The organism is Bacteroidota bacterium, assembly GCA_038746285.1.
Taxonomy (GTDB): Bacteria; Bacteroidota; Rhodothermia; order Rhodothermales; family JANQRZ01; genus JANQRZ01.
Genome location: JBCDKT010000003.1, coordinates 112,563 through 155,264, shown reverse-complemented (window position 1 = coordinate 155,264; position 42,702 = coordinate 112,563). Strand labels below are relative to the sequence as shown.

General features: G+C 70.4%; 39 protein-coding genes and 1 riboswitch (1 of these 40 cut by a window edge). Of the genes, 13 read left to right on the top strand and 26 right to left on the bottom strand.

The features are described from left to right. The 13 genes from AAGI91_02205 to AAGI91_02145 all read right to left on the bottom strand — a co-directional run. Positions 1 to 341, bottom strand: a 341-nt coding sequence (locus AAGI91_02205) for a ribonucleotide-diphosphate reductase subunit beta (GenBank protein MEM1041417.1), incomplete at its 3' end; no start/stop codon positions are given. Positions 342 to 562: 221 nt separating this feature from the next. After that, positions 563 to 821: riboswitch (cobalamin riboswitch) on the bottom strand. A gap of 78 nt (positions 822 to 899) precedes the next feature. Further along, complete coding sequence (locus AAGI91_02200; protein ID MEM1041416.1) at positions 900 to 1,619, bottom strand: class I SAM-dependent methyltransferase; 720 nt, start codon at positions 1,617 to 1,619, stop codon at positions 900 to 902. A 12-nt stretch (positions 1,620 to 1,631) separates the two neighbouring features. Further along, positions 1,632 to 2,228 carry a DUF2911 domain-containing protein gene (locus tag AAGI91_02195; GenBank protein MEM1041415.1) on the bottom strand — a complete coding sequence of 199 codons (597 nt, stop codon included), beginning with the start codon at positions 2,226 to 2,228 and terminating at the stop codon, positions 1,632 to 1,634. Further along, positions 2,221 to 3,069, bottom strand: coding sequence for a DJ-1/PfpI family protein (locus tag AAGI91_02190; protein MEM1041414.1), 849 nt, complete (start codon positions 3,067 to 3,069; stop codon positions 2,221 to 2,223). Before AAGI91_02190 ends, AAGI91_02195 begins: the two co-directional genes overlap by 8 nt. Before the next feature lie 41 nt (positions 3,070 to 3,110). Beyond that, complete coding sequence (locus AAGI91_02185; protein ID MEM1041413.1) at positions 3,111 to 5,474, bottom strand: TonB-dependent receptor; 2,364 nt, start codon at positions 5,472 to 5,474, stop codon at positions 3,111 to 3,113. Positions 5,475 to 5,518: 44 nt separating this feature from the next. Beyond that, positions 5,519 to 6,025, bottom strand: coding sequence for a copper chaperone PCu(A)C (locus AAGI91_02180; protein MEM1041412.1), 507 nt, complete (start codon positions 6,023 to 6,025; stop codon positions 5,519 to 5,521). A 31-nt stretch (positions 6,026 to 6,056) separates the two neighbouring features. Then, a complete protein-coding gene (locus AAGI91_02175; GenBank protein ID MEM1041411.1) occupies positions 6,057 to 6,647 on the bottom strand; it encodes an SCO family protein in 591 nt (196 codons plus the stop codon). Next, on the bottom strand, positions 6,644 to 8,926 hold the full coding sequence (locus AAGI91_02170; protein MEM1041410.1) for a TonB-dependent receptor: 2,283 nt from the start codon (positions 8,924 to 8,926) through the stop codon (positions 6,644 to 6,646). The genes AAGI91_02175 and AAGI91_02170 overlap by 4 nt, the downstream gene beginning before the upstream one ends. A gap of 14 nt (positions 8,927 to 8,940) precedes the next feature. Next, a complete protein-coding gene (locus AAGI91_02165; GenBank protein ID MEM1041409.1) occupies positions 8,941 to 9,756 on the bottom strand; it encodes a FixH family protein in 816 nt (271 codons plus the stop codon). Then, on the bottom strand, positions 9,753 to 10,766 hold the full coding sequence (locus AAGI91_02160; GenBank protein MEM1041408.1) for a cytochrome c peroxidase: 1,014 nt from the start codon (positions 10,764 to 10,766) through the stop codon (positions 9,753 to 9,755). The genes AAGI91_02165 and AAGI91_02160 overlap by 4 nt, the downstream gene beginning before the upstream one ends. A gap of 6 nt (positions 10,767 to 10,772) precedes the next feature. Continuing rightward, entirely contained in the window at positions 10,773 to 11,672 is a 900-nt protein-coding gene (locus AAGI91_02155) for an MbnP family protein (protein MEM1041407.1), read from the bottom strand. Positions 11,673 to 11,888: 216 nt separating this feature from the next. Next, complete coding sequence (locus tag AAGI91_02150; GenBank protein MEM1041406.1) at positions 11,889 to 12,272, bottom strand: hypothetical protein; 384 nt, start codon at positions 12,270 to 12,272, stop codon at positions 11,889 to 11,891. Between the two features lie 42 nt (positions 12,273 to 12,314). Continuing rightward, the gene (locus AAGI91_02145; GenBank protein MEM1041405.1) at positions 12,315 to 13,472 is read right to left on the bottom strand and encodes a hypothetical protein; all 1,158 of its coding nucleotides are present in this window, start codon (positions 13,470 to 13,472) and stop codon (positions 12,315 to 12,317) included. Positions 13,473 to 13,595: 123 nt separating this feature from the next. Between AAGI91_02145 and AAGI91_02140 the strand changes: the two genes are divergently transcribed. From AAGI91_02140 to AAGI91_02115, 6 genes are read left to right on the top strand one after another with little or no spacing between them, the layout of a single operon-like run. Continuing rightward, positions 13,596 to 14,063, top strand: a complete 468-nt coding sequence (locus AAGI91_02140) for a MaoC family dehydratase (GenBank protein ID MEM1041404.1) — start codon at positions 13,596 to 13,598, stop codon at positions 14,061 to 14,063. Position 14,064: 1 nt separating this feature from the next. Further along, positions 14,065 to 14,553 (top strand): SgcJ/EcaC family oxidoreductase, encoded by a 489-nt coding sequence (locus tag AAGI91_02135; GenBank protein MEM1041403.1) that lies wholly within the window; start codon positions 14,065 to 14,067, stop codon positions 14,551 to 14,553. Between the two features lie 27 nt (positions 14,554 to 14,580). Continuing rightward, positions 14,581 to 15,411 carry an SDR family NAD(P)-dependent oxidoreductase gene (locus AAGI91_02130; GenBank protein ID MEM1041402.1) on the top strand — a complete coding sequence of 277 codons (831 nt, stop codon included), beginning with the start codon at positions 14,581 to 14,583 and terminating at the stop codon, positions 15,409 to 15,411. A gap of 25 nt (positions 15,412 to 15,436) precedes the next feature. After that, positions 15,437 to 15,655, top strand: coding sequence for a hypothetical protein (locus AAGI91_02125; GenBank protein MEM1041401.1), 219 nt, complete (start codon positions 15,437 to 15,439; stop codon positions 15,653 to 15,655). After that, entirely contained in the window at positions 15,648 to 16,205 is a 558-nt protein-coding gene (locus tag AAGI91_02120) for a nucleotidyltransferase (GenBank protein ID MEM1041400.1), read from the top strand. The genes AAGI91_02125 and AAGI91_02120 overlap by 8 nt, the downstream gene beginning before the upstream one ends. After that, the gene (locus AAGI91_02115) at positions 16,202 to 16,726 is read left to right on the top strand and encodes a YfiT family bacillithiol transferase (GenBank protein MEM1041399.1); all 525 of its coding nucleotides are present in this window, start codon (positions 16,202 to 16,204) and stop codon (positions 16,724 to 16,726) included. The genes AAGI91_02120 and AAGI91_02115 overlap by 4 nt, the downstream gene beginning before the upstream one ends. 52 nt (positions 16,727 to 16,778) lie before the next feature. Here the strand turns inward: AAGI91_02115 and AAGI91_02110 are convergent, their stop codons facing one another. The 3 genes from AAGI91_02110 to AAGI91_02100 all read right to left on the bottom strand — a co-directional run bounded on the left by AAGI91_02110 (position 16,779) and on the right by AAGI91_02100 (position 21,089). Beyond that, positions 16,779 to 18,752 (bottom strand): hypothetical protein, encoded by a 1,974-nt coding sequence (locus AAGI91_02110; GenBank protein MEM1041398.1) that lies wholly within the window; start codon positions 18,750 to 18,752, stop codon positions 16,779 to 16,781. 129 nt (positions 18,753 to 18,881) lie between these two features. Further along, positions 18,882 to 19,655 (bottom strand): DUF305 domain-containing protein, encoded by a 774-nt coding sequence (locus tag AAGI91_02105; protein ID MEM1041397.1) that lies wholly within the window; start codon positions 19,653 to 19,655, stop codon positions 18,882 to 18,884. Positions 19,656 to 19,775: 120 nt separating this feature from the next. Beyond that, on the bottom strand, positions 19,776 to 21,089 hold the full coding sequence (locus AAGI91_02100; protein ID MEM1041396.1) for an ectonucleotide pyrophosphatase/phosphodiesterase: 1,314 nt from the start codon (positions 21,087 to 21,089) through the stop codon (positions 19,776 to 19,778). A 354-nt stretch (positions 21,090 to 21,443) separates the two neighbouring features. Here AAGI91_02100 and AAGI91_02095 point away from each other — a divergent pair, with 354 nt between their 5' ends. From AAGI91_02095 to AAGI91_02070, 6 genes are all read left to right on the top strand, one after another. Further along, positions 21,444 to 24,335, top strand: coding sequence for an alanine--tRNA ligase (locus tag AAGI91_02095; protein MEM1041395.1), 2,892 nt, complete (start codon positions 21,444 to 21,446; stop codon positions 24,333 to 24,335). An 88-nt stretch (positions 24,336 to 24,423) separates the two neighbouring features. Next, positions 24,424 to 26,268 (top strand): ATP-binding protein, encoded by a 1,845-nt coding sequence (locus AAGI91_02090; protein MEM1041394.1) that lies wholly within the window; start codon positions 24,424 to 24,426, stop codon positions 26,266 to 26,268. 99 nt (positions 26,269 to 26,367) lie between these two features. After that, on the top strand, positions 26,368 to 28,341 hold the full coding sequence (locus tag AAGI91_02085) for a T9SS type A sorting domain-containing protein (GenBank protein MEM1041393.1): 1,974 nt from the start codon (positions 26,368 to 26,370) through the stop codon (positions 28,339 to 28,341). A 96-nt stretch (positions 28,342 to 28,437) separates the two neighbouring features. Next, positions 28,438 to 29,253: a penicillin-binding transpeptidase domain-containing protein gene (locus tag AAGI91_02080; GenBank protein ID MEM1041392.1), complete on the top strand. Its 816-nt coding sequence runs from the start codon at positions 28,438 to 28,440 to the stop codon at positions 29,251 to 29,253. A 66-nt stretch (positions 29,254 to 29,319) separates the two neighbouring features. After that, positions 29,320 to 30,096, top strand: coding sequence for a geranylgeranylglyceryl/heptaprenylglyceryl phosphate synthase (locus tag AAGI91_02075; GenBank protein ID MEM1041391.1), 777 nt, complete (start codon positions 29,320 to 29,322; stop codon positions 30,094 to 30,096). Between the two features lie 12 nt (positions 30,097 to 30,108). After that, on the top strand, positions 30,109 to 31,176 hold the full coding sequence (locus tag AAGI91_02070) for a metal-dependent hydrolase (protein MEM1041390.1): 1,068 nt from the start codon (positions 30,109 to 30,111) through the stop codon (positions 31,174 to 31,176). Here the strand turns inward: AAGI91_02070 and AAGI91_02065 are convergent, their stop codons facing one another. Further along, positions 31,177 to 33,312: a thioredoxin domain-containing protein gene (locus tag AAGI91_02065; GenBank protein MEM1041389.1), complete on the bottom strand. Its 2,136-nt coding sequence runs from the start codon at positions 33,310 to 33,312 to the stop codon at positions 31,177 to 31,179. 129 nt (positions 33,313 to 33,441) lie between these two features. Here AAGI91_02065 and AAGI91_02060 point away from each other — a divergent pair, with 129 nt between their 5' ends. Continuing rightward, on the top strand, positions 33,442 to 33,912 hold the full coding sequence (locus AAGI91_02060; protein MEM1041388.1) for an META domain-containing protein: 471 nt from the start codon (positions 33,442 to 33,444) through the stop codon (positions 33,910 to 33,912). Between the two features lie 119 nt (positions 33,913 to 34,031). On the opposite strand, the gene AAGI91_02055 is transcribed toward AAGI91_02060, so the two are convergent. The 9 genes from AAGI91_02055 to AAGI91_02015 form a co-directional block, all read right to left on the bottom strand. Continuing rightward, complete coding sequence (locus AAGI91_02055; protein ID MEM1041387.1) at positions 34,032 to 35,045, bottom strand: mechanosensitive ion channel family protein; 1,014 nt, start codon at positions 35,043 to 35,045, stop codon at positions 34,032 to 34,034. 54 nt (positions 35,046 to 35,099) lie between these two features. Next, entirely contained in the window at positions 35,100 to 37,628 is a 2,529-nt protein-coding gene (locus AAGI91_02050) for a M14 family zinc carboxypeptidase (protein ID MEM1041386.1), read from the bottom strand. 69 nt (positions 37,629 to 37,697) lie between these two features. Next, positions 37,698 to 38,930: a vitamin K epoxide reductase family protein gene (locus tag AAGI91_02045; GenBank protein MEM1041385.1), complete on the bottom strand. Its 1,233-nt coding sequence runs from the start codon at positions 38,928 to 38,930 to the stop codon at positions 37,698 to 37,700. Between the two features lie 387 nt (positions 38,931 to 39,317). Then, positions 39,318 to 39,635: a DUF433 domain-containing protein gene (locus AAGI91_02040; protein ID MEM1041384.1), complete on the bottom strand. Its 318-nt coding sequence runs from the start codon at positions 39,633 to 39,635 to the stop codon at positions 39,318 to 39,320. Positions 39,636 to 39,761: 126 nt separating this feature from the next. Then, positions 39,762 to 39,899, bottom strand: a complete 138-nt coding sequence (locus tag AAGI91_02035) for a type II toxin-antitoxin system HicA family toxin (GenBank protein ID MEM1041383.1) — start codon at positions 39,897 to 39,899, stop codon at positions 39,762 to 39,764. 73 nt (positions 39,900 to 39,972) lie between these two features. Continuing rightward, positions 39,973 to 40,245 carry a type II toxin-antitoxin system HicB family antitoxin gene (locus AAGI91_02030; protein ID MEM1041382.1) on the bottom strand — a complete coding sequence of 91 codons (273 nt, stop codon included), beginning with the start codon at positions 40,243 to 40,245 and terminating at the stop codon, positions 39,973 to 39,975. Positions 40,246 to 40,313: 68 nt separating this feature from the next. Then, positions 40,314 to 41,999 carry a carboxyl transferase domain-containing protein gene (locus AAGI91_02025; GenBank protein MEM1041381.1) on the bottom strand — a complete coding sequence of 562 codons (1,686 nt, stop codon included), beginning with the start codon at positions 41,997 to 41,999 and terminating at the stop codon, positions 40,314 to 40,316. 127 nt (positions 42,000 to 42,126) lie between these two features. Continuing rightward, positions 42,127 to 42,315 carry a general stress protein CsbD gene (locus tag AAGI91_02020; protein MEM1041380.1) on the bottom strand — a complete coding sequence of 63 codons (189 nt, stop codon included), beginning with the start codon at positions 42,313 to 42,315 and terminating at the stop codon, positions 42,127 to 42,129. 109 nt (positions 42,316 to 42,424) lie between these two features. Then, positions 42,425 to 42,702 carry the end of an NAD(P)/FAD-dependent oxidoreductase gene (locus AAGI91_02015; protein MEM1041379.1) on the bottom strand. It continues 1,006 nt past the right edge of the window, so 278 of the gene's 1,284 nt are visible here — the last part of the coding sequence; its start codon lies off the right edge, out of view; its stop codon occupies positions 42,425 to 42,427.

Genomic DNA, 42,702 nt, shown 5'->3' with positions numbered 1-42,702 from the left:
GCCGTGACGTGCTCGCGGACGACGTGGAGGTTGTTTTCGCCGACGTTCCCCTCGGCCGCCGAGAAGTCGCCCATCGCCATGGGGTTGATCCAGCGGTCGACGTCCGATTGGTCGTCGCCGCGCCACTGCGCCGCGTCCTTGTGCATCGGGACGTCCTCGGGCTCCCAGTGGTTGGCCTTCATCGTCCGGTAGAGGTCGTAGGCCCAGGCGTACCGGAGGGGGAGGAGGTTGAAGGCGAGCGTCTCGCGGCCATTGATGACGCGCTTGCTCGCGAGGGCGGCCTCGGCCTTGTCGCCGTCGAGGATGAACGTCCGGTCGCCGAGGGTGTAGGTGGTCTGCATAAGCCTGGGGGCAGGCCGGGATGCGGAGCGGGCACGTGCCACGGTGCCCCCGCGCGGCGGCCGGGCCCGCTGCGGAGGGCGTCTCCGCAAAAAAGCCCGACCCCAGGCGCGGGTTCGGGCGTGCAGACGGCGGCGGCGGGGCTCCAGGGGGGCTCGGCGAAGCGCGAGCCGGGTGGAACCGGCGACGTCACAGTCGCAGTCCGACCCTCTGGTCCCGGAGGTGGAAAGCAGGCGCGGCGAGCAGGTCTCCTGGCTCACGACGGCCCAGATCGCTCTGGAGGCGGCTTCTCCCCTGCGCCCTTCCCAGCCGAAGCCAGTGGGTGCAGCGTCGTCGAAGCCGCCGACGCGTCGCTTACAGTTGCGGGCACAGCCCCGGAGTCTCTCCTTCGGATCGCTCCAGAAGGTAGATCACCGGCGTTCCCTCTCGCGCCCTGCGCAGAGCCGTGGCTCGGCGCAGGAACTCGCAGCGTAGTGAGTCAACGGACTGTGAAGATAGGGTACAGAGCACTGTCACCCCACGTCCTTTTTCCACAATCCGTCCACAGCGCGGCGTGACGCTCAGCCTGCCACTGCTTCTCCGGCGAGCCGCTCGGCGATCCACCCGCCCCAGAGAAGGGCCTGGTGGAACCGGACGCACGGGCCGAACCCGGCGGCGGCCGTCTCGCGCGCCAGCGTCTCCTCGTCGGCGAGGTGGACCTGCTGCTCGACCCGGCCGAAGAAGGCGTCGGCTTCGTCCTCCGGTACGCCGGCGCGGTCGAGGGCGCGCTGCCACGCTGCCCACAACCGCTCGAACGCCGCGTCGGAGGCTGGGCGAAACAGGTCGGCCTGGACGAACGGGGCACCGGGGCGCAGGCGCTCGGCAATCGCCTGGAAGTAGCCAGCCCGCACGTCGGACTCGAGGGCGAAGTGGGCCACGCAAATCGAGGTCGCCGCGTCGAACGGCCCGGCGGCGTCGACGGTCTCGACGGTGCCTTCGAGGCAGCGGACGCGCTCCCCCAGCCCAGCTCTGTCGGCGCGGTCGGCGCAGACCGCCAGCATGTCCGCCGACGGGTCGACCGCCGTGAACGTCCAGCCGGGAGCGGCGCGCCCGAGCCGCTCGACCTCGGCCCCAGTCCCGGCGCCGACGACGAGGATGTGCGCCGACGGCCCGAGGGTGCCTGTGAGGAGGTCGGCGATGTGGTCGTGGAGCACCTCGTAGCCCGGCGAGACGCGGCGGATGTGGTCGTCGTAGTGCGCGGCGCGTTCGGCGTCGAAGCGTCCAGCCTCTAGCTCACTCATCGGTCTCTGGGTTCAGCGCGGGCGGATGGGGATGCGCGCAGCGGTACGGTCCCACTGGATGCGGAGGTCCACACCCTCCCCCTCCGGCACGAAGTCGATCACGAACGCCTCGACCGTCTCGTCGAGCGCCTCCGGCGCAGCGTCGGCCGTGAGCACATCGTTCGCGGGGTCGTACTCGTCGGCGAGGTGCATCCCGAGGACCGAGTTGAGGTGGAGCGTCCAGCGGTCCGGCCGCGGCGTCGTGAAGAGGCTGTAGACGCCCGGCTCCAGGTCCTCGCCGCCGACCGTCACCGGCACGGTCACGACGAGCTCGGTGGCACGGTGCGCGCCCGTCGACCACACCATGTCGTAGCCGACGAGGCCGCCGAAGATCTGGCGCCCGCGCGCGTACGGCTTGCCGTAGGTGACGTGGAGGTAGCCCCCGCCCGGCAGCCTCGCTCCGGCCCGCCCGACAGCGCTACCTGGCGGAGGGTCTGCCGGGTCGAGCCGGAAGCCTTCGACGACGAACGTCTCGGCCTCGCCGGCGGCGGCCTCGGCGTGGTCGTGCTGCGCAGCGACGGGCAGCGCGAGGAGCAGCGCGAGTGCTGCAAGAAGCAGTCGGCTAGTCATTGGTCTGCCCGGCTTCGAACTGCTCCATGAGGGGCAGGACGCCGGCGTCGTACATCGCCTGCATCATAGCGAGCACGCCGGGTGGCGTCGTTTCGGGGCTGCCGCCGGGGAACGGCGGGGCCGGGTCGTACTCCATGTCGAGCATCACGCCCTGCGCGTAGGACGTGCTCCACAGGTCGGCGAGGAGGGCGAGCGACATGTCCATCCCGGCCGTGACGCCGGCCGAGGTCCAGTACTTCCCGTCCTGGGTGAAGCGCTCGTCGGAAAACGTGGCCCCGTACTTCGTCATCATCTCCTCGGCGCGGTACCAGTTGGTCGTCGCGCGGCGGCCGTCGAGGAGGCCCGTCGCGCCGAGGATCCAGGTCCCCGTGCAGACGGCGGCCGTGGCCTGCGTCGTCTGGTCGATCCGCCGGATCCAGTCGTGCACGCGCTCGTCGTACGTAGCCTCGATGGTGCCCGTGAAGCCGCCGGGGACGACGAGGATATCGAGCGCGTCGACCTCGGCCATGAGCGTGTCGGGGACTATCTCGACGCCCATCACAGTCGTGACGGTGCCCGGCTCCACCGCGACGAGGAGGGTCTGCGCGCCCATAAACTGGCCGAGCACATAGCGCGGCCCCATCAGGTCGAGCTCGTTGACGCCGTCGTAGACGAGGATGCCGATGGTCTGGATCGGCATACGCGGCGACCCGAGCGCCGCCATCATCTCGGCGTGGGTCTGCTCCGTCATGCCGGGCATCTCGGGTGCGGTCTGCCAGGCCTCCTCAAGCGTAGGCGCGGTCTGGGCGAGAACGGGCGTCGCGAGGAGCGCGAAGCCGAGCACGATCACAATCTGTTTCATGGCATCTAGGTTGGCGAAGCGATAGAACGAGGCAGCCGGAGCTAGTAGCGTGCCCGCAGCGTGAGGCCGAGCGTGCGTGGCGGCCCGGCGAGGCTCCGGCGGTTGAACGAGGTGTCGGGCGATCCGTAGACGAGCACCCGCTCGTCGCCTAGATTCTCGATCCAGAACGCTGCCTCGAACCGCCCGGCCTCGACGCCGAGCCGTCCATCGAGGATCGTGTAGCTGTCCTGCCGGAGGTCGTTCTGGATGTCGGTGAAGTAGCCGCCGACGTTGCGGACCTCAGCACGTGCGAAAACGGCGACACCCGGCGCGACGGGCAGGCGGTACTGCGCCGCCCCGTAGAGCGTCCGCCCCGGAGCATTCGCCAGCCGGTTGCCGCTGACATCGGTCTCGACATCCTCGAAGGTCTCGGGGTCGGTGCGGACGAGCACGAAGTCCTCGTACTCGGTGTCGAGGAGGCTCAGCGCGGCGTCGAGCCGCAGGCCGTCCACCGGGAGGGCCGAGACTTCGAACTCCACACCCACCGACCGGGCATCGCCGACGTTTTCGCGGGCAAACGTGAACGGCCCGACGAGGTTGAAGAACTGGAGGTCGGTCCACGAAATGAAGAACGCCGCCGCGCTCGCCGAGAGCCGGTCCCCAAGCCGGCCCTTTGCTCCGACCTCGACGTTGTCCGAATACTCGGGGTCGAAGATCACCGATGCGTCGACGCTGGGCGCGATGCGCTGTGCGTTGACGCCACCGGCGCGGAAGCCGCGCGTGTACGAGGCGTAGACGCTCACGTCGTATGAGACGGCATAGCTCAGGGCGGCCTTCGGCGACAAGGCCGAGTATGTCCCGCTTACCGTCGTGTCCGGCCGAAGGACGGTTTCGACATCGCCGTCAAGCACGGAATCGCCGAAGCCATTGAACGTCGCCTCGCGCCGCTCATAGTCGTAGCGCAGCCCGAGTGTAAAGTCGAGACGGTCTACGAGGCCGACCGTCGCCTGCCCGAAGGCAGCGAAGCCTGCGTTGTTGGCCTCGTTGCGGAAGATGGCGAACGAGTCCTCGCCCGTGCGGAACGTCAGATTCGTCGTCGGCTCCTGCGCGGTCTGGAGGAATCCGAAGACGCCAACCGTCGCCTCGACCGGCGCGTCGCGGCCCGCTGTCGTGGCACGGAGTTCCTGCGAGAGCACGGTCTGGACGTTGCGCCCGCCACGCTCGCCGTCGGCGAACGAGTCGAAGATGCCGCCCGAGTCGATGTCCTCGAACTGCAGCCCGATCCGTTGGACTGTCGAGGTCGAGGTCACGGCGACCTCAGGCGCGGTGTAGGTCAGCGAAAGTGCCCCGTTCAGAATGTCGCGCTCGTGCGAGCCGATCCGGGCGAGGTTGAGCGCGTCGGGCGTCTCGAGTGCGATCTCCTCACTGAGCGCCCCGACGAAGAACGCGCTCGCGTCCGACGATTCGAGCTGCGCTTTGAGGTTGAGCGCGGCCTCGAACCGGTCCGACGGCAGCCACCGCAGCGTCGCGTTCCCGTAGAGCGCCTGCTCCTCGCCGACCTCCGCCCCGGCCGCGTCCGGGAGCGGCAGGAAGGTGCCCGTCGTGTCGTTCTCGAAGTAGCCGTCGCGCCGCTGGTAGAGCAGCGAGGCCCCGCCGAACAGCTCGCCCCGGACGATCGGCCCGCGCACCCCGGCGGCGTAGCGCTGGAGGCCGAGGTTGCCCGCGCTTGCCTCGGCAAAACCCGCGATGGCGTCGGTCGGCCGCTTGGTCACGATGTTCACGACCCCGCCAAGGGCGTTGCGCCCGAAAAGCGTCGTCTGCGGCCCGCGCAGCACCTCGATCCGCTCGATGTCGGTGAGCGCAAACCCACCTGCGAGAATATCGACTCCGTTCACGCCATCGACGTAGGTCACGACCGCCGGGTTTTCGCTGAAGACCTGGATGCCGCGAATCGACTGGATCGCCTGAAAGCCGACGCCGGACTCCTGGTAGAGGTAGCTCGGCACGCGGCCATTCAAATCACCGGCCTCCCACACGCGGGCGTCCTCCACCTCCCGCGCCAGGATCGAGGTCACGGCGACCGGCGCGTCGAGCAGCCGGGCCTCGTCGCGCTGCGCCGTGACGACGATGTCGTCGAGCGCCGCGTCTTCGGCCTGGAGCGTGATGCGGAGGTCAAAGGCCGGGACGTCGACCGGGACGATGCGCGTCGCGTAGCCCACCGCGCTAACGCGGAGCCGGACCGCCCCCGGCGCGAGGTCGAGCGCGAAGCGGCCCTCCGCATCGGTGGCGGCACCCTGCGGTGTGTTGAGCACGACCACGTTTGCCGACGGGATGGGGACGCCGCTGCCGTCGGTGACGGTGCCGGTGACGGTGGGCTGAGCCGCCGCGGTTGTGCAGAGGCTGGCGAGGAGGAGGAGAAGGCGCATCGATATGAGACAAGTGAAAGAGATCGGTGGATCATACCGGCGGCTCAGTCGCTCGGGGCTTCGGTCGGGAAGTCGGCGAGGGCGCGGACGGGGACGCGGAGCGGCTGCGCCCCGGCGCGGGCGAAGTCGAGCGCCACGTCGAGCGTGTCGCCGGCGGCGAGCGGCGCCGCGAGGCCGATCAGCATGACGTGGAAGCCGCCGGGCCGGAGCGAGACGCCCTCACCCGCCGGGACAGGAATGCCCCCCTCGACCTGGCGCATCCCGCGCAGCCCCTCGCCCGCGTCGTAGGTCTCGTGGACCTCAACCTGAGCCGCGCCGTCGAAGCGTGCCCCGACGAGTGTGTCGGCCTCCGCCCCGCCACCGATCTCGACAAACACCGCGCTCGTGCCGTCTTCGGGCGCAGCCGGGGCGAACGCGTCGGACAGGGTGAGCACGGCGGGCGCTGGATCGGCAGCAGGGACCGGCTCAGCGGCAGGTTCAGGGTCGGCGGGCGGGTCGGTGGCGCAACCGGCGAGAGTGACGAGGACGAGCAGGAGGAGGAAACGGCACATGGCGTTGGGGATGAGAGGGGGACCGGGAGAGTCAGCGGAGGGCGCGGATGTCGTCGGCGATCATCTCGGGGATGCCGGCGCTCCCGCCGTAGGTCTCGACGATGCGGCCCTCGGCGTCGAGCAGGAGCGCCTTGTCGGTGTGGCTGACGGAGTAGGTGGCCTCGCCCGAGGCGAGCGTGTCGCGGCGCGAGACCTCGTACCGGACGCCGATGCGCTCCATCAGACCCGCGACCTCGGTGGAATCGCCGGTGAGGAGCCGCCAGTCCGGCCCGCTGCGCCACGTCTCGGCGTAGCGCCGGAGGACGGCGGGCGTGTCGCGCGCGGGGTCGAACGAGACGGTGGCGAAGGTGACCCCGGCGGTGTCGGCCCCGAGTTCGCGGCGGACGTTGACCATGTTCGCCATCGTCATCAGGCATACGTCCGGGCAATGGGTGTAGATAGCCGAGAGCAGCACCGGCTGCCCCAGCAGGTCATCGGGAAAGGCGACCGCCGCGCTGTCGCGGTCCACGAGGGTCCACGACTCGTCGCTCAGGTCGTCTTCGGGCGCGAGGTGGTCGGGCTGCGACGCGCAGCCGGCCAGGGCGAGGGCGAGGAAGAAGCAGCAGAGGCGGATCGTGCTCATAGGTTGAAGCCGAGGGAGAGGTAGAGGCTCCGGCCGCGGGCGGCGAGGTCGGAGAGGGCGAGATGGTCGCGGTAGAACGTGTCGAACAGGTTCTCCGCGCCGGCCTCGACCGAGACGCGACCCGCCGGCTCCCAGCCGAAGCGAAGGGCGAGGACGTTGTAGCCGTCGGTCGGCAGCTCCTCGAAGGCTTCGAAGGCGACGCGGTTCTGGGCGAGCGCCCACCGGCTCTCGGCCTCGGCGGACCACGCGGCGCGGTCGTACCGGAGCGCGACGAGGCCCGACACGGGCGGGATGAGCGGCAGCGGCTCGCCGAACGAGACGTTCTGCCCGAACGTCGCGCTCACCGACGCCGACGCGGCGAGGCCGGGCACGAGGCCGCCGAGGTCGGCGAGGGCGCTGAGCTCGCCGCCGGCCATCCAGCCGCGCTCGGCGTTGTCGTAGAGCCTGAACCGGTAGGTCGACCCCGACAGGCCCGGCACGACCTCGCTGTCGGCGACGCCGACGACCACGTCTTGCAGCAGGTGCCCGAACGCCGCGGCCTCGACCGCGAGCACGTCGCCCGCGTGCGCGACGCCGACTTCGAGCTGGCGGCTCCGCTCGGGCTTGAGGTCCGGCCGGCCGGTGTAGAAGTAGCCGTCGACGTAGTTGTAGACGTAGTGCCCGTACTGCTCGACGATCGTCGGGAGGCGGCCGGCGTCGGCGAGGGAGAGGCGGAGGCGGGTCCGGGGCGAGAGCGCGTACGTTGCCGTCGCGCTCAGGCTCGGGACGAGGAGGTTCCGGGCGAGGTCGCCGGCCCCGTAGCGCGAGGCAAAGAGCTGCCGGATCTCGTCGCGGTGGGTGTCGCGCGCTGTCGCGTCGAGCCGAGCCGAAGCGGTGACGGCCCACCGGTCGCCGAGCGCCCGCCGCGCTTCGAGCGTGACGGCCCCGTTGAGCGCCCGCGCGTCGCCGACGTTGAGGAGGACCATGTCGCGGATGCCGGGGAAGAGGCTGAACATGAACATGTCGCCGAACTGCCGGACGCGGTGCACGTCGGCGGTGAGGGCGAGGTCGGTCCGGCCGAGGAGGCGTCCCGCCTCGGCCTGGCCGCCCCAGACATCGGTGTAGCCGGCCATCGGCATATACATCCCGCGCATCACGGGGCGCTCCATCACGTCGCGGAAGCGGTCGTCCATCGTGTGCTCGACGCGGTTGCGGTAGAGCCGCAGGCGGAGCCGGTCGAGGCCGGGCGCGCGGCCCTCGTAGTCCAGGCTGGCGATCCGCGCCTGGGCGAGCGTGGCGTCCATCAGGAGCGCGGGGTAGCCCACGAGCCACGCGTCGTCGGCGATGACCTGCGCCGAGAGCCGGTGTCCGTCGCCGAGCCGGAGCGCGCCTGCGACGGCGATATTGCGCTTCTCGTAGCCCGAGGTCGCGACGCGCTCGGCCCCGCCGGGGGCGTAGTCGTCGGCGGCGCGGTAGGACCCGCTCGCCCGGAGCGCCCAGCGCTCGCCGCCGACGTTGGCGGCCCCGCGCACGCGTCGCGCCGCGCCCTGGCTCTCGACGCCGGTCTCCGCTTCGGCCGCGAGCACGCCGAAGGCGGGGCGCTCGGTGACGAGGTTGACGGCCCCGCCGATCTGCGAGCCCCGGCTGAGGTCCGCCGCGCCCTTCGCCACTTCGACCGCGGCGAGGTTCTCCGGCTCGACGTAGCTGGAGGCCGGGTCCATCTTGTCCACGCACGCGCCGTAGACCGGCATCCCGTCGACCGTGAGCGCGATCTGCCCGCCCTGGTAGCCGCGCACGACCGGCTCCCACGCGAAGTTCGCCCGCTGGATCATCCCGACGCCGGAGAGCCGGGCGAGGAGGTCGTCGGTCGTCGCGGGCGTCCGGCCCGAGGCGGCGGGGTCGCCCGCCACAGCCCGCTCGCCGGAGACGAGGACGGCGTCGAGCGCGGCGTCCTGCGGCGCGAGGCGCACGACGAGCGGCCCGTCCATCGCCCGGGCATTCATCACCTGGGCGAGGTCTACGCGCTCCGGCGCGAAGCCGACGGCCGAGACAAGCAACTCGGCGTCGCCGTGGAGCACGCGGAGCTGGAAGCGGCCCTGCACGTCGGCCGCCGTCCCCCGGCTCGTCCCGCGGACCCGAACGCTGGCAAAGGGTACCCCCTCGCCCGTCGCAGCGTCCACGACCCGGCCTGCGACGTCGTGGCTCCCGTGCTCGGCGTGCGCGGCATGGTCGCCGTGCTGAGCCGCAACCGGCAGCCCGAGACTCGCAACAAGGGTCAGGATGAGGGCGGGACGGATCATAGTTCGTGCGCAGATCATGGCTCGTAGACGGTGTAGCCCACGAAGCGGAACGGCTCCTCGCCACCGCCGGTCGGGGCGAGCGTGACGGTCATCTCCCACCCGCCGGCCATAATGAAGTCCACCGTCCACCGGTAGCGGCTCCCCTCGCTCGCGAAGTCGTCGTACGGCGTCGAGTGCCCATCGCCGCCGCCCATGTCCATGTACGGGTAGAGGTCGGCGCTCGCGCCGGCGACGGCCTCGAAGGCCTCGCCCGTCCAGCGGTGCGCCGCCACCTCGAAGGTGTTCTCGCCGACGACCGGCCGCGACGGCTGGACCCAGGAGACCAGGAGGTCGCCCCGCTGCTGCATCCAGATGTCGGGCCGGGCCTCGGCCTCGAAGGTCGCGGTGCCGCCGGCGCCATCAAGCGTCTCGACGGCAGCGGTGAGGATGAACGTCCGAGCCGTCGTGTCGGGCGTGAGGACGAAGGCCGACCCCTCGAAGAAGCCGTCGGCGTCGGCGCGCGTCGGCGGCGCGGCGGCCGGCAGCGCGGTTCCGGCGGCGAGACCCGCAGCCGGCGCCGCGGCGAGGGCGATGCGGGCCTCGGTGACGGCCACGCCGCCTTCGGCGAGGCGGACGCGCAGGCGGTTGTAGCCCACGTGCAGCCCGCCCCGGTCGGCGAAGAGCTCGACGCTCAGCCCGCCCACTTCGGCCGTGCCGACCAGCGCGAAGCCGGTCAGCTCTTCGGGTGGCGCGGGCGGCTGGAGCGCCTGGAAGTCGAAGTCGGCCACGCCGTCGGGGACGCACCCGGCGAGGGCGAGGAGGCCGAGGGCTACGAGGAGTCGTCGGGTCATGGCGTCGGGGATCGGTTGATGGTCGCCGGTCGGTCGTCGAGGGTGCGGAGGAACGCGACGAGGGCGGCGCGCTCGGACTCGCTCAGGCCGAGGGGACGGACGCGGGGATCCTGGCCCGGCGTACCGTCGCCGCCCCGGTCGTAGTGCGCAACGACGGCCTCCAGCGTGGAGAAGCGCCCGTCGTGGAAGTAGGGGCCGGTGCGGGCGACGGCGCGCAGGCTGGGCACGCGGAAGGTGCCCCGGTCGGCGGCGTCGAACGTGATCCGCTCGCGGCCGGGGTCGCGGTCGCTCACGGCCACGCCGTTGTTCGCGAAGCGCTCGGTCGTGAGCAGCGCCCCGGCATGGCACGACTGGCAGTGGGTCTCGAAGAGCCGGAACCCGCGCTCTTCGGCCTCGCCGAACGCCTCGGCCTCACCCGCCTGGTGCCGGTCGAAGCGGGTCGGCGCGCTGACGAGCGTGCGCTGGAAGGCGGCGAGCGCGTAGCTGAGCGTCTGCACGCTCGGCCCGTCGCCGTCGAACGCCTCGGCGAAGAGCGCCGGGTACTCGGGGTGCGCGGCGAGGCGGGCGAGCGCCTCCGGGATCGGCAGGTCCATCTCGGCCGGGTCTTCGAGCGGGACGAGCGCCTGGCTCTCCAGGAACAGCGCCCCGCCGTCCCAGAAGAGCGACGTGCGGTAGGTCGCGTTCAGCAGGCTCGGCGCGTTCCTGAGGCCCCGCCGCCCCTCCACGCCGATGCTCCGCAGGTGTCCGTCGGTGAAGGCGATCTCCGGCAGGTGGCACGTCCCGCACGAGACCGTCCGGTCGGACGATAGGATCGGATCGAAGAAGAGGCGCTCGCCGAGCGCGACGCGGCGCGCGAGCAGGGGGTTCTGCGGCGGCACCGGCAGCGGCGCGAAACCCGGCGGCACCGGGACCGAGACGAAGGCGCGGCCGTCCGGCCCGGCCGCACCGCACCCGGCCGCCGCGAGGGCGGCAGCGAGCACGAGCACGGGTCCGGACAGTCGCTGCAGCATCGGGGCCTAGTTGTCGCCGTGTGTGCCGTGGAGCGAGAACGCGTCGGCCACGTTCGCCGTGACGGTCTGCACGACGTCCGCGCAGTCGCCGGTCATGCAGAAGCGGTTGAACGGCTCGTCGTAGTCGACGCCGGCGAGGAAGCGGGCGTAGTCGACCTGGAGGTGCAGGTCCTGCGCCGCGCCCGCTTCGAGCGTGAACGGCGTGTCGATCTCGACCGGCATCGCGTTGGCCGCGCCGCCGAGGTGGAGGCGCCAGAAGCCGGAGGCCGGGTCGCGCGGGTCGTTCTCGCCGTCGCCGTCCACGTCGCGGTCGTCGACCGTGCCGTCGCCGTCGACGTCGAGGAGGCCGTCGAGGCGGAGGAAGACGTAGCCCGCGTTCCAGTTCCAGTGCATCGAGGGCGTCTGCGGCGCGAGCGGGTGGCTAGAGGGTGCGTCCTCGGGGGCGATCCGGTTGTCGAGGCCGTTGACGCCGAGCGTGAAGCGGAGGCCGCGGTACGACCCGGCCGGCACCTCGCCGAGCATCGTCTCGGTGCGGCCCCGGTCGCTGGCGGCGTAGACGTAGCGCTCGGTGATGGTGTGCTGGACCTCGGCGTCGTCCTCGTCGCGGGCGCGGACCGTGATGGACTCGCCGTCGATCAGCACCTCGGTGCCGTCATCCTGGATCAGGGTGAGGTCGGACAGGTAGAGGCGCGCCGTTTCGAGCACGCCCGTACGGCCCTGAATCTGCAAGGCCTCGCCGCCCTGGAGCGCGGCTCCGTCGAAGAGGGGTTCGAGGTCGAGGCGGACTTGGGCGAAGTCTTCGGTCGGGTCGTTGGCCTCGCAGCCGGCGAGGACGAAGGCCCCGGCGAGCGCGAGCGCGGCGAGGCGCGGACCGCGCGTGAGGAGGGTTCGGATGGCGTAGGTCATGGGGTTGGCAGTCGGTTCGTAATACGGAGACACACCGGCGCTAGGCACCGGCAGCCCTGGCTCGCACGGCCAGAGACGGTAGAGGGCCTCGCCAGGACGGGGGCGAGGCAATGACCAAAAAGCGCGCGGTGCCCCCGTCGCAGGCGGGCACGCCCTCAGCCGACGGGCCGAGGCGGACGCGGCACGGGCACTAGGGCCGGTGCGGCTGGCGGCGCGCTAGACGGCGCGCGGCGGGTGGAAGACCCGACCGGCAGGATCGGTGCCGGTGTCGTAGACAGAAACAGGAGCCCACGCGGTCTGGAGCACGGGGCGGTCGGGGAGCGGCTCGCCGCCGGCGAGCACGCCAGCGACGGCGAGGGCGATCTGCATCGTCGCCTGCTGCTCTTCTTTCTCGCGCTGGCGCTGCTCGTGGAGTTGCTTCGTGAGAAAGCACGTGCCCTCGCAGTCCAGCTCCGGCAGGCTGCGGTTGACGCACAGGTTTTCGATCACGAAGTCCTGCCGCAGCAGGAACGTGCCCTGCACGAGCAGGAGTCCCTGCGTGCTCCCCACGACGGCGAGCACGAGCGCGATTCGAGCGATATAGACCAAGCGGGGTAGCACGGTCCCTATGATACGACCGGTTGGCGGCGAGGCCACGCCGGCCTACGGCCCCACGGCGACGGTCTGGAACGTCGAGTCGACGGCCTCAGGCGTCTCGACCCAGTCGGCGACGAAGACGTTGGTGTCGCGGCTCGGCTGGCGGTCGGCGCGGCGGTTGGAGGCGAAGACGAGGCGGTCGCCGGAGAAGCTGAACATCGGGAAGGCGTCGAACGTGCCGGAGTGGGTGACCTGGGTCAGCCCGCTCCCGTCGAGGTCCACGAGGAAGAGGTCGAAGAGCCGCCCGCTTTCGGTGTGGTGGTTCGAGGCGAAGAGGATCCGCTCGCCGGAGGGGTGGAAGAACGGGGCCCAGTTGGCACCGTCGAGATTCGTGACGCGGACTGCGTTCTGCCCGTCGGCGTCGGCCACGTAGAGGTCGAGCGCGGAGGGCTGGACGCGGCCGTCGTCGAGGAGGCTGCGGTACTGCTCGGCGGTCGCGCCTTCGGGCCGGCTGGCGCGCCACACGATCCGCTCGCTGTCCGGCGAGAAGAAGGCCCCGCCGTCGTAGCCGAGGGTCTTCGTGAGCTGGAGCGTCTCGCCGGTCTCGATCTCGTAGCGCCAGAGGTCGAGGTCGCCCGAGCGCGTCGAGGTGAAGACGACGAAGCGCCCGTCGGGGCTGACGGTCGGCTCGGCGTCGTAGCCCGGGCTGTCGATGAGCAGCTCGCGGTTCTGCCCGTCGGCGTCGGCCACGTAGATGTCGTAGTCGGAGTAGATGGCCCAGGTGTAGACGCCCGGCGCGGCCTCGGGCGGCGTCGGGCAGGCGGGGCCGCTCCCGGCCGTCGAGGCGAAGACGACGCGGCCGTCGGCGAGGAAGTAGCCGCACGTCGTCCGCCCCTCGCCCGACGAGACGCGGGCATACTGCCGGCCGTCGGCGAGGGCCGAGCCATCGGCGTTCATGATGAACTGCTGGTCGCACCCCTGGTCGTTGATCGCGTCCCAGTCGCTCTGGAAGATGAGGCGCTCGTCGTCGAAGCTCCAGTACGCCTCGGCGTTGTTGCCGCCGAAGGTGAGCTGGCGGACGTTGCGGAGGTGGACCTCGCCCGCGAACCGGAGCGTGTCGGCGGCGGGGTCGTAGGTGGTCTCGTCCGGCTGGCCTTCGACCTGGCAGCCGGTGGCGAGAAGGACCGCGAGGAGCAGGGCAGCGAGCGGGAGGAGCAGACGCATCGTGGCAGGCGGGGTTGGTGATGCGGGGCGACGCTTCGTTGAGCGTAAAAGTGCGTCTCTCGTTCCCTCTGCTGCCCCTCCCCTTCCGATATTCGCTACGGTTTCGCCGACGCCCATCGCCCTATGCCACCGCCTGACTACGCCCTCGACACGCTCGACCGGTTCGTCGGACGCGACCTCGGCGTCTCCGGCTGGGTCACGGTCGACCAGGCCCGGATCGACGCCTTCGCGGCCTGCACCGAGGACCACCAGTGGATCCACACCGACCCCGAGCGCGCGGCCCGAGAGAGTCCGTCGGGAACCACGATCGCGCACGGCTTCCTCACGCTCTCGCTCCTCCCCGCGATGCGCCGCGAGGTCGGCGTCGTCCCCGATGGCGTGGCGCGCGTGCTGAACTACGGCCTCGACCGGGTCCGCTTCCTCGCGCCGGTCCCGTCGGGCGCGCGCGTCCGTGCCCGCGTGAGGCTCGCGTCGGTCACGCCGAAAGCCGAGGGCCCGTTGCTGCTCAAGACCGAGAACATAGTCGAAATCGAAGGCGAGGAGACGCCCGCCCTCGTCGCCGAGACCCTCGCCCTGCTGATCCCCACCTGACGTGACCAACGCTTCCCCGCCTGAGGGCTCCCCACCGTTCGACCGGCCCGAGCGGCTGCCGGAACTCTGGGCGCTCGCCTGGAACCGCCGCGACGCCGACGCCCTCGCCGCGCTCTTCGATGAGGACGCGGAGTTCGTCAACGTCACCGGCCTCTGGTGGCACGACCGCGAGGCGATCCGCAAAGCTCACCGCTATGGGCTCGACGTGACCTTCAACGCGTCGGAACTCACGATTCGGCAGGTCGAGGTGAAGCGGCTGCGGGACGATGTCGCGGTCGTCCACGCCCGGATGCGGCTGACGGGCCAGACGCCCATCGGCACCGTCGAACACCCCGGACCGCGCACCACCGTCTTCTCGTTCGTCCTCCACCGGACCGACGCGGGCTGGCGCTGCGCCTCGGCCCAGAACACCGACGTGGTCCCCGGCAAGGAGACCCACATCGTAGACGACGCGGGAGCGTTCGGGAGCGTAGACTACCGGACCCGCTAACCTCCACCCTACCTAGCCTCTTCGCTCATGTCCCTGTTCGAAAACCACGTCGTCGTCGTCACCGGAGCCGGTCGTGGGATCGGCGCTGCCGCGGCGAAACGCTTTGCCCGCCACGGCGCGTCGGTCGTCGTCAACGACCTTGACGCCGAGCCAGCCGAGTCCGTCGCGAGGGAGATCACCGACGCAGGCGGGACGGCGCACGCCGTCGCCGGGAGCGTCACCGAGGACGGCTTCCCCGAGGCTCTGCTGGCTGGAGCCGTTGAGCGGTTCGGGAAGCTCAACGTGCTCGTCAACAACGCTGGGTTTCTGTGGGACGGGATGCTCCACACGATGACCGACGAGCAGTGGCTCCGCATCATGGAGATCCACACCTTCGCGCCGTTCCGCCTGATCCGCGCCGCCGCCCCGTACCTCCGCGAGCCCGGCAAGCAGGAGCGCGCGGCAGACCGACCGTTCTCCGAGAACCGCGTGATCGTCAACGTCTCGTCGACGAGCGGACTCCACGGCAACGTCGGGCAGGTCAACTACGCGACGGCCAAGATGGGGATCGTCGGGCTGACGAAGACCGTGGCGAAGGAGTGGGGCCGCTTCGGGGTCCGGTGCAACGCGGTCGCGTTCGGGTTCATCGACACGCGGATGACACGCCCGAAGGAGACCGGCGAGACGGTCGAGGTGGCTGGGCAAGAAATTGTGCAGGGCATCCCCGAGGCGGCGCGCGGGCGGGCGTTCACCAACAACCCGCTCGGCCGCCCCGGCACCGACGAGGAGGCGGCGGGCGGCATCCTGCTGATGGCCTCGCCGCTCGCGGGCTACGTCACCGGCCACACCCTCGAAGTCACCGGCGGCGCGGGGATCTGAGAGAGGGACGCTGCGTTTCGTGGACATGAACTCGCCTATCGGACGCCGCCCCGATTTCGACCGCGTCGCCGCGCTCCGCCGTGCGGCTGCTGACCGGCCCGACTTCGCACGCAACCTCCGGATTGTGGAGGCGCTCCGCGCCGAAGCCGTCGCGCTGGGCCGCTGGCGGCGCGAGGACCCGCTCGACGGGGTCGAGGTCAAGGTCCGGCTGGCGCACGCGCTCGCTGCGCTTCGGAATGTTTGAGAAACTCCTTGCCGCGCTCGCCCGCGAGCTAGATGCGGCGGGCGTGCCCTACATGGTGATCGGCGGGCAGGCCGTGCTCCTCTACGGCGAACCCCGCCTGACGCGCGACGTGGACGTAACGCTCGGCGTCGGCCCCGACCGGCTTCCCGACGTGCTCCGGGTTGTCGAAACGCTGGCTCTGCGACCGCTCGTCGAACCGCAAGCGTTTGTCGCGGAGACGCTCGTACTTCCCTGCAGTGACGTAGAGGGCGAGCGCCAGGTGGACTTTGTATTCTCTTTCGGAGGCTACGAGCGCGAAGCTATCGAGCGCGCGAACACGGCTGAGATCGGCGGCGAGAGGGTCCGCTTCGCCTCAGCCGAGGACCTTATCGTCCTCAAGCTCGTGGCCGGCCGGCCTCGCGATGTCGAGGACGTGCGCGGCATCCTCGTTCGCCAGCCGGCGCTCGACGCCGCCTACATTCGCCGCTGGCTCAGCGCGTTCGACGAGGCTCTCGGCATGCAGACGGTCTCTCTGTTTGACGACCTAGCCGGCCCACCGCCACAGCCATGAACGACCTCCGCTATCCCATCGGCACATACGACCCGCCTGCCAGCATCCCCGACGCCGACCTCGACCGCTGGATCGGACAGATCGCGTCGCTCCCGGCAGCGATGCGCGCGGCCGTGGATGGGCTGAGCGAGACCGACCTCGACACGCCGTACCGCCCCGGCGGCTGGACCATCCGGCAGGTCGTCCACCACACGGCTGACAGCCACCTGAACGCCCTCGCCCGTGTCAAGCTCACCCTCACCGAAGAGACGCCGACGATCCGGCCCTACGACGAAGGGGCCTGGGCCGAACTCGGCGACTACAGCCTGCCGGTCGAGGTCAGCCTCGCGTTCCTCGACGCGCTGCACGCACGCTGGACGGCGCTTCTCCACTCGCTCGGGCCGCAGGACTTCGGGCGGGCGTTCTACCACCCGGCGGCGGAGCAGACGATGCGGCTCGACTACGCGACGGGGATGTACGCGTGGCACGGGCGGCACCACACCGCCCACGTCACGCGCTGGCGCGAGCGCGAAGGCGTCTGACGCGCGAGGGTGCCCGAACGGCTCTTCGCCTGGCACCCTCACGCGTCACAGGTCACATCAAGTCCCGCACCGTCGCGGCGAGCATCCGCACCTTCGACGCGTCGCGCGCCGCGCCGGCCTCCTCGTCGAGCGTGGTGGCGAGCGCGCCGAGCGCGCCGCTCCGGGCAGTGCCCGAGGCACCTTCGGCACCGGCGAGCGCTTCGCGTGTGGCCGCGACCCGCGCCCGGTCAAGCCCCTCGCCGCGTTCGAGCTGGTCGAGGTAGGCGCGGGCGAGCGAGAACGTGGCGGGCCAGACGAATTTCGGCTGCCCCTGCGCGTTGAGGTAGTCGAGCTGGACGGTGTTGGCGGCGTCGATCTCGTTCTGGCTCACGAAGGCGCTCGGGGCGAGTTCGAACACGTCGAGCCCGCGGGCGATCTCGGAGTTCACGATGAGCCCGTTGTACCAGTAGACCGACCACGAGCCGCCGCTGGCCATCCGCTCGGGGTTGACCGGCCCCCGGTCGTGGAAGGCGATCTCGACGGGGTTAGCGGGGTCGGTCCAGTCGAAGACGGAGATGCCGCCCTGGTACCAGCCCTGGACCATCACGTCGCGCCCGGGGATCGGGATAAGCGAGCCGTTGTGGGCGACGCAGTTCTCCTGGGAGGTCTGGACGGCGGGCATCTTGTAATAGCTCCCGAAGTCCAGCTCGCTGCCGTTGATGCTGAAGATGGCGTTGGCACCCCACTCGTAGGGGTCGTCGGCGCGGCACTTGGGCTGGCCGCCGCCGCCCCACTCGTCGGTGAAGAGTACGGCGGTGCCGTCGTTGTTGAAGGTCGCCGAGTGCCAGTAGGCGAAGTTCGAGTCGGCGACGGCGTCGAGGCGGCGCGGGGCGACGGGGTCGGAGATGTCGAGCAGGAGGCCGTAGCCCTCGCACGCGCCGCCGGCGAGGCCGATCTCGGGGTAGAGCGTGATGTCGTGGCACTGCGTCGGGCCGGGGTCGGGGCCGTCGTCCTCGTCGTCGCCGTCCGAGCCGAACCACCGCGCGGCCATCGCCGGGAGGCGCTCGCGGAGCGCCGTGCTGTCGGCGGCGGTCGGCGGTCCCTCGCCCCCGCGCTCGGCCACGATCCCGCTCAGGAGCGAGTCGGTGTAGCGCGCCGGGAGCACGAACGAGTTGGTCGGCCCCTCGACCACGAACCCGCCCGTGGCGCGCGCCTCCTCGACGGCTGCGATGTCGGCCGGCGACTGGCCGTGGCGCGGCGGGGCGACGAGGCCGTCGAAGATGCGCGGCGAGCTGACGATCTCGGCGGCCGCGGGGTTGGCGAGCGGCACCTGGATCACCTCGATGCGGAAGAGGGCCGTCTCGGGGTCCTCGTCGGGGGCGGCACCGGAGCAGCCGGGCAGTTCGGCCTCGGGCCGGACCGGGGCGGAGCCGGAGATGTAGACGTAGACGTTCTCGTCGTCGTCCGGGTCTTTGAGGACGGAGTGGGTGTGCGAGCCGCGGCACGTCTGCACGTTGGCGACGTACTCCGGGGCGCGGATGTCCGAGATGTCGAAGATGCGGATGCCGCGCAGGCGGTCCGCGCTGACGCGCTCCTCGACGCCCTCGGTCCCGCAGTCGAGCCGCCCGCCGAAGCCCTCGCCGGAGACGAACATCAGGTTCTCGTAGACCGACACGTCGCTCTGCGAGGCCGGGCAGAGGTACTCTGTCACGAGCTCCGGCGCGGCGGGGTCGGTGAGGTCCCAGACGAGGATGCCGTTGTAGTTGCCCTGGATCGCGTACTGGTCCTTGAAGGCAAGGTCCGAGTTGGTGACGCCGACGAAGGCCTCCGGCGGCGGCGACGTCGAGAGCATGCGGAGGTTCCAGATGGCCTCCTCGGCGTCGAAGAGGCCGCCGCCGAGGCCGACGCGCGGGTCCGGTGAGGGCGGCCCGGCCCCGGGCAGCATCGCCATCATCGAGGTGGTCTGCTGCGACGACGAGCACGCGGCGAGGCTGAGGAGGGCGACGAAGAGAGCAGGGAGTGCGGCGAGGCGAAGCAAGCGTTTCATGGCGGCGTTCGGGTCTTGGTACTCGTCAATCCCCGCGCAGGCGAGGACCCAGAAGATTTGCTAGCCAGTGGGTCCCGGCTCGGGGGCCGGGATGACTGATCTCCTGGGGGTGAGAAGGGAACATCGGTTTTACTCCGAGTCGGGCAGGGCGTCCAGCATCTGGTGCATGCGGGCGATCTCGGTGATCTGGTCGGCGTGGATGTCGCGGGCGAGCTTGAACGAGGCCTCGTCCTGCCCAGCCCCGTCGGCGGCGAAGAGGTCGTCGACCATCACGATCGCCCCGCCGTGGTGCTGGATCATGTAGGTCAGGAAGAGGCGGTCGAAGGCGGTGCCGCGCGCGGCGGCGAGTTCTTCGAGCTGGGCCTGGGAGAGCATGCCCGGCATCGACGCGTGGTCCATCGCGTCGTGCGCGGGGCCGTGGCCCATGCTGCCATGCCCCATCGCGCTGTGGTCCATCGTGCTGTGATCCATGCCGCCGTGGTCCACCGTGCCGTGGTCCGTCGCGCCGTGCTCCGCTGCATTGTCCTCGCCCTCGATGCGGAGCGTCAGGTCGAGGCCGTCGATGTGGACCTCGGGGACGATCTGCTCGCGGTCGCGGAGCCACTGCTGCATCGTGGCGATCTCGTCCTGCTGCGCGTTGATGATGCGCGCGGCGAGCGTCCGCACCGCCGGGTTCGCCCCATTCTCGGGCGCGAGGCGCGACATCACGAGCGCCTGCGCGTGGTGCCCGATCATCCCGACCATGAACGTCACGTCGGCCTCGGTGAAGTCGGCGCGGGCCTCGGCCTGGCGCTGCCAGTAGAGGGCTTCGAGGTCGGCGGAGTCGGTCGTCTGCGCCCAGGCACCCGGGCCTGCGGCGAGGCCGAGCAGGAGGGCGGTAAGCACGCGGAGGAAAGAGCGCATGGCGGCGGGGAGGATGCGGCAGTGGAAGTAACGCGCGGGGCAGGCCTTTACTACGCCGCCGCCGAGGCTACACGTTCCGACCTGTCCCTGAAAGGTTTCAAAGCGGCACACGCGCGGCGCTCACCGACCGCCCGGCGCACGCAGCAGCGGGGCCAGCACCGCGGCGTCGCCGTCGATGTCGGGGTTTGGACGGAGGCCGAGGACCGAGGCGAGCATCGGGTAGAGGTGGACGTTCTCGAACGCGGCGACGCGGCCGGCGGGGGCGACGTGCGGACCGGCGGCGAGGAAGATGCCGTCCATCGTCGGGTCCTCGGGCGCGTAGCCGTGGACACCCTGCCAGTCGCGCCCGGCGTGGCGCGGCAGCCCGACGAGCGCTGGTCGCTCGGCGACGAGCACGAGCGGCGGCGTGCGCCGGCTGCCCGCGAAGTGCCACCGGGCGGGCAACTCGTCGCGGGTGTAGGAGGTGATGGCCTCGGGCAGCGACGCGTCGAGGAGGGCGTCGAGCGAGTCGGCGTCGGCCTCGTCCAGCCACAGCATCAGCGCCGGGCCGGCGGTCATCGACCGCACGCCGTCGGGAAGGGTGACGTAGTCGGTGACATCCACGAAGCGGGCTGTGTCGGGCTGCGCCATGCCGTGGTCGGAGACGAGGACGACGTTGACGTCGGTCCGACCGAGCCGGTCGATCCCGTCGAGGAGGCGGCCGAGCGCGGCGTCCACTTCCGCGACGGCCGCACCGACCTCGGGGCTCTCCGGCCCGTGCCGGTGGCCCTGGCTATCGACGGCCGAGAAGTAGAGCAGGACGAGCCGGGGCCGCGCCGCCTCGGGCCGCGCCATCCACGCGAGGGCCGAGTCGACGCGCGCTTCGTAGGGGACGCGGCCGTCGTAGGGCTTCCACGTCGTCGGGTGGACGCCCTGCACCGGGGCCTCGGTCCCGACCCAGAAGTACGACGCCGTCACCATGCCCTGGGTCTCGGCCGTCACCCAGATCGGCTCGCCGCCGTACCAGCGCCCGTCGCCCACCGCGGCGCGGTCGCGCATCGAGTAGACGGCGTCGAAGCTGGGGTCGTACATCGTATTCCCGACGAGGCCGTGGCGGCCGGGGTAGAGCCCCGTCGCGATGCCGTAGTGGTTGGGAAAGGTCAGCGTCGGGAAGGTCGAGACGAGGCCGTCGGCGCGGACGCCGGCGGCGGCCACGCGGTCGAAGTTCGGCGTCGGGTGGCGGTCGAGGTAGTCCGGCCGGAAGCCGTCGAACGAGACGAGGACGACGGTCGGCGCGTCGCGGTGGGCGGGGTGGTTCACGCCGCCGCTGCCGCCGGGGAACGCGCCGCGCTCGGGGGCGGCCGCACTCGGCAGCGCACCCGGCGGGGTCCCCGCGCAGCCGGCGAGCGCGAGCAGGGCGAGGACAGCGAACCAGAGCGAATGGCGAGCGGACATGGCGAGGCGGCGAGGTGAGGAAGATGGTAAAGTAGGCACGCCGCACGTGCGCTGAAGCGCTTCTTGGGCTCTGAACTCTACGCACGTCGTTCCCGCGCAGGCGCTGACAAGGGGTGGTTTTTATAAGTGTGTGCGATTCCAAGCTCCAACCCCCGATACTCGTCATCCCCGCGCAGGCGGGGACCCACAGGCGGAGCCAGCCGGTGGGTCCCGGCTCGGAGGCCGGGATGACAATCGGTTAGAGGGGAAGCGGTTCTCAGAGCCGGCGGCGTTCGTGAACGGCGTGCGGTGGGAACCACGCGCCAGGGCTGCGTACCTTCCGCGCTCGCCGTTTTTCCCTCGCCCTGCACCCTGATGTCCGACCGACCGACCACCTCTGAGGCGATCCGCCAGAGCTTCCTCGACTTCTTCCGCGAGAAGGAGCACGCCGTCGTTCCCTCGGCCCCGCTCGTCCCGCACGACGACCCGACGCTGCTGTTCATCAACGCCGGGATGGTCCCGTTCAAAGACGTATTCCTCGGCGAGGGCACGCGGCCCCATACCCGCGTCGCCGACACCCAGAAGTGCCTCCGCGTCTCGGGCAAGCACAACGACCTCGAAGAAGTCGGCGTGGACACGTACCACCACACGTTCTTCGAGATGCTCGGCAACTGGTCGTTCGGCGACTACTTCAAGCAGGAGGCGATTGCCTGGGCGTGGGAGCTGCTGGTCGACCGGTGGGGCCTCAGCCCGGACCGGCTCTACGCGACCGTCCACGCGGGCGACGAGAGCCTCGGCCTCAGCGCTGACGAGGAAGCCGCCGACCTGTGGAAGTCCGAGACGACGATCCCGCACGACCACGTCCTCTACGGCGCGACGAAGGACAACTTCTGGATGATGGGCGACACCGGCCCCTGCGGCCCGTGCTCCGAGCTGCACTATGACCTCCGCCCGGACGCCGAGCGCGAGCAGGAAGACGGCAAGGCGCTCGTCAACGCCGACCACCCCGAGGTCATCGAAATCTGGAACCTCGTCTTCATCCAGTACAACGCGGTTTTGGAGGAGGGGGCGAAAGGGCGAGAGGGCGAAAGGGCGATCGCGCTGAAGCCGCTCGCGGCGCAGCACATCGACACCGGGATGGGCTTCGAGCGGATCTGCGCCGTCCTCCAGGGCACGTCGAGCACCTACGACACCGACCTCTTCGCGGGCCTCTTCGCGGCCCTCGCCGACCTCTCGCCGCGCGTCGAGATCGGCGGCTACGACCGCATCGGCGGGCTGCCCGAGCCGGAGGCGGCGAAGATTCAGATCGCGATGCGCGTCGTGGTCGACCACGTCCGCACGCTCGCCTTCGCGATTGCCGACGGGGCGAGCCCGAGCAACACGGGGCGGGGCTACGTCATCCGCCGCATCCTGCGCCGCGCGGTCCGCTTCGGCTACCAGGCCCTCGGCTTCCGCGAGCCGTTCCTGTGGAACCTCGTCGAGCCGCTGAAGGCGAAGATGGGTGGCCCGTTCCCCGAACTCGCCGAGCGGCAGGCCACGATTGAGCGCACCATCCGCGCCGAGGAGGAAGGCTTCCTGCGGACGCTTGGGACAGGCATCGAGATGTTTGAAATCGTCGTTCTTGGCATTCGTCAGCAAATCGATTTGGAGGCACAGTCGGGAGAGGATTTTGGCGAAGAGGAAATCAACCAAATCGAAATCATTGACGGCCTGGGAGACATCATCTCGAAAGCATATCGCGATCACGGCAAACTGCTGTTGGACAGTAATATTGATTTCGGCAACAAAGCTATTGAGAGAGTTATACCCGGCGAGATCACTTTCCTCCTCCACGACACCTACGGCTTTCCCGGCGACCTGACGGCGCTGATGGCGCGCGAGCAGGGGCTGACGGTGGACGAGGCTCGCTTCGACGAGCTGATGACCGAACAGCGCGAGCGGGCCCGAGCCGCCGGCTCTTTCGGGGCGGACCTCAGCGAGGTCGGCGTGTGGGAGACCGTGAGCGAGGGCGACGACTCGGCCTTCGTCGGCTACGACCGCACCGAGGTCGAGGGCGCGGCGATTCGCCGGGCGCGGAGCTACGGCGAGGGCGACGACGCCACCCACGAACTCGTCCTCGACCGGACGCCGTTCTACGCCGAGAGCGGCGGGCAGATCGGCGACACCGGGACGCTCACGGTCGGCGGCGACACGCTCACCGTGACCGACACCCAGAAAGCCGACGACGGCTCCATCGTCCACACCGTCGACCACCTACCGTCGGACCCGACGGCTCCCGTCACGGCAACGGTCACGGCGAGCCGGCGGCGCGAGACGCGGAAGCACCACACGGCGACCCACCTCCTCCACGCCGCCCTCCGCGAGACCCTCGGCGAGCACGTCCAGCAGAAAGGCTCGCTCGTCGCCCCCGACCGGCTGCGGTTCGACTTCTCCCACTTCGAGCGCGTCTCGGACGACGAGCAGCGCCGCGTCAACACGCTCGTCCAGCAAAACATCCGCGCCGACATCGAGACCGCCGTGCCGATTGCCGAGGCGAAGGCGCGGGGCGCGATGGCGCTCTTCGGCGAGAAGTACGGCGAGACGGTCCGCGTCGTCACCTTCGGGCCGGAGTCGGTCGAGCTCTGCGGCGGGACCCACGTCGCGGCAACCGGCGAGATCGGCGTCTTCCGCATCGTGAGCGAAGGCTCGGTCGCCTCGGGCGTCCGGCGGATCGAGGCTGTCGCAGGCGAGGCCGCACTCGACGTGATCGAGCAGGAGCGCGCCACGCTGGAGGCTGTCCGCGCTCCGTTCCGCTCGCTCCAGCAGCCCGTCGACGAGGCCGTCGCCGACGTGCTCGCCGAGGTCAAGGCTCTCGAAAAGGAAATCGCCGCCCTCAAGCAAGCCGACGCCGCCTCAGGCCTCGCCAGCCTCGTCGACCAGGCCGAGGACGTAGACGGCATCCGCCTCGTCACCGGCGAACTCGGGGCTGCCGACATGGAGACGCTCCGCGAGACGGCGACGCAGTTCCGCGACACGCTCGGGGCCGGGGCCGTCGCTGTCCTGGGCGCGGTAGACCCCGAAGGCGGCAAGGTTTACCTCGCGGCCAGTGTCGCCGATGACGTAGTCGAGCGCGGCGTCCAGGCCGGTACGCTCGTCGGGGCGCTCGCCAGGCGCGTCGGCGGCGGCGGCGGCGGACGGCCGACGCTCGCCACGGCCGGCGGCCGCCAGCCCGAGCACCTGTCCGACGCCCTCGCTGCCGCTGCCGAGACGCTGCGGGAGATGCTGTAACGGCCTAGCGTGCGCGGTGCTGTTCGCCCCTGGCGGGCCCGGCGGCCTCTACAGCATCCACACCTCGCTTCGCCACCCCTCCCACTTCATGGCAGCGACTCCTCTCCAGACGGACACGTCCTCTATCTCCATCGTCCGGTTCTACCAGGCCGCGGCCCTCGTTGGAGGCCTCGGGTTCCCGATCTTCTACGTGCTGGAGGGCGACCTCGCCGTAGGCGGGGCGCTCAGCTTTGTACCGCGCCTGGTCGTGGGCGTCCTCTGCCTCGCGATGTTCGCGGCGCTGCAGTTCAGCGCGTGGGCGCAGGAGCGGGCGTTTCACTTGGGCTATGCACTGGGCGTCGTCACCGGTGCCGTGTACGTCTGGCTGCTGGTGGTCTCCAACTTCGCGCCTCACTTGGCCGCTGGCACCTTCGTGCTGCTCGTCGGCCAGATGGCCATCTTCCGCCGCCCACGTCCGTTCGCCTACTTCGCGGTGGCGATGACGGCCGCCTACACGGCGGCGGCCTACCTCGTGCCGGAGCAGCCTGCGTTCCCGAGGCTCTACCTCGTCGGTTTGATCGTCACGACGTGCCTGATCATCTACACCCTGATGGTGTTCTGGGAGACGCTGGAGAACCGGCTCATCGCGGCGCGCAGCGAGGCCGAGCGCAACCAAGCTGAGGCCGAAGCGGCCCGCGAACGCGCCGAGGCGGCCCTGCTCATCACCGAGCAGGCACGGAAAGAGGCGGAGACCGCCCGCCAGGATGCCGAGGTGGCCCGCGAAGAGGCCCTCGCCGCGGCGCGCGCCAAGAGCGAGTTCCTCGCCACGATGAGCCACGAGATCCGCACCCCGATGAACGGCGTCATCGGCATGACCGGCCTCCTGCTCGACACCGGCCTCAACGCCGAGCAGCGTGACTACGTCGAGACCGTCCGCGTCTCGGGCGACGCGCTGCTGACGATCATCAACGACATCCTGGACTTCTCGAAGATCGAGGCTGGGAAGGTGAACCTGGAGAAGCACCCCTTCGACGTACGCACCGTCGCTCAGGAGGCGCTCGACCTCGTCGCACCGAAGGCAACCGAGAAGGGTCTCGGGCTGGCGCTGCACCTCGACGACGACACGCCGCCGACCGTCCTGGGCGATGTGACGCGGGTGCGGCAGGTCCTTGTCAACCTCCTGGGCAACGCGGCGAAGTTCACCGAAGAAGGCGAGATCGCTGTCCACGTCGGCCGCGCCGATGCCTTCGGCGGGCTGGCGCTGAGCGTGCGCGACACCGGCATCGGCATCCCGCCGGACCGGCAGGCCGCGCTCTTCGAGGCGTTCACGCAGGCCGACGCCTCCACGACGCGCCGCTTCGGCGGGACGGGCCTCGGGCTGGCCATCTGCAAGCAGCTCGTTGAACTGATGGGCGGAACGATCAGCATGGACAGCGAGCCGGGGGTCGGCTCCACGTTCCGGTTCACCATCCGCACTCCGGCCGTCGCCTCCAGCCCCGACCGTCAAGCTGCCCCGAGCGAAAACGGCAGCCCCTCGGGGTCTGCGTCTTCTGTGCTCCCGCTTCGCATCCTGCTGGCCGAGGACAACGTGGTCAACCAGAAGGTGGCACTGCGCATCCTGGAGAAGCTCGGCTTCCGCGCCGACGTGGTCGCCAACGGCGAAGAGGCGGTCCGGGCCGTTCAGGGCGTGCCGTACGACGTGGTGCTGATGGACGTCCAGATGCCGGTCATGGACGGCCTCGCGGCGACCCGAAAGATCCGGGAGGTGCTCCCGGCCGAGCGGCAGCCGTGCATCGTAGCGCTGACGGCCAACGCGCTGCCGGAGCACCGCGAGCAGTGCCTGGAGGCGGGGATGGACGTGTACCTCTCCAAGCCGATCCAGCGCGACGCCCTCGCCGGGGCCATCAAGAAGGTTGCTGCCGACCGGGTGCCGGCGGTGCAGAGCGCGGCCTGACGCGCGCCGCGTTCGCCGTTTGCTAGTTTGACACCGGCACGGTCTGTGCCTAGTATCGCTGCGTCCTGTTACCCTCTGGCAACCCAACTGCATACTCCCATGCCTCGTCGCTACACCGCGCTCGTGCTGGCCGCGCTTGTCTTCTCGTCGGCCGCACTCGCGCAGAAGCCCGAGCCCCGCTCGGCCCTCGAAATCGGCACCGACGCCGTGTCCGAAACGGTGGCGGACGCCGACGGCCTCCGCGCCGCCGACGGCACGCCGCGCGCCCTCTACCGGCAGAACTACGCCGTGGACGCCGCCGACCCCGAGACGATGGCCCGGCAGTACCTCGCTGAGCAGGCGGACGCGCTTCGCATCGACGCCGACGCGCTTGCACTGCGCCACGTCCGGTCGAGCCGCGCCGGGCACAACGTCCGCTTCACGCAGATGCTCGACGGCGCCCCGGTCCACGGCTCCGAAGTCGTCGTCAACATCGACCCCCGGAACCGGGTGCAGCTCGTGCTGAGCGACTATCAGCCTAGCCTCGCGGTGCCGCGCGCGACCCCGTCGATGTCGGCGGACGCGGCCCGCAGCGCGGCCCACGAGCACCTCGACGTGTCGGGCGCGCTGCTCGGCGACGAGACGAGCCTCGTGGTCTACCCGACCGCGGACGGCGGCCGCCTCGCGTGGCGCGTGCGCGTGACGGCGGACGCGCCGATGGGCGACTGGGAGTCGTTCGTCGACGCCTCGACGGGCGAGCTGCTCCGCGTCGCCCGCCGCACGGTCTTCCACCACGGCTCGGACGAGGAGCCCACGCCCGCCACCCCGGTGCGCTCCATCGTCGAGGCCACCGGCCAGGTCTACGACACCGACCCGCTGACCGTCGCCGGCGCGCAGTACGGCGACACCGGCTTCGTCGACGGCGGCGACGCCAACACGCCGCAGCTCGAGGCCACGCGCATCCCGAAGACCTTCGAGGTGACGCAGAACGGCAGCACGTACCGCCTCGAGAGCGAGTACGCCGACATCGACGACTGGGCTGGCCCGTTCAAGGGCGAGTTCGAGCGGGACGAGCCCGACTGGAGCGTCACGCGCGACGACGACGCCTTCGAGGCCGTCACCGTCTACTGGCACATCGACAACTACATGCGCTACATCAACGAGACGCTGGAGATCGAGGTGCGCCCGTACCAGTACGCGACCGGCGTCCGGTTCGACCCCCACGGCTTCAACGGGGCCGACAACTCGTCCTACAGCACCGGCACCGCGCGCCTCCAGTTCGGCGAGGGCGGCGTGGACGACGCCGAGGACGCCGACGTGATCATCCACGAACTCGGCCACGGCCTCCACGACTGGCTGACGGTCGGGGGCCTCTCCAACGGCGACGGCCTCAGCGAAGGCCTCGGCGACTACTTCGCCGTCTCGTACACGCGCAGCCTCGGCCTCCTCGACCCCAGCGACCCGGAGTACAACTGGGTCTTCAAGTGGGACGGCCACAACCAGTTCTGGCCCGGCCGCGTCACGAATGTCGCCGGGGTCTACCCCTCCGGCTTCGTGCCCCACGGGCGCGGGCAGCACTGGTCGACCTCGCTCATGCGGGTCTACGACCAGATCGGGCGCGAGCGCACCGACGTCGCCGTGATCGAGGGCATCGCGATGACGAGCGGGAGCACCACGCAGCCCGTCGCCGCGCAGGCCGTGCTCCAGGCGGCCGCGAACCTGGGCTACACGGCCGAGGAGATCGACGTGATGGTCCGGGAATTCAACGCGCAGAACTACAACGTAACCCTACCCGTGGCGAGCGAAGCGTCGGCACCGGACGCCTCGTTCACGCTCACCGCCGCCTACCCGAACCCGTTCAGCGCCTCCCGCGCCGCCGCGCTCACCCTCCAGGCCGATCAGGCGCAGCGGGTCCGGGTGGTGCTCTACGACGTGCTCGGCCGCCAGGTGCGGGTGCTCTACGACGGCTCGGTAGCCGCCGGCCGGGACCGGCGCATCGTCGTGGACGCGGGCTCACTCCCGAGCGGGGCCTACGTCGTCCGCGCCGAGGGCGAGACGGCCTCGGCCACGCGCTCGGTGATGCTCGTCCGCTAGCCTGCCCGGCCTCGCCGATTGCACCGGCTCCTCTCTCACCGTGAGGGAGGAGCCGGTAGTTTTACGCCCGGTCTCTTCCTGCCTGTCTCTCATCTCGTGCGCGGTCTCTTCCCGCTTCTCTTCCTCCTCGGCTGCACCGAGTTGCCCGACGAGGCCACGGCCCCACCCGAGCCGGTCGGCGCACCGGCAGACTCCGCGGCCGACCTATCGTCGTTTTTCCCCGAGGGCACCGAGGGCACGTTCGTGCTCTACGACGCCCAGGGCGGGGTGACGACGCGCCACAACCCGGAGCGCGCCGCTGAGCGCGTCATCCCCGCTTCGACGTTCAAAATCTTCAACTCGCTCGTCGTCCTCGACGCCGGGGCTGTGGCCGACGAGCACGAGGTCGTCGCGTGGGACGGCGCGGAACGGGCGGTCCCTGGCTGGAACGCGAGCCAGGACCTCGAGACGGCGTTCGCCCGCTCGTCGGTGTGGGTCTACCGCGACCTCGCGCGCCGCGCCGGGCGCGGCACGCTCCAGGCCGCCCTCGACCGCGAAGGCTACGGCAACGCCACGATAGGCGACCAAGCCGATCTCTTCTGGCTCGACGGCTCGCTCCGCATCGCCCCGAACGAGCAGATCGACTTCCTCCGGCGGCTCCGCGCAGGCGAGACCGGATTCTCGGACCGGGCCGAGGCCATCGTCAGCCGGATCATGGTCGTGGACACGACGGGCGAAGCCGTGCTGCGCGGCAAGACGGGCTGGGCACGCAGCGACAGCCTAAACCTCGGCTGGTGGGTCGGCTGGCTAGAGCGCGCCGACGACGCGTATTTCTTCGCGCTTCTGGTCGAGAGCGAGGACCCGGACTTCGACATGGTGGGCGCACGCAGGCCCACTGCCGACCGCATCCTCCGGCACCTCGGCATCCGCTGAATAGCTTGCCAAACACAGCCCGGGCGGGCTACCTTAGCGCGCTGCGTCCCTCTTGCTTCCCCGCCCGTGTCTCTCAACGGTTCCTCCACCTACGACCGCCTCCTGGCCGCCGCCCACACGCAGGGCGCGGGCTTCGTCGTCCTGATCGACCCCGACAAGCTGCCGGAGGAGCACCTTCCCGCCTTCGCCGGCCGGTGCGCCGAGGCGGGCGTGGACGCGCTCTTCGTCGGCGGGAGCCTGATGCACGCGACGGAGCTCGACGGCTACGTGCACGGCGTCAAGGCCGCGACCGACCTGCCGGTCGTCGGGTTTCCGGGCACGCTACACCAGATCTCGGGCGCGCTCGACGCGGTGCTCTACCTCTCGGTCGTGAGCGGGCGCAACCCGGAGCACCTCATCGGGCAGCACGTCCACGCGGCCCCGCTCATCCGGCGGCTCGGCCTGGAGCCGATCCCGACGGCCTACATGCTCGTCGAGAGCGGACGCCTGACGACGGCGCAGTACATGAGCGGCTCGGCCCCGCTGCCGCGCCACAAGCCGGACATCGCAGCGGCGACAGCGCTCGCAGCCGAGATGATGGGGATGCGCCTCCTCTTCACCGACGGCGGCTCGGGGGCTGAGCACCCGGTGTCCGAGGAGATCATAGCCGCCGTCACGCAGACATGCTCGGTCCCGCTCGTCGTCGGCGGCGGGCTGACGACGCCGCGGGAGGTGGCGCGCAAGGTCGCTGCCGGGGCGCGGTTCGTCGTGATCGGCAACGCGATCGAGAAGAACGGCGACGCGGCCTACATCGCGGACCTCGCCGCCGCCGCCCACGCGTCGGTGCCACAGCCGCTCGGGTAGGGAGGCGGCACCGTGGACTCGCTGACGCAGGCCCTCCTCGGTGCAGCCGTCGGCGAGGCGACGCTAGGAAAGAAAGTCGGTCGCAAGGCGCTGGGCTGGGGCGCGCTCGCCGGCACCCTCCCCGACCTCGACATCCTCGCCTATCCCTTCCTCGACCCGGTCGGCGAGCTCGTCTTCCACCGAGGGCCAACGCACGCGCTGCTGTTCGCCCCGGTCGCCGCACCGCTCTTCGGCTGGCTCGTGTGGCGGCGCTACCGCGCCCGCGGCGCGCCCGCTGCCGAGGCCGGGTGGCGCGGCTGGGCGGCCCTCTTCTTCTGGTGCCTCTTCACGCACCCGCTCCTCGACGCGCTCACGGTCTACGGCACGCAACTCTTCCGTCCGTTCTCGGATCTCCCGGTGGCGGTCCCGGCGCTCTTCATCATCGACCCGCTCTACTCGCTCCCCCTCGTCGTGGCGGTCGTGGGTGGCCTCTTCCTGAAAGCCCCCGAGCGGCGGCACCGGCTGGCATGGGTCGGACTGGGGCTGAGCACGCTCTACGTCGGGTGGGCGCTTGGGGTGAAGGCCCACGTCGGGCGCGTGGTGGCGGAGACCCTTCGGGCGCAGGGCATCGAGGCTGAGGCGGTGCTGACCGTACCGGCCCCGCTCCAGACCGTGCTGTGGAACGTGACGGTCGACGTGGACGACGCCTTCCTCGTCGGCAGCTACGGCCTGCTCGACCGCGACCGGGCGATCTCGTTCCGGCGCGTCCCGCAGGAGAGCGCACTCTTCGACCCGTACCGCGAGACGCGGGCGGGCGAGGCGTTGCTGTGGTTCTCGCAGGGCTTCTACGTCATGCGCCCCGATCCCGGCCACACCGCCACCGATGCCGAGCCGGTCGGCCTCGTCCTGAACGACATCCGCTTCGGCCGCACCGACGGGTGGCTGAGCGACCGCGAGGGCGGCTACATCTTCCCGTTCCGCCTCGTCCGCGAGCCCGGCGGAGCCGTCTCGTTCCAACAGGGCCGGCCGTCGGTCGACCCCGCCGCCTTCCCCGTCCTCTGGCACCGCATCCTCGGCGACGAGTCGGCGCGGCTGGAGTAGTCAGCCTGTGGCGGCGTCGAGTTGGCGCGCGAGGTCGGCGGGATCGGTCGTCGGCTGCTGGCAGGCGAAGTCCTCGCAGACGTAGGCCGTCGCCGCCCCGCCCTGCACCGCCTGCGCCTCGGTGTAGGGTGCGAGGTCGGCGAGGGTGTCGGCGTCGGGCGGGCGGAGGTGGACGACGGCGTTCGGGAGGTAGCGCGTGCGGAGCGCACCGAGGAGCGCGTCGGTGTCGGCCGCGCCCGGCTCGCCGGCGACCGTGATTTCCTGGCTCGGACCCGTCGCGAAGGCGAGGGCGACCATCCCCATCGTGTGGCCCATCGGCTGCTCGGCAGCGGAGGCGGCCGACTGGAGGACGCGCCCAGCCTCGTCTTCGAGCGCCGTCTCGCCCGTCAGCCGTCCGAGCCGTAGCCCGTTCAGCGCGGCGACCGCGTTGCCCGACGGGATCGCGCCGTCGTAGTACGCCTTCTGCCGGACGAGAAGTACCTCGCCGTCGTCGGGCGAGAGGAAGAGGCCGCCGCGCGCGTCGTCGCCGAAGTGCCGGTGCATGGTCCGGTGGAGGTCGAGCGCGGCGCGGAGCCACCGGGGCTCGAACGTCGCCTGGTAGAGTTCGACGAGGCCCCAGACGAGGAAGGCGTAGTCGTCGAGGAGTGCCGGGATGCCGGCCTCGCCTTTTCGGTAGCGGTGGAGCAGGCGGCCGTTCCCCGCCTGCGCGGGGACAGGCTTGGTCTGCATCGTCGAGAGGAGAAAATCCGCTGCGCGGGCCGCGCGCCCGGCGTACTCGGGCGCGTCGAAGGTCCACGCGGCGCGGGCGAGGGCCGCGATCATCAGCCCGTTCCAGTCGGTGAGGACCTTGTCGTCGAGGAGCGGACGCGGGCGCCCGGCGCGGGCGCTGAGGAGGCGCTGCCGGATCCCGCCGATCCGGTCGCGGAGGTCGGCCTCGGGCACGCCGAGGCGGTCGGCGGCTTCGGCGTCGTCCGCCGTGCGGAAGAGGACGTTCTGGCCGGTCAGCTCACGCGTCGCCTCGTCCCGGACGTTGCCCTCGCGCTCCAGGTTGAAGAGCGCCGCGGCGAACGCGCCGTCCTGCGGGCCGAGCGTCTCGATCACCTCGTCCCAGGTCCAGACGTAGAACGCGCCCTCCTCCTTCTCGTCCTCGGGGTTGAGCGAGTCCGCGTCCTCGGCGGAGAAGAACGCGCCGTCCGGGCTGGTCAGGTCGCGCGCGACGTAGGCGAAAACGTCCTCGGCCGTGCGGCGGTAGGCCTCGTTGCGGGTGAGCGCGAACGCCTCGGTGTACGCCATCGCCAGGAGCGCCTGGTCGTAGAGCATCTTCTCGAAGTGCGGCAGCTTCCACACGCGGTCGGTGGAATACCTGTGGAAGCCGAAGCCGAGGTGATCCCACAACCCGCCGCGCCGCATCGCGCCGAGCGTCTCCTCGACCATCCGCAGCGCCCGCCGCCCGACGACCGTCTCGGTCCCGGCCCGCTGCGCCTCGCGGAGGAGGAAGAGGAGGTGGTGCGGGGTCGGGAACTTCGGTGCCCCGCCGAACCCGCCCGCCTCCTCGTCGAAGCGCCCGGCAAGTTGGTTGTAGGCGAGAGCGAGGGTGTGGGCGTCGAGCGTGCCGCCGGGGGCCGACTCCTGGGCCAGCCCGTCGCGGACGGCCTCGGTGATGCGCTCGGCGGAGCCGGCCACCTTGTCGCGGTTGGCGCGCCACTGCGCCGCGACGCTCGGTAGAAGCTCCATCATCCCGGGCCGGCCGGCGCGGCCGTGCTTCGGGAAGTAGGTCCCGGCGTAGAACGGTTTCTTGCTGGGCGTCAGGAGGACCGTCATCGGCCAGCCGCCGTGGCCGGTCAGCGCCTGCGTGACCGACATATAGAGCGCGTCCACGTCAGGCCGCTCCTCGCGGTCGACCTTGACCGGGACGAAGTGCTCGTTGAGGAGACGCGCCACGTCCGGGTCCTCGAACGACTCGTGCTCCATCACGTGGCACCAGTGGCACGTCGCGTAGCCGACCGACAGGAAGACGGGCTTGTCCTCGCGCTCGGCCTTCTCGAACGCCTCGTCGCCCCACGGATACCAGTCGACGGGGTTGTCGGCGTGCTGGAGGAGGTACGGGCTGAGCGCGTCGGCGAGGCGGTTGGGCATGGCGGTCGGGCGAGGTGAACCGGCGGTACGGCGCGTCCCGGCCTGCGTTCCGGTTCCCAGGGCACGGCGATTCGGATTGCGTGGCACCGAGCCGCCGGCTATGTTGAGGTCCACTGTTTCCTTGCTGCCATGCGTGCTCTCCTGCTCTGCCTCGCTGCGTGCCTCCTCGCGGGCTGTGACTCGTTCAGCCCGTCCGACGCGCTCCCCGCCCTCCCGAACGCCACGGCCGACCTCGCGGTGCTCCAGTCAGCCGACGGGTGGATCGTCGTCGCGGCCGTCTCCGGCGGCGAGGCCATCCAGTTCCCGTCCGGCGCTTTTCCGGTCTACTTCTCCGCCGACGGGATGCTCAGCGGACGCATCCCGCCCAACGCCTACACCGGAGAGTACACGGCCTCCGAAGACGGGAGCCTCGCCGTCAGTGACCGCTTCGTTTCGACCCTGATCAGCGAGTCGGAGGAGAGCCGGCGGCTGGGCGGCATCCTGCTCCAGGAACTCTCCCAAGCCACTCGGTTCGAGATCGAGGGCCCGACGCTCCAGGTGCGCTCCGCCGACGGCGACGGCGTCCGCCTCGGGCGGCTGTCGGTTCAGGAGGCGCGCTAGACCTCTCCCGTACGGCTCGCCTCCCCGACGTAGAGGCGCGGCGGTGCCGCACCCAAAGGGGACCTCGTCCTCAGCGCAGCACCGCTGCGGGTGACTAGGGCGACCACGTGGGGTCGCCCCTACAGGGCCTCGTTGCCCGTCTTCGGTCCGCTGTCCTCCGTCTTCTGCCCACTGCCGTTGCCGCCAAACGCCGGCGGCGTCGCTCGGGCACCCGGCTTGCCCTCGGTGACGTTGTGGAAGTAGCGGACCGTCGGGTAGGCCAGGTCGATGTCGTCGCGCGCGTCGAAGGCGTCGAGGATGGTCTCCCAGAGCAGCTCCTCGCTCCCGCGCCGGCGGCGGGGCTCGACGAGGTAGCGGACGACGAACTGCACGCCCACGTCGACCACGCTCGTGTAGACCGTCGGGGTGAGCTTGGAGTAGAAAATGAGGTACTCCTGCGCCGCCTGCCGGACCTTGCGCTCGGCGTCGGGGCTCAGCTCCTCGACCTTGTCGTGGGCGATTCCGAAGAGGATCTCCTTGGCGTCGCGCCACGCGCTCTCGAACGTCACCACGACCGCGATCTCGTTCCAGATGTAGGGGAAGCCGCGCGTGTAGTTCGTCACCGGCTCGGTGAAGACCTTGCCGTTGGGGACGTGGACGATCCGGCCCGTCGACTGCGCCGCCCCGGTCGAGGTCCCGACTTCGAGGAGCGTGAACCGGAACAGCCGCTGGTCGATCACGTCGCCCGCGATCCCGAGAATCTCAATTCGGTCGCCCGGCCCGAAGGGCTTGCGCCAGACAATGAAGCTCCACCCGGCGATGTTCGTCAGCGGGTCCTTGAGCGCGATCGCCACGCCGGCCGAGACGAGCCCGAGAAACGTCCCGACCTCGCCGAACTCGTCGAGCCAGATGTTCACGACGACGAGGAGGCCGAGCACGAAGGCGGTGTAGGCCGTCGTCTTGCGCCACTGGTACTTCGTGCGCGCGTCGGTCGCCCGCCGGTTGACGAGGCGCAGCACGACGAGGCGCAGCGCCCACAGCACGAGGATGACCGCGAGCGTGCCGAGGACATCGTTCAGCATGGCCCCGCTCAGGGTGGTGAACTCCAGGAGCCAGGCGTAGAACCTCGAAACGGCGTCGGTGACGGGACTCATCGAGACAGGGAAGCGGGCGACGGCCTCAATCTACGCCAGACCGCACCCACCCGCTCAGAACGCGCCGCCGAAGAAGACGGCGTTGAGGAGGAGCCCCTGCGTCCCCCACCAGAACCCGCGGAACGCCGGGTCGAAGTCGAAGAGGACGACGCGGCCCCGGCCGAGGCGCTGCGCCGTGATCGCCGAGCCGCCCGCGAACCGCGCCAGGTTCTCGTCCGAGACGTAGCCGCTCACGAGCGGACCGGCCGTGTAGGCCGCGACGCTCGACCCGGGCGCGTCCGGCAGGTCGAAGGCGAGCGCGTTGTTCTTGAAGACCGCCACGCGCTCCGGGTGCCCGAACGCGAGCGGGTGCGTCTCGTCGAGCGCGACCTCGACAATCGCCCCACCGACGACCTGCGCACCGCGCGCCGCGTCCACCTCGGCGTAGGGGCGGACCACGCTGTCCTCGGACGCCTCGCGCCGGGTCCATGCTCCGAGTCCGTTGCGCGCAGCCCAGGCCGCAGCCTGCTCGGTGGCGACCAGGGTGCCGCCGCGCTGCACCCACGACTTCAGGCTTTCCTCAGCGGCTCCGTCCAGCCCTCGGAAAAAGCCCGTAGCGATGATGACGTTGTACCGGCTGAGGTCCGCCCCACTGACCTCGTCTCGGTCGAGAAGCGAGACAGGCAGCCCGGCGCGCTGAGAAAGCAGGTGCCACACCTGACCGACGTTGTACACGTCCGTACCCTCGCCCGAGAGCAGCGCCACGCGCGGCATCTCCAGCACCGACATCGACCGGCTCCCGAGGTCTGGCCCGTCCGGCGTCAGCCCGCTGCCGAGTAGTGTCACGTCGACTCCGTGATAGACCGCCATATCCTGCAGGGTCTGGTGCACGGTCTCTGGGTCGACATCGGCCTGCTCTACCGGTATCACGAGCGCTCCCCGGCCGAAACCGTACGCCTGCCCGAGCCCGAGCGGCTCCACGGCCATACGGACGCGGATTCTAACCTCCTGCAGCCGTGCGAGCACGCGCGGTGCGAGCGTCATTTCCCATGGAATGACATACGCGACCTCGGCCCTGCCGAGCGTGGGTGGATTCGACTGGCCGAGGGATGACGCGAGCGCCCCGTCTGAACCGGGCAGCCGGTCTAGCTCAGCGTAGCGCAGCCCGTAAGCCAGCGGCAGCGTCCACGTCGAGACGTCGTAGAAGAGCGAGTCCTCGAAGCTCGTCACCCGCTCGAAGGCGGCCTTGACGAGCCGCGCCTGCGGCTGATCCATCGGGACGACGAACGCCTCCCGCGCCTCGAACCGCTCACCGCTGGCCTCGATAGGTTCGCTCAGGAGGTACGACTCGATCCGGTGCCGCTCCAACACGTCCGCGAAGTGGGCCGCTCGGGCCCGGTCTTCGGCCCCGACGACATAGCCCTGCACGTCGGACTCCTGGGCCACGTCCGAGGCCGAGGCGTAGAAGTCGCGCTGGTGCCGGAGGAGGTCGGTCCGCATCGCGGCGGCGGCCTCGAGCGAGGAGAGGCTGGTCGCGACCTGGTTGCGGACGGTCACCGCGTAGTCGAGCACGCCGTTGACGGTCTCCGAGGCGAGGGCGCGGCTGCTGGCCTGCTCGAAGAGAATCCCAACGGCCCCGTTCACGTCAGGGTAGGTCGAGCCTTTGCCGTAGTAGAAGTCGTCGAACGTCTCGCCGGAGTAGTAGAGCTGCCCGATCCGGTCGAGCGCTGCCGCGTGATAGGTCGCGATCTCGGCCGTGAGGTCGAACGTCCGCTCCGGCGTGTTGGGGTTGTTGCGGCTCGGGACGCCGGGCTGGAAGAAGTAGGTCGCGTCGCCGCCCATCTCGTGGAAGTCGGTCGAGAGCTGGGGCCGCCAGCTGTGCCACAGTTCCATCCGGCCGCGCGACTCCGGGTGGACGAGCGGGAGCCAGTCGCGGTTGAGGTCGAAGAGGTAGTGGTTGGTCCGGCCGCCGGGCCACGGCGCGTTGTGCTCGCGGTCCTGCCCGTCGAGCGAAGGCACGCCGTCGGTCCCGCCCCGGTTGCCGTTGACCCAGTCGACGAAGCGGTCGCGCCCGTCGGGGTTGAGGAGCGGGTCGATGAGGACGACGGTGTTCTGGAGGACGGCGTCGACGGCCGGTCCCTGTCCGGCGGCGAGGTGGTAGAGGAGCAGGAGGGCTGCCTCGGTCGCGCTCGCCTCGTTGCCGTGTACGCCGTAGCCCATGTAGGCCACGGCCGGCATCGCCCCGAGCGCGGCGTCGCTCACCGCGTCCGGCGCATCGCTCAGCCGAAGGTTAGCCTCGCGCAGGGCCTCCAGGTCGGTTCCCTCGGCAGCGACGACCGCATGGACGAGGGGGCGTCCCTCCCACGTCCGCCCGTGCTCGCCGACCGTGACGCGCGGGCTGGCCTTGGCGACGGCCTCCAGGTACCGGACTACCTGCTCCGGCCGCGTGTGGCGCGTCCCGATGACGTGGCCGATAACCTCTTCGGGCGTCGGGATCGCCGGATTGTAACCGGTCGTGCCCGGGGCGGTGAAGTCGGTCGCGAGCGGCATCGGCTGCGCGAAGGCACCGGGCACGAGGAGCAGCAGGGCGAGGCAGAAACGCATGGAGGTCGGAGAAATACGTAGGGGCGTATCGCAATACGCCCCTACAGGTACCGGCGGTGTGGGGAGGAGCTATTCGGGTACGGACGCGGACGCCGTCTCCGCCGCCTGCCGTTTCTCCTGGGCCGCGTGCTCCACGAGCCGGCCGATGCAGTCCGCCGTCCAGGTCGTGCGCGTGTTGGCCAGCACCCGGCCCTCGATCACGAGCTTCGGCACGCTGCGGATGCCGCCCTGCGAGATGATCTGGTTCTCCTCCTGGATCAGGCCCACGTACTTCCGGTTGTTCAGCTCTTGCCGGACCCGGTCGGAGTCGAGCCCGATCCGCCGGGAGGCGTCCGCGAGTTGGCTCACCGAGAGCCCGATGCCGGGCCGCTGGTTCTCGAACTGGAGGTTCAGCATCTCGGCGAACTTGTCCTCCTCAGCGGCGAGGTAAAGCGCCTGCGACTGCGGGACGGAGTAGTCCCAGATGGCGTAGGGCTTGTAGTAGACCTTCGCCTGGTCCTCGATCTGCGGGAGGATGGTTTCGAGCGCGTCGTGGAGCGTCTTGCAGTGCGGGCAGTTGGGGTCGAAGATCTTCATGATGCGGACCGGCGCGTCGGCGCTGCCCTCGTAGGGCGTGTCCATCGAGATCAACTGGTCGAAGACGGGGAAGCGCGGCGTTTCGTAGTCGTAGTGGCACTCGGCGGTCTCGGCCGAGACGCGCTGCACGCCCGGCGTGAACGTCGAGGCCGCCGCCTCGGGCTCCGGCGCGAGCGCCACGTCGGCCCCGGCGAGCACGACGAGCGCGACGAGGCCGAGCGCGTAGGGCCGCAGCGCCGTGCTCACCACCACGTCCCGCCCTGGCCCCTTCGCCCGCTCGACGAGGTGGAGCGCGAAGAGGGTCGCCGTCGTGAGCGAGGAGAAGAGGCAGAGCGCGCAGAACTGCGTCAGCAGGAAAGTCTGCACGCTGACGAGGTAGAGCGCGAACGCGAACCCGGCGCTGACCGCCCAGAAGCTGGCCTTGCGCAGCGTCTCACTCGTCGGCGCCTTCAGGAGGGCCGCGCCGAAGCGGAGCGCGGCCACGGTGAGGTAGAACAGCCCGCCCCAGACGAGCACGTCGACGCCGAGGAAGGTGCTGTAGGCGCTCGAGGTGACGTCGGCGCAGCCGCTGCCGCTCTGGGTGTCGCCCGCGCCGGTGCAGCCGAAGGCGAAGTTCGCCTGGCTCTGGACCCAGAGGTGGACGACGATCATCAGGCCCACGAGCGCGAGCAGGAAGATCGGGAGGTTGAGACGCGGGCCGCGCGCGGCCGGGGTAGTGCTAGCCATGAGAGTCGAGGATGCCGTCGGGGGGAGAGCGCGAAATATACCAACGTCCCCGCCGCCTCCGTCGTGCCCTGTCAGACGGACTCGGAAGCCTAAACCGTTCCGGGACGGGCGCCTGAGGATGTAGGTGGCTGGTGAACGCGAGAGCGGCAGGAACAGATCGGTGTCGTCCAGCGCCCCTGGTATCGTCGCCTCCGCGACCGACGTGAAGTCGGCCCCGCACGCACCGATGAGAACGCGCAGTGGGTTATGCGTAGATCACACCACCGAACGACTGTCCGGCGCGCTGACGTCCTGCCGCTTCTCGGAGGAGACCGGCGTCCACCCCGCGAAGCCGGAGGCCGTTTACGATGGCCCGTGGGACGTGGTGATCGGTGAGCAGCCCGACACTCACGAAGCGTCTCGGAGCGAACGCAGCCGGGCGCGGAGCCCTTCTGGCTCTTTAAGGCCGGGCCGGGCCCGTTCTGCCGACTCCAGCGCTGCATCGAGCGCTGCGTCTAGGGCTTCGCGGTGGTCCCAGTAGTAGCCGAGCGCCGCGTGCACCTGCGCCATCGAGAGCGACGGGTACTGGAAGTGCAGTTCGGCCGGACTCCACCCGTAGGCCCGCTGCGCGGCTACGAGGTGGAGCACCTTTAGCCGGGTTGCTCCGACGCGCGCGATGCCGGCTTCGTCGACCTCGATGTGCGGGTAGGCAACAGACGTATCCATGCTGCCTCGAACGGCACCGGGAGCCTAGCCGTTCCTCACGTCTGGAGCACGCCGGGGTTGAAGCGCTCCGCGTGCGGGTTGTGGTCGGCCATCTCGATGCCGGTGGCGAGCCCTCGTTGGACCGGGTTATGCGAGGCTGTTCCACTCTGCCGCTTGCACCCTCCGCCCAAGCAGCGTCTCTACCTCGCGGAGCATCATCCGAAGCTGCGGAACGGAATACTCCTGGTTCGACGGGATGGCGAGCCGGTGCCGGTCGTAGACCATGAACTGGTGCCTGGTCCCCGAGAACGGCCCCTCAAACCCGAGCCGCCGGAGCCGTTTGACGAAGACGCGGCGCTTACACGGGGTTCACCTGCTCATGCGTCGGGTCCGCGTTGAGGTCGATGCCGCCGACGATGGGCAGCGCATGGCCGAGCTTCAGCCCAACCAGGAGCCAGTCTTCGAGCGTCGAGCGTAGCTCTTCCTGGCACACGCGCAAGGTCTCACCGAAGGCCACGACACCCTGGCATTCCGGGATCCGCCCGCCGAAAGAGCCTTCGTCCAGCTTGTCGTACTCGGCTCCTGCCATCGCCGCGTCGAGGTACTGCGTGAGGACGTACTGCGTCTCCATAATCTGGTCCGTCTGAGTTCTTGCCAGGGTTACCGACCGGGGCGCGTACTAGTTTCGGTCTACCAGCCTCACGTCTGAAGCACGCCGGGGTTGAAGCGGGGGACGTGCGGGTTGTGGTCGGCCATCTCGATGCCGGTGGCGAGCCACTGCCGGGTCGCAGCCGGATCGATGATCTCGTCCACCCACAGCCGGGCCGCGGCGTAGTAGGGCGAGGTCTGGGCCTCGTAGCGCGCCGTCATCTCCTCGAGCAGGGCTGCCTGCTCCTCTTCAGACACCGTCTCCCCCTTCCGCTTGCGCGTGCCGATCTCGATCTGGAGCAGCGTCTTCGCCGCCTGCTTGCCGCCCATCACCGCGATCTGCGCCGTCGGCCACGCCAGGATCAGGCGTGGGTCGTAGGCCTTGCCGCAGAGCGCGTAGTTGCCCGCGCCGTACGAGTTGCCGATGATGACGGTGAACTTCGGGACGACGGAGTTGGCGACGGCGTTGACCATCTTCGCGCCGTCCTTGATGATGCCCCCATGCTCGCTCCGGTTGCCGACCATGAAGCCGGTCACGTCCTGGAGGAACACGAGCGGGATCTTCTTCTGGTTGCAGTTCATGATGAACCGCGCGGCCTTGTCGGCGGAGTCGGAGTAGATCACACCGCCCGCCTGCATCTCGTTCGTGTGCGCCTTCTTGCCCTGCTTCGCCATCACCACAAGGCGCTGGCTGGCGACGATGCCGACGCTCCACCCGTCGATCCGGGCGTAGCCGCAGAGGAGCGTCTGGCCGTACTGCTCTTTGTATTCGGTCCAACTGCCGGCGTCGATGATCCGGGCGAGGACGTCGCGCACGTCGTAGGGAACCTGGCGGCTCTCGGGCATCACGCCGTAGAGTTCCGCCGGGGCGAAGGCCGGCGGCACAGCCTCGGCGCGGTCGAACCCGGCGCGGGCGCGCGCCCCGAGGTGGGAGACGAGGTCGCGGATCGTCGCAAGGCAGGTCTCGTCGTCGGGCATCTTGTAGTCGGTGACGCCCGAGATCTCGGAATGCGTCGCCGCCCCGCCGAGCGTCTCGTTGTCGGTCGTCTCGCCGATGGCGGCCTTGACGAGGAACGGCCCGGCGAGGAAGACCGACCCGGTGCCGTCGACGATGAGGGCCTCGTCAGACATGATCGGGAGGTAGGCCCCGCCCGCGACGCAGCTCCCCATGATCGCCGCGATCTGCGGGATGCCCATCGAGGACATCCGGGCGTTGTTGCGGAAGATGCGCCCGAAGTGTTCCTTGTCGGGGAAGATCTGGTCCTGCATCGGGAGGTAGACGCCGGCCGAGTCCACGAGGTAGACGATCGGCAGGCGGTTCTCGATGGCGATCTCCTGGGCGCGGAGGTTCTTCTTGGCCGTGATCGGAAACCACGCCCCGGCCTTGACGGTGGCGTCATTCGCGACGAGGACGCAGAGGCGGCCGTGGACGCGCCCCAGCCCCATCACCGTCCCGCCGGACGGGCAGCCGCCCTCGGCCTCGTACATCCCCCACCCGGTGAAGAGGCCGAGTTCCATAAAATCGGTGCCCTCGTCGACGAGCGCGGCGATGCGCTCGCGGGCGGTCAGCTTGCCCCGGCTGTGCTCGCGGTCGATCCGCTTCTGCCCGCCGCCGAGCCGGACCTGGCTGGCGTGCGCTTCCAGCTCGCCGAGCAGGGCGCGGGCGTGCTCCGCGCGCGCGTCGAACTTCGCGTGATCGGACGCTGGAGTGCCGAGAGTGGAGACGACGTCGGGCATAGGGTGCGGAGCGTTCGGAGAAGGGAGCGGCTGAACCGAAAGGAGTGGGCCGAAAGTAGCGATCCCGGGGCCAAAAGAAAAGGTCCAGCCTGGGGAGGCCGGACCCGGTATCGAGCGGGAGGCAGCGTCAGATGACGGCGCTCATCTTCTGCATGATGAGGGTGCGGTCCTCGCCGGTCTTCTCGTGGATGAGGTTGACCATCTTGTTGAGGTTGCCGCGCGCCTTTTTCAGCTCCTTGTCGTCGATCTCGCCCCATACGGCGAAGATCTGCGTGCGGACACGCTCCCAGTTTTGCTCCATGCGCTGCTTGCCCATGCGTCTCACCCAAGTTTGTAGTACGGAAAAAACGGCCCTTCCGGGAGGGCACTAAGCCGTTTCCCCAGGCCCTACAAAATACAACGGGGTTTCCCCTATAGCAAGTGTGCTAGGAGAGGGCCTGAGCAGGGCTTCGCTGAGAGTTGACGTGGGCACGGCGAGCGCTCAGCGTCTGGCCCAGTGCGGTTCCGGCGACATGGCCGCTCGCCCAGGCCCACTGGAAGTTGAACCCGCCGATGCGGCCGTCCACGTCGCAGACCTCGCCGCAGAGGTAAAGCCCCGGCGTGCAGCGCGAAGCCATCGTGCCGAGGTCCAGTTCGGCGAGCGGGACGCCCCCGGCGGTGACCTCGGCGTAGCGGTAGCCCCGGTCGCCGGTGAGCGGGAGGC

What these genes read in the sequence shown, in the direction of transcription:
- AAGI91_02200 (MEM1041416.1), bottom strand. Translation starts at nt 1,619, where the DNA reads ATGAGTGAGCTAGAGGCTGGACGCTTCGACGCCGAACGCGCCGCGCAC.
- AAGI91_02195 (MEM1041415.1), bottom strand. Translation starts at nt 2,228, where the DNA reads ATGACTAGCCGACTGCTTCTTGCAGCACTCGCGCTGCTCCTCGCGCTG.
- AAGI91_02190 (MEM1041414.1), bottom strand. Translation starts at nt 3,069, where the DNA reads ATGAAACAGATTGTGATCGTGCTCGGCTTCGCGCTCCTCGCGACGCCC.
- AAGI91_02185 (MEM1041413.1), bottom strand. Translation starts at nt 5,474, where the DNA reads ATGCGCCTTCTCCTCCTCCTCGCCAGCCTCTGCACAACCGCGGCGGCT.
- AAGI91_02180 (MEM1041412.1), bottom strand. Translation starts at nt 6,025, where the DNA reads ATGTGCCGTTTCCTCCTCCTGCTCGTCCTCGTCACTCTCGCCGGTTGC.
- AAGI91_02175 (MEM1041411.1), bottom strand. Translation starts at nt 6,647, where the DNA reads ATGAGCACGATCCGCCTCTGCTGCTTCTTCCTCGCCCTCGCCCTGGCC.
- AAGI91_02170 (MEM1041410.1), bottom strand. Translation starts at nt 8,926, where the DNA reads ATGATCCGTCCCGCCCTCATCCTGACCCTTGTTGCGAGTCTCGGGCTG.
- AAGI91_02165 (MEM1041409.1), bottom strand. Translation starts at nt 9,756, where the DNA reads ATGACCCGACGACTCCTCGTAGCCCTCGGCCTCCTCGCCCTCGCCGGG.
- AAGI91_02160 (MEM1041408.1), bottom strand. Translation starts at nt 10,766, where the DNA reads ATGCTGCAGCGACTGTCCGGACCCGTGCTCGTGCTCGCTGCCGCCCTC.
- AAGI91_02155 (MEM1041407.1), bottom strand. Translation starts at nt 11,672, where the DNA reads ATGACCTACGCCATCCGAACCCTCCTCACGCGCGGTCCGCGCCTCGCC.
- AAGI91_02145 (MEM1041405.1), bottom strand. Translation starts at nt 13,472, where the DNA reads ATGCGTCTGCTCCTCCCGCTCGCTGCCCTGCTCCTCGCGGTCCTTCTC.
- AAGI91_02140 (MEM1041404.1), top strand. Translation starts at nt 13,596, where the DNA reads ATGCCACCGCCTGACTACGCCCTCGACACGCTCGACCGGTTCGTCGGA.
- AAGI91_02130 (MEM1041402.1), top strand. Translation starts at nt 14,581, where the DNA reads ATGTCCCTGTTCGAAAACCACGTCGTCGTCGTCACCGGAGCCGGTCGT.
- AAGI91_02125 (MEM1041401.1), top strand. Translation starts at nt 15,437, where the DNA reads ATGAACTCGCCTATCGGACGCCGCCCCGATTTCGACCGCGTCGCCGCG.
- AAGI91_02120 (MEM1041400.1), top strand. Translation starts at nt 15,648, where the DNA reads ATGTTTGAGAAACTCCTTGCCGCGCTCGCCCGCGAGCTAGATGCGGCG.
- AAGI91_02115 (MEM1041399.1), top strand. Translation starts at nt 16,202, where the DNA reads ATGAACGACCTCCGCTATCCCATCGGCACATACGACCCGCCTGCCAGC.
- AAGI91_02110 (MEM1041398.1), bottom strand. Translation starts at nt 18,752, where the DNA reads ATGAAACGCTTGCTTCGCCTCGCCGCACTCCCTGCTCTCTTCGTCGCC.
- AAGI91_02105 (MEM1041397.1), bottom strand. Translation starts at nt 19,655, where the DNA reads ATGCGCTCTTTCCTCCGCGTGCTTACCGCCCTCCTGCTCGGCCTCGCC.
- AAGI91_02100 (MEM1041396.1), bottom strand. Translation starts at nt 21,089, where the DNA reads ATGTCCGCTCGCCATTCGCTCTGGTTCGCTGTCCTCGCCCTGCTCGCG.
- AAGI91_02095 (MEM1041395.1), top strand. Translation starts at nt 21,444, where the DNA reads ATGTCCGACCGACCGACCACCTCTGAGGCGATCCGCCAGAGCTTCCTC.
- AAGI91_02090 (MEM1041394.1), top strand. Translation starts at nt 24,424, where the DNA reads ATGGCAGCGACTCCTCTCCAGACGGACACGTCCTCTATCTCCATCGTC.
- AAGI91_02085 (MEM1041393.1), top strand. Translation starts at nt 26,368, where the DNA reads ATGCCTCGTCGCTACACCGCGCTCGTGCTGGCCGCGCTTGTCTTCTCG.
- AAGI91_02065 (MEM1041389.1), bottom strand. Translation starts at nt 33,312, where the DNA reads ATGCCCAACCGCCTCGCCGACGCGCTCAGCCCGTACCTCCTCCAGCAC.
- AAGI91_02060 (MEM1041388.1), top strand. Translation starts at nt 33,442, where the DNA reads ATGCGTGCTCTCCTGCTCTGCCTCGCTGCGTGCCTCCTCGCGGGCTGT.
- AAGI91_02055 (MEM1041387.1), bottom strand. Translation starts at nt 35,045, where the DNA reads ATGAGTCCCGTCACCGACGCCGTTTCGAGGTTCTACGCCTGGCTCCTG.
- AAGI91_02050 (MEM1041386.1), bottom strand. Translation starts at nt 37,628, where the DNA reads ATGCGTTTCTGCCTCGCCCTGCTGCTCCTCGTGCCCGGTGCCTTCGCG.
- AAGI91_02045 (MEM1041385.1), bottom strand. Translation starts at nt 38,930, where the DNA reads ATGGCTAGCACTACCCCGGCCGCGCGCGGCCCGCGTCTCAACCTCCCG.
- AAGI91_02040 (MEM1041384.1), bottom strand. Translation starts at nt 39,635, where the DNA reads ATGGATACGTCTGTTGCCTACCCGCACATCGAGGTCGACGAAGCCGGC.
- AAGI91_02035 (MEM1041383.1), bottom strand. Translation starts at nt 39,899, where the DNA reads ATGGTCTACGACCGGCACCGGCTCGCCATCCCGTCGAACCAGGAGTAT.
- AAGI91_02030 (MEM1041382.1), bottom strand. Translation starts at nt 40,245, where the DNA reads ATGGAGACGCAGTACGTCCTCACGCAGTACCTCGACGCGGCGATGGCA.
- AAGI91_02025 (MEM1041381.1), bottom strand. Translation starts at nt 41,999, where the DNA reads ATGCCCGACGTCGTCTCCACTCTCGGCACTCCAGCGTCCGATCACGCG.
- AAGI91_02020 (MEM1041380.1), bottom strand. Translation starts at nt 42,315, where the DNA reads ATGGGCAAGCAGCGCATGGAGCAAAACTGGGAGCGTGTCCGCACGCAG.